The 57671-nt window shown below is 58.0% G+C and carries 45 protein-coding genes and 1 tRNA gene (2 of these 46 cut by a window edge); 29 read left to right on the top strand and 17 right to left on the bottom strand.

Annotation, left to right across the window (positions count from 1 at the left end; translation table 11 throughout):
• Positions 1-727: the 5' portion of a mannonate dehydratase gene (uxuA, locus tag DW56_RS13025; RefSeq protein ID WP_024552927.1), read on the bottom strand. It extends 464 nt beyond the left edge of the window; only the first 727 of its 1191 coding nucleotides appear in the window; its start codon is at positions 725-727; its stop codon lies off the left edge, out of view.
• A gap of 206 nt (positions 728-933) precedes the next feature.
• Here uxuA and DW56_RS13030 point away from each other — a divergent pair, with 206 nt between their 5' ends.
• From DW56_RS13030 to yejF, 9 genes are all read left to right on the top strand, one after another.
• The gene (locus DW56_RS13030) at positions 934-2400 is read left to right on the top strand and encodes a mannitol dehydrogenase family protein (protein ID WP_024552928.1); all 1467 of its coding nucleotides are present in this window, start codon (positions 934-936) and stop codon (positions 2398-2400) included.
• A 114-nt stretch (positions 2401-2514) separates the two neighbouring features.
• A complete protein-coding gene (locus DW56_RS13035; RefSeq protein ID WP_024552929.1) occupies positions 2515-3492 on the top strand; it encodes a CobW family GTP-binding protein in 978 nt (325 codons plus the stop codon).
• A 45-nt stretch (positions 3493-3537) separates the two neighbouring features.
• Positions 3538-4242, top strand: a complete 705-nt coding sequence (locus DW56_RS13040; RefSeq protein ID WP_024552930.1) for a phosphatase PAP2 family protein — start codon at positions 3538-3540, stop codon at positions 4240-4242.
• 426 nt (positions 4243-4668) lie between these two features.
• The gene (gene mepS / locus DW56_RS13045) at positions 4669-5238 is read left to right on the top strand and encodes a bifunctional murein DD-endopeptidase/murein LD-carboxypeptidase (RefSeq protein ID WP_024552931.1); all 570 of its coding nucleotides are present in this window, start codon (positions 4669-4671) and stop codon (positions 5236-5238) included.
• A gap of 165 nt (positions 5239-5403) precedes the next feature.
• On the top strand, positions 5404-6966 hold the full coding sequence (locus DW56_RS13050) for a cyclic di-GMP phosphodiesterase (protein WP_024552932.1): 1563 nt from the start codon (positions 5404-5406) through the stop codon (positions 6964-6966).
• A 109-nt stretch (positions 6967-7075) separates the two neighbouring features.
• On the top strand, positions 7076-8881 hold the full coding sequence (locus DW56_RS13055; RefSeq protein ID WP_029589829.1) for an extracellular solute-binding protein: 1806 nt from the start codon (positions 7076-7078) through the stop codon (positions 8879-8881).
• 8 nt (positions 8882-8889) lie between these two features.
• Entirely contained in the window at positions 8890-9987 is a 1098-nt protein-coding gene (locus tag DW56_RS13060; protein WP_024554634.1) for a microcin C ABC transporter permease YejB, read from the top strand.
• Entirely contained in the window at positions 9984-11006 is a 1023-nt protein-coding gene (locus DW56_RS13065) for a microcin C ABC transporter permease (RefSeq protein ID WP_024554633.1), read from the top strand. Before DW56_RS13060 ends, DW56_RS13065 begins: the two co-directional genes overlap by 4 nt.
• Before the next feature lies 1 nt (position 11007).
• Positions 11008-12597, top strand: coding sequence for a microcin C ABC transporter ATP-binding protein YejF (yejF, locus tag DW56_RS13070; protein ID WP_024554632.1), 1590 nt, complete (start codon positions 11008-11010; stop codon positions 12595-12597).
• 5 nt (positions 12598-12602) lie between these two features.
• On the opposite strand, the gene DW56_RS13075 is transcribed toward yejF, so the two are convergent.
• The 3 genes from DW56_RS13075 to rsuA all read right to left on the bottom strand — a co-directional run bounded on the left by DW56_RS13075 (position 12603) and on the right by rsuA (position 15197).
• A complete protein-coding gene (locus DW56_RS13075) occupies positions 12603-12947 on the bottom strand; it encodes a YejG family protein (protein WP_024554631.1) in 345 nt (114 codons plus the stop codon).
• A gap of 336 nt (positions 12948-13283) precedes the next feature.
• Positions 13284-14474 (bottom strand): Bcr/CflA family multidrug efflux MFS transporter, encoded by a 1191-nt coding sequence (locus DW56_RS13080; protein WP_024562220.1) that lies wholly within the window; start codon positions 14472-14474, stop codon positions 13284-13286.
• Between the two features lie 15 nt (positions 14475-14489).
• A complete protein-coding gene (gene rsuA / locus DW56_RS13085) occupies positions 14490-15197 on the bottom strand; it encodes a 16S rRNA pseudouridine(516) synthase RsuA (protein ID WP_024554535.1) in 708 nt (235 codons plus the stop codon).
• Between the two features lie 172 nt (positions 15198-15369).
• Here rsuA and DW56_RS13090 point away from each other — a divergent pair, with 172 nt between their 5' ends.
• The gene (locus DW56_RS13090) at positions 15370-17127 is read left to right on the top strand and encodes a DEAD/DEAH box helicase (RefSeq protein WP_024554534.1); all 1758 of its coding nucleotides are present in this window, start codon (positions 15370-15372) and stop codon (positions 17125-17127) included.
• A gap of 125 nt (positions 17128-17252) precedes the next feature.
• The gene (gene rplY, locus DW56_RS13095; protein WP_024554533.1) at positions 17253-17537 is read left to right on the top strand and encodes a 50S ribosomal protein L25; all 285 of its coding nucleotides are present in this window, start codon (positions 17253-17255) and stop codon (positions 17535-17537) included.
• A gap of 93 nt (positions 17538-17630) precedes the next feature.
• Here rplY and yejK read toward each other — a convergent pair whose 3' ends face one another.
• Entirely contained in the window at positions 17631-18638 is a 1008-nt protein-coding gene (gene yejK / locus DW56_RS13100; RefSeq protein WP_024554532.1) for a nucleoid-associated protein YejK, read from the bottom strand.
• Between the two features lie 157 nt (positions 18639-18795).
• Between yejK and DW56_RS13105 the strand changes: the two genes are divergently transcribed.
• The 4 genes from DW56_RS13105 (at position 18796) to DW56_RS13120 (ending at position 22666) form a co-directional block, all read left to right on the top strand.
• Complete coding sequence (locus tag DW56_RS13105; protein ID WP_024554531.1) at positions 18796-19023, top strand: YejL family protein; 228 nt, start codon at positions 18796-18798, stop codon at positions 19021-19023.
• Between the two features lie 18 nt (positions 19024-19041).
• Entirely contained in the window at positions 19042-20802 is a 1761-nt protein-coding gene (gene yejM / locus DW56_RS13110; RefSeq protein WP_024562219.1) for an LPS biosynthesis-modulating metalloenzyme YejM, read from the top strand.
• A gap of 77 nt (positions 20803-20879) precedes the next feature.
• Positions 20880-20956, top strand: a tRNA-Pro gene (locus DW56_RS13115).
• A gap of 216 nt (positions 20957-21172) precedes the next feature.
• Complete coding sequence (locus tag DW56_RS13120; protein WP_024553192.1) at positions 21173-22666, top strand: SulP family inorganic anion transporter; 1494 nt, start codon at positions 21173-21175, stop codon at positions 22664-22666.
• A gap of 16 nt (positions 22667-22682) precedes the next feature.
• On the opposite strand, the gene DW56_RS13125 is transcribed toward DW56_RS13120, so the two are convergent.
• The 7 genes from DW56_RS13125 to DW56_RS13155 form a co-directional block, all read right to left on the bottom strand.
• Positions 22683-23852: an HlyD family efflux transporter periplasmic adaptor subunit gene (locus tag DW56_RS13125; protein ID WP_024553191.1), complete on the bottom strand. Its 1170-nt coding sequence runs from the start codon at positions 23850-23852 to the stop codon at positions 22683-22685.
• Positions 23849-25993, bottom strand: a complete 2145-nt coding sequence (locus tag DW56_RS13130) for a type I secretion system permease/ATPase (protein WP_024562218.1) — start codon at positions 25991-25993, stop codon at positions 23849-23851. The genes DW56_RS13125 and DW56_RS13130 overlap by 4 nt, the downstream gene beginning before the upstream one ends.
• A 25-nt stretch (positions 25994-26018) precedes the next feature.
• Positions 26019-27347: a TolC family outer membrane protein gene (locus DW56_RS13135; protein WP_024554900.1), complete on the bottom strand. Its 1329-nt coding sequence runs from the start codon at positions 27345-27347 to the stop codon at positions 26019-26021.
• Between the two features lie 14 nt (positions 27348-27361).
• Entirely contained in the window at positions 27362-27598 is a 237-nt protein-coding gene (locus DW56_RS22170) for a hypothetical protein (protein ID WP_029589830.1), read from the bottom strand.
• 54 nt (positions 27599-27652) lie between these two features.
• A complete protein-coding gene (locus DW56_RS13145) occupies positions 27653-32689 on the bottom strand; it encodes an Ig-like domain-containing protein (RefSeq protein ID WP_029589831.1) in 5037 nt (1678 codons plus the stop codon).
• Positions 32690-32809: 120 nt separating this feature from the next.
• The gene (locus DW56_RS13150) at positions 32810-33571 is read right to left on the bottom strand and encodes a general secretion pathway protein GspB (protein WP_024555175.1); all 762 of its coding nucleotides are present in this window, start codon (positions 33569-33571) and stop codon (positions 32810-32812) included.
• Positions 33572-33583: 12 nt separating this feature from the next.
• Positions 33584-35188 carry an ExeA family protein gene (locus DW56_RS13155; RefSeq protein WP_024555174.1) on the bottom strand — a complete coding sequence of 535 codons (1605 nt, stop codon included), beginning with the start codon at positions 35186-35188 and terminating at the stop codon, positions 33584-33586.
• A gap of 720 nt (positions 35189-35908) precedes the next feature.
• Between DW56_RS13155 and gspD the strand changes: the two genes are divergently transcribed.
• From gspD to iagB, 14 genes are all read left to right on the top strand, one after another.
• Positions 35909-37924 carry a type II secretion system secretin GspD gene (gene gspD, locus DW56_RS13160; protein ID WP_049292681.1) on the top strand — a complete coding sequence of 672 codons (2016 nt, stop codon included), beginning with the start codon at positions 35909-35911 and terminating at the stop codon, positions 37922-37924.
• A 15-nt stretch (positions 37925-37939) separates the two neighbouring features.
• Positions 37940-39421, top strand: a complete 1482-nt coding sequence (gspE, locus tag DW56_RS13165) for a type II secretion system ATPase GspE (RefSeq protein ID WP_024555172.1) — start codon at positions 37940-37942, stop codon at positions 39419-39421.
• Positions 39421-40626 (top strand): type II secretion system inner membrane protein GspF, encoded by a 1206-nt coding sequence (gene gspF, locus DW56_RS13170; protein ID WP_029589832.1) that lies wholly within the window; start codon positions 39421-39423, stop codon positions 40624-40626. Before gspE ends, gspF begins: the two co-directional genes overlap by 1 nt.
• A 10-nt stretch (positions 40627-40636) precedes the next feature.
• Positions 40637-41113, top strand: coding sequence for a type II secretion system major pseudopilin GspG (gene gspG, locus DW56_RS13175; RefSeq protein ID WP_024555228.1), 477 nt, complete (start codon positions 40637-40639; stop codon positions 41111-41113).
• Complete coding sequence (locus DW56_RS13180; protein WP_024555227.1) at positions 41110-41628, top strand: GspH/FimT family pseudopilin; 519 nt, start codon at positions 41110-41112, stop codon at positions 41626-41628. The genes gspG and DW56_RS13180 overlap by 4 nt, the downstream gene beginning before the upstream one ends.
• Positions 41615-41989: a type II secretion system minor pseudopilin GspI gene (gene gspI / locus DW56_RS13185; protein ID WP_024562234.1), complete on the top strand. Its 375-nt coding sequence runs from the start codon at positions 41615-41617 to the stop codon at positions 41987-41989. Before DW56_RS13180 ends, gspI begins: the two co-directional genes overlap by 14 nt.
• The gene (gene gspJ / locus DW56_RS13190) at positions 41982-42710 is read left to right on the top strand and encodes a type II secretion system minor pseudopilin GspJ (RefSeq protein WP_024562233.1); all 729 of its coding nucleotides are present in this window, start codon (positions 41982-41984) and stop codon (positions 42708-42710) included. The genes gspI and gspJ overlap by 8 nt, the downstream gene beginning before the upstream one ends.
• The gene (gene gspK, locus DW56_RS13195; RefSeq protein WP_024555041.1) at positions 42707-43777 is read left to right on the top strand and encodes a type II secretion system minor pseudopilin GspK; all 1071 of its coding nucleotides are present in this window, start codon (positions 42707-42709) and stop codon (positions 43775-43777) included. The genes gspJ and gspK overlap by 4 nt, the downstream gene beginning before the upstream one ends.
• A gap of 22 nt (positions 43778-43799) precedes the next feature.
• On the top strand, positions 43800-44966 hold the full coding sequence (gene gspL / locus DW56_RS13200) for a type II secretion system protein GspL (RefSeq protein WP_024555040.1): 1167 nt from the start codon (positions 43800-43802) through the stop codon (positions 44964-44966).
• Positions 44963-45442, top strand: coding sequence for a type II secretion system protein GspM (gene gspM / locus DW56_RS13205; protein ID WP_024555039.1), 480 nt, complete (start codon positions 44963-44965; stop codon positions 45440-45442). Before gspL ends, gspM begins: the two co-directional genes overlap by 4 nt.
• Positions 45439-46242 carry a prepilin peptidase gene (locus tag DW56_RS13210; protein WP_024562232.1) on the top strand — a complete coding sequence of 268 codons (804 nt, stop codon included), beginning with the start codon at positions 45439-45441 and terminating at the stop codon, positions 46240-46242. Before gspM ends, DW56_RS13210 begins: the two co-directional genes overlap by 4 nt.
• 218 nt (positions 46243-46460) lie before the next feature.
• Positions 46461-49163 (top strand): glycosyl hydrolase family 18 protein, encoded by a 2703-nt coding sequence (locus DW56_RS13215; protein WP_024554923.1) that lies wholly within the window; start codon positions 46461-46463, stop codon positions 49161-49163.
• 223 nt (positions 49164-49386) lie between these two features.
• A complete protein-coding gene (locus tag DW56_RS23050) occupies positions 49387-51972 on the top strand; it encodes a chitinase (protein ID WP_029589833.1) in 2586 nt (861 codons plus the stop codon).
• Positions 51973-52029: 57 nt separating this feature from the next.
• On the top strand, positions 52030-52464 hold the full coding sequence (gene iagB / locus DW56_RS13225) for a type III secretion system invasion protein IagB (protein ID WP_024554064.1): 435 nt from the start codon (positions 52030-52032) through the stop codon (positions 52462-52464).
• 93 nt (positions 52465-52557) lie between these two features.
• Here the strand turns inward: iagB and DW56_RS13230 are convergent, their stop codons facing one another.
• The 5 genes from DW56_RS13230 to apbE form a co-directional block, all read right to left on the bottom strand.
• Positions 52558-53007 (bottom strand): type II secretion system protein N, encoded by a 450-nt coding sequence (locus tag DW56_RS13230; protein ID WP_081711395.1) that lies wholly within the window; start codon positions 53005-53007, stop codon positions 52558-52560.
• Between the two features lie 284 nt (positions 53008-53291).
• Positions 53292-54938 carry a multidrug ABC transporter permease/ATP-binding protein gene (locus DW56_RS13235; protein ID WP_024554066.1) on the bottom strand — a complete coding sequence of 549 codons (1647 nt, stop codon included), beginning with the start codon at positions 54936-54938 and terminating at the stop codon, positions 53292-53294.
• A 78-nt stretch (positions 54939-55016) separates the two neighbouring features.
• Complete coding sequence (alkB, locus tag DW56_RS13240) at positions 55017-55664, bottom strand: DNA oxidative demethylase AlkB (protein ID WP_024554067.1); 648 nt, start codon at positions 55662-55664, stop codon at positions 55017-55019.
• Positions 55664-56731: a bifunctional DNA-binding transcriptional regulator/O6-methylguanine-DNA methyltransferase Ada gene (gene ada, locus DW56_RS13245; protein ID WP_024554068.1), complete on the bottom strand. Its 1068-nt coding sequence runs from the start codon at positions 56729-56731 to the stop codon at positions 55664-55666. The genes alkB and ada overlap by 1 nt, the downstream gene beginning before the upstream one ends.
• A gap of 72 nt (positions 56732-56803) precedes the next feature.
• Positions 56804-57671 carry the 3' portion of an FAD:protein FMN transferase ApbE gene (gene apbE / locus DW56_RS13250; RefSeq protein WP_024554069.1) on the bottom strand. 176 nt of this gene lie beyond the right edge of the window, so only the last 868 of its 1044 coding nucleotides appear in the window; its start codon lies beyond the right edge, outside the window; its stop codon occupies positions 56804-56806.

Consider the following 57671-nt stretch of genomic DNA (forward strand, 5'->3'; position numbering starts at 1 on the left):
CAAGGATTGGACGCGGCGGATCGTCCGGATGCACCGCCAGGCGCACGCCCGCTTCTTCAGCAACCGGCACAATAGCGCGCAGGAAATAGGCCATATTCTCGCGAAGCTGGGCCTTATCAATACCTGAATATTCCGCAAGGCGGGCGCGGAATTGATCAAGCGTATAGCCCTCTTCCGCTCCCGGCAGACCGGCAATGATATTGCGCGTCAGCTTGTCGATTTCCGCTTCGCTGGCGTCGTTGAAGTAGGCCAGCGCCTGGCGCTGTTCTTCTTCGCTGTAATCCGCCTGCGCCCCTTCGCGCTTGAGAATATGCAGTTCGAAGGCGGCGAAGGCTATCTGGTCGAAACGCAACGCTTTTGAACCGTCGGGCAAAACATACTCCAGGTCCGTACGCGTCCAGTCGAGGATCGGCATGAAGTTATAGCAGACGGTATCGATGCCGCAGGCGGCAAGATTGCGAATGCTCTGCTGGTAGTTAGCGATATGCTTATCGAAGTCGCCGGTGTGGGTTTTAATCTCTTCATGCACAGGAATGCTTTCCACGACTGACCAGACCAACCCTTTTTCCGCCAGCAGCGCCTGACGCGCGCGGATCTCTTCCACCGGCCAGACTTCGCCATTCGCAATATGATGCAGCGCCGTTACTACGCCGGTCGCGCCTGCCTGACGTACATCATCCAGCGATACCGGATCGTTCGGGCCATACCACCGCCAGGTTTGTTCCATGACCATCCCCTCGTTAAGTTGTTATACCAATCAAAATAATGCTGATGACGACTACCATACATGTTTATGGATAACGGTCAAACCAGCCGCCACCATTGATTGATCCAGCTCACAAACCCCGGATATTTACGGCACACCAATTTAATTTGCTGTCATATAACTTTACACTGGTTTTGTTAAATGATGGTTAATAAGGTATGTACTAAATGAATACAATTGCCTCCGCAACGCTGCCCGATTCGGTCAAACGTCCCCGCTACGATCGCAGTCATTTACAGAGCCGCATCGTGCATTTCGGCTTCGGCGCGTTTCATCGCGCGCATCAGGCCTTGTTAACCGACCGGGTGCTTAATGAGCAGGGCGGCGACTGGGGAATTTGCGAAATCAGTCTGTTCAGCGGCGATAAGCTAATGAGCGACCTTCGCGCGCAGGATCATCTCTATACCGTGCTGGAAAAAGGCGCCACGGGCAACCAGGCGTACATTATCGGCGCCGTAAATGAGTGCCTTAACGCGAAGCTTGATGGCATGGAGGCAATCATTGAAAAATTTTGTGAGCCGCAGGTCGCCATCGTTTCCCTGACTATCACGGAAAAAGGCTATTGCATCGACCCGGCGACCGGCAAGCTTGATACGCACAACGAGCGCATCATTCACGACCTGGAAAACCCTCACCAACCGCATTCGGCTCCAGGTCTGCTGGTTGAAGCGCTGCACCGCCGCCGTGAACGGGGCCTTGCGCCTTTTACCGTGCTTTCCTGCGATAACATTCCTGATAACGGCCATGTCGTCCGCCAGGCCGTAGTGGGTATGGCGCAAAAACGCAGCCCGGAACTGGCGCAATGGATTAGCGAGCAAGTGACGTTCCCGGCGACGATGGTTGATCGTATCGTGCCCGCCGCGACCGACGAATCCCTTGCGGAAATTGCAGATACGCTGGGCGTGCAAGACCCTTGCGCGATTAGCGCCGAACCGTTCATTCAGTGGGTCATTGAAGATAATTTCGTCGCAGGCCGTCCTGCCTGGGAGACCGCTGGCGTGCAGCTGGTTGACGATGTCCAGCCCTGGGAGCAGATGAAGCTGCGTATGCTGAACGGCAGCCACTCTTTCCTGGCTTATCTGGGCTATCTGGCGGGATATCAACATATCAGCGATTGCATGCAGGACAGCCATTTTCGCCAGGCGGCGCGCCAGCTCATGTTGCAGGAACAGGCGCCGACGCTTCGCATTACCGGCGTTAACCTGGAGGAGTATGCGGACAGCCTGATCGAGCGTTTCAGCAACCCGGCGCTGAAACACCGCACCTGGCAAATTGCGATGGACGGTAGCCAGAAACTGCCGCAGCGCATGCTGGAAAGTATTCGCTGGCATCTTGCAAACGGCGGCGACTGGTCGCTGCTGGCGCTCGGCGTGGCGGGCTGGATGCGCTATGTCAGCGGCGTGGATGAAAAAGGCGAAGCGATAGACGTGCGCGACCCGCTGAGCGAAAAAATTCGTGAGCGGGTTGAAAACAGCGCGCCGGAGAATCGCGTTGACGCCCTTCTCGCTTTACAGGCGATTTTTGGCGCCGATCTGCCGCAAAATCCCATTTTCGTGCACAGCCTGAAGGCCGCCTGGCAAACGCTCTCCCGCCTCGGGGCCAAAGAAGCGGTCGCCCGCCTCGTCAGCCGCTAAATTTAACCATCCATGCTTTATAAGGGCGGCGTTCCTCGTCGCCCTTTCTTCTTTCTTCTCTTTGCTCTGGTTTTTAGAGACTATTGTTGTTTTCTCTTTTGTTCCGGAGCGCGCGTGACTAAAACCAACCTTATTACTGGCTTCCTTGGCAGCGGTAAAACCACCACGATTTTGCACTTGCTGGCGCAAAAAGACCCGGCGGAAAAGTGGGCCGTGCTGGTGAATGAATTTGGCGAAGTGGGCATCGACGGCGCCCTGCTTGCCGACAGCGGCGCGCTGCTTAAAGAGATCCCCGGCGGTTGTATGTGCTGCGTTAACGGGCTGCCGATGCAGGTTGGCCTGAATACCTTGTTGCGCCAGGGCAAGCCGGACCGTTTGCTGATTGAACCGACCGGACTTGGTCACCCGAAACAGATCCTCGATATGCTGACAGCGCCGGTTTATGAGCCGTGGATAGATTTGCGCGCCACCCTTTGTCTGCTCGACCCCCGCCAGTTGCTGGATGAAAAAAGCGTGAATAACGAAAACTTCCGTGACCAGCTGGCGGCGGCGGACATCATCATCGCCAATAAAAGCGATCGCGCCGACGAAGCCAGCAGCCAGGCGCTGGATAAATGGCGCGCTGAACAAGGGGAAGGCCGCGAGGTGGTATTCGCCACACAGGGAAAAATTGACGGCGCATTGCTTGATAAACCGCGCGAGAATCAGCGCGAGCTGCCGGTAAGCGCAGAACACAGCCATTCTCACCCCGGCAATCGCGGTCTGGCGGCGCTAAGCCTTGGGCAGAACCAGCGCTGGCGGCGCAATCTCAATCATGGCCAGGGCTACCATGCCTGTGGCTGGATTTTCGATGCCGATACGGTATTCGACACTATCGGGCTGCTGGAATGGGCGCGGCTTGCGCCGGTTGATCGTGTTAAAGGGGTGCTGCGCATTCCTGAAGGGCTGGTGCGTATTAACCGCCAGGGATTCGATTTAAATATTGAAACGCAGAATGTCGCGCCCCCTGACAGCCGCATTGAACTGATAACGCAAAATGAAACGGACTGGAACAGCCTGCAATCCGCTTTGTTGAAGCTTCGTTTAAGTTAGTGGGGCTAACTTTGCCCCTTTGCTGATTAAACTGTGACTCCGATCATGAAAACTCGTTTACCGCTTATCCTGCTGCTGAATGCCGCGGGCGTAGCGCTATTTCTTTCCTGGTTCCTGCCAGCTAACCATGGTTTCTGGTACGCCATTGATACGGGCGTCTTTTCATTTTTCAACCAGCAGCTGGCGGTGAACCGACCGTTCTTATGGTTCGTGGCTATTACGAATAATCGGGCGTTCGATGGCTGCTCATTGCTGGCGATGGGCGCGCTTATGCTTTGGCACTGGCGCCGCGGCCTGCCTGCTGAACGTCGCCGCATCGTGCTGATGGGCCTGGTCATGTTGCTGGTGGCCGTGGTGCTTAACCAGCTCGGCCAGAAACTTTTACCGGTTACGCGCCCCAGCCCGACGCTGACCTTTACCGGCATAAACCGCGTCAGCGAACTCTTGTCTATTTCAACCAAGGATGCGTCCAAAGACAGTTTTCCTGGCGATCATGGCATGATGCTGCTTATTTTCGCAGGGTTTATGTGGCGATATTTTGGTCAAAAAGCATTCGCCATCGCTTTAATTATATTTGCGGTTTTTGCTTTGCCGCGCATGATGATTGGCGCGCACTGGTTTACCGATATATTTGTAGGTTCACTTTGTGTTGTGCTGGTGGGGCTGCCCTGGTGTCTGTTAACCCCTCTTACGGATAAGGTTATTGACGCATTTGATCGCACCCTTCCCGGTAAAAAACAAACAATTTAATAACATTTAATTAAAATTATTATAAGCATTGTCATCAGGGATCGTTTTCGATCCCTGATTGTTTCAGCAGCGTTAATTTCAGTTAAATATCATTACCACGCTGACTATTATTTAATAATCTGATGATCAGGCTGTTTTTAGCGCTTTTCTGCCCTCTGTTACACAACTACACACTTTCCTTTTTTCACATCACAATTTCTTATAAAAAAAGCGATAAAACCACTCGCCAGACAGGGTTTGATCGGGTAATCTCGGTCTCGTTTTGCTTTCAAGGCTGCATTCGCGGCGCTGAAAATAAAAATGTGCGTTTCTGCACAATTTCGATCAATCGGAATTGTCTCATCACGCATGGGTAATTAGTCTCGTCACGTTTGGCATTTTTATAACGATATTTATCGTTAAGGACATCAAGGGAAAATAATTAATATGGTCAAATCTCAGCCGATTTTGAGATATTTTCTGCGGCTCGTACCCGCAGTCGCAGTTGCGGTACTGCTGTCCGCCTGTAGCTCAACCAACACCGCAAAGAATATGCATTCTGAGACGCATGCAGTCGGTAATAAAGATGGCTTTTTACTGCAAGCCTCTCAGGATGAATTTGAAAACATGGTCCGCAATCTCGACGTTAAGTCGCGCCTTATGGATCAGTATGCCAGCTGGAAAGGCGTCCGTTACCGTCTGGGCGGCAGCACCAAAAGCGGCATCGATTGTTCCGGTTTCGTACAACGTACTTTTCGCGAACAGTTTGGCTTAGAACTTCCGCGTTCTACCTATGAACAGCAGGAAATGGGTAAAAGCGTCGACCGCACGAAGCTTCGTACCGGCGATCTTGTACTCTTCCGCGCTGGCTCTACCGGCCGCCACGTAGGTATTTATATCGGTAATAACCAGTTCGTACACGCCTCCACCAGCAGCGGCGTCATGATCTCCAGCATGGACGAGCCTTACTGGAAAAAGCGCTATAACGAAGCGCGCCGGGTATTAAGCCGCAGTTAACATTGTCCCCCTTGATGACAAACGTTGACGAACAATAAAAAAACGCTGCTCCGGCAGCGTTTTTTTATTATCTGCGCCTGTGTAAAATTATCGCCAGCCGCTTTTCCGGCTACGTCAGCAGCACTACGCCAAACGCCAGCCTCGTCTATACGGGAGCCCGACCGAATGCCGTTAACCCATTTTTCTTCCAGGCTGTCGACGCCCAAAAAAATCGTGGCGAAAAGCGTTACCGTCGGCTTGCTTATCGCCCTGCTGGCGGGCGGTTTCTATACCCTCTATCTTCACCACAAGCGCGAACAAGCCTGGACGCTGCTGGCAAAAGATATCCAGCATTATCTCTCGCACTATTTTCACGAGCTGAAAACCACGGCGGATGCTTTACAGCCGCTGACGTTCGCCGATTGTTCAATGGTTTCTTCCGAGCTGACTTCCCGCGCCGCTTTTAACGTCAACGTACGGGCGTTTTTACTGATTCAGGATGACACTGCTTACTGTTCTTCAGCCATCGGCGCTATACGTCTGCCGCTAACAGAGCTAATGACGTCGATTGATCCTGACAAACCTGTCGACATGAATATCATCGAAGGCACGCCCATGGTGCCCGGCAAACCCGCTATCGCCATGTGGTTTCGTAACCCGGCGGATAACAGCCGCGGCATCTTCACCATTTTGAATGTTAATCTCACGCCTTATCTGCTCTTTACCGCTCGCCAGAGAGATATTACCGGGATTGCGCTGGTGGTGGGCAACGAGGCGCTGACAACATTTGAAACCGGTATCCTGCACACCGGAGATCTGCCCGGGAAGCCTTTACGCGCCGCCAGTATCGCCGGTTATCCTATGCAGATTTATCTCTACGGCAACGTCTGGCCAGTAGAAGATATCCAGCTTTCGGTGCTGACTGGCATCCTGAGCGGCCTGCTGGGCGGGGTGCTGACCGGCTATTTGCTCTACTCCCGCTCCCGTTCAGGTAAAGAAATTTTAACCGGCATAAAACGCAACCAGTTCTTTGTGATGTACCAGCCGGTTGTTGAATCTGGCGAACTGCGCATGACGGGCGTGGAGGCCCTGATGCGCTGGGAACACCCCGAAGCGGGGATGATCCCGCCCGATGCGTTTATCAGTTTTGCCGAAGCGCAGCAGCTTATCGTGCCGCTGACGCGCCACCTGTTTAAGCTCATCGCCGCCGATGCGCCGCAGTTGCAAAAAGTGTTGCCGCCCGGCGCCAAGCTTGGCGTAAACATCGCCCCGGGCCATTTGCACTCCGCCAGCTTTAAAGAGGATATTCGTCATTTCGCCGCCTCTTTGCCGCCCAACTATTTTCACATCGTATTTGAAATCACCGAGCGCGATATGATTCAGGAGAAAGAGGCGCTGGGCCTGTTTCAGTGGCTGCATGATGAAGGGTTTGAAATTGCGGTGGATGATTTTGGCACCGGCCACAGTGCGTTAATTTACCTTGAGCGTTTCAAACTGGACTATTTGAAAATCGATCGCGGTTTTGTTAACGCCATCGGCACCGAGACGCTCACCTCACCCGTGCTGGATGCCGTAATCACGCTTGCGAAGCGGCTTAATATGGACACGGTCGCCGAAGGGGTAGAAACGGCGGAACAGGCGAAATGGCTGCGCGAACAGGGCGTAACCTATTTACAGGGATATTATTTTAGCCGCCCGCTGCGCCTGGCGCAGCTTAGCCAGGCTTCGGCAATCCCGGAAAACGATTAGTCGCTCAACGGTTTCCCTCATCGCGTCCCTCCCTTATTATGCTCAAACCCTCCGCCAGTAGAGCAAGACCGGCACTGGCGATAATAAGGACTTTTTAACAGGCTATCTCATGTTTGCACGCGCGCTTGTAGTACTGCTGATCCTGTTTGGTGCGGCTTGTCATGCCGAACAAATCAATGAGAGCTACTCTCTGGCTGTTCTGGGAGAGCCTAAGTACGCCGTCAATTTCACCCATTTCGACTACGTTAACCCGGCTGCGCCAAAAGGCGGCAGCGTGACGCTTTCGGCTATCGGCACATTTGATAACTTTAACCGCTACGCCCTGCGCGGCAACGCCGCCGTGCGTACGGAGTCGCTTTACGACCCGCTGTTTACTACGTCAGATGACGAGCCGGGCAGTTATTATCCGCTGGTGGGAGAAATGGTGCGCTACCCGCAAGACTTCTCATGGGCGGAGGTAGAGATTAACCCGCGCGCGCGGTTTCATGACGGCACCCCCATTACGGCTGACGATGTCGCTTTTACCTTTCATAAATTCATGACGGAAGGGGTGCCGCAGTTTCGTCTTTATTACAAAGGGGCGACGGTGAAAGCCATCGCGCCGCTGACGGTGCGTATCGAACTGGCGAAACCAGGCAAAGAAGATATGCTGGGCCTGCTTTCGCTGCCGGTTATGCCCAAAAAATTCTGGAAAGATCACAAGCTCAGCGACCCGCTCGCCCGTCCGCCGCTGGCCAGCGGCCCGTATCGCCTTACCGATTTTCGCATGGGCCAGTACGTGGTCTATTCACGCGTTAAAGATTACTGGGCGGCGGACCTGCCGGTTAACCGCGGCCGCTGGAACTTCGACACGCTGCGCTATGACTACTATCTGGATGACAACGTCGCTTTTGAAGCGTTTAAAGCAGGCGCGTTCGATTTTCGTCCTGAAACCAGCCCCAAAAACTGGGCGACGCGCTATACCGGCAAGAACTTCGACAGCCATTACATTGTGAAAGAAGAGCAAAAGAACGAAGCGGCGCAGGATGCGCGCTGGCTGGCGTTTAATATTCAGCGCCCGATGTTCGCCGACCGCCGGGTGCGCGAAGCCATCACGCTCGCCTTTGATTTCGAATGGATGAACAAGGCGCTGTTTTACGGCGCTTACAGCCGCCCCGTCAGCTATTTTCAAAATACCGAATACGCAGCCCGCAATTATCCGGACGCCGCCGAACTTACCCTGCTCGCGCCGCTGAAAAGCGAAGTGCCGCCCGAGGTCTTTACTTCCATTTACCAGCCGCCGGTTTCTCGTGGCGACGGGTTTGAACGCGACCACCTGCTTGAAGCCCTTGAGCTGTTAAAAGCCGCTGGCTGGACATTAAAAAATCAAAAACTGGTTAATGAAAAAACCGGCCAGCCTTTTACGTTCGAATTGTTGCTTTCGGCTGCGGGCAATAACCAGTGGGTGCTTCCTTTCCAGCACAACCTTGCACGGCTTGGCATTACCATGTCCATTCGGCAGGTTGATAACTCACAAATGACCAACCGCCTGCGCAAGCGGGATTACGATATGATCCCGACGCTGTATCGCGCTATGCCCTGGCCAGGCGGCGACTTGCAGATCTCCTGGGCTTCGGCATACATTGATTCCACTTATAATTCCCCCGGTGTGCAAAACCCGGCGGTGGATAAACTTATCGCGCAGATACTGGAAAACCAGGGCAATAAAGAGAAACTCCTGCCGCTGGGCCGCGCGTTGGACAGAGTGCTGACCTGGAACTATTACATGCTGCCGATGTGGTACACCTCCTCAGACCGTTTCGCCCGCTGGGATAAATTCTCCCGTCCCGGCATTCACCCTGTTTATTCACTGGGTTTCGACACCTGGTGGTATGACGTTAATAAAGCGGCGAAGCTGCCTGCGGCGCGGCGCTGAGGAACGACATGGGCGCTTACCTTATCCGTCGTTTGCTGCTGATCATCCCAACCCTCTGGGCCATCATTACGCTGAACTTTTTTATTGTGCAGATAGCCCCTGGCGGACCGGTCGACCAGGCCATCGCGGCCATTCAGTTCGGTCACGGCAGCGGCGTGCCGGGCGTCAGCGCCGAAGGAGCAAGCACCTCGCATGCGAGAGCGGGTGTGAGCACGCCAGGGGAGAGCCAGTATCGCGGCGCGCGTGGGCTGGACCCGGAAGTGATAGCCGAGATAACCCACCGCTACGGTTTTGATAAACCCCTGCATGAACGTTATTTCACCATGCTGGGCGACTACCTGCGTTTCGACTTCGGCGATAGCCTGTTCAGAAGCGCCTCTGTAGTGCAGCTGATTGGCGACAGCCTGCCGGTCTCGATAACGCTTGGGCTGTGGAGCACTTTAATTATCTATCTGGTTTCCATTCCGCTGGGCATTCGCAAAGCGGTGCATAACGGCAGCGGGTTCGATATCTGGAGCAGCGCATTTATCATTATTGGCTACGCGGTACCCGCTTTTTTATTCGCCATTCTGCTGATTGTGCTCTTCGCCGGCGGCACCTGGTTTGATATTTTTCCGCTGCGCGGGCTGGTGTCGGCGAATTTCGATACGCTGCCCTGGTATAAAAAAATCACCGATTACCTCTGGCATATCACCCTGCCCGTGCTGGCGACGGTGATTGGCGGCTTTGCGGCGCTGACCATGCTCACCAAAAACGCTTTTCTGGATGAGATCCGCAAGCAGTACGTTGTGACGGCCCGGGCGAAAGGGGTGGGCGAAAAGCAGATCCTCTGGAAACATATCTTTCGCAACGCCATGTTGCTGGTAATTGCAGGCTTTCCGGCTACGTTCATCAGCATGTTTTTTACCGGCTCGCTGCTGATTGAAGTGATGTTTTCGCTTAACGGCCTGGGGCTGCTCGGCTATGAAGCCACCGTCTCGCGCGACTACCCGGTGATGTTTGGCACGCTTTATATCTTCACGCTGATTGGCCTGCTGTTGAATATCCTGAGCGATATCACCTACACGCTGGTCGACCCACGTATCGATTTTGAGGGACGCGGATGAGTCGATTAAGCCCGGTTAACCAGGCCCGCTGGGCGCGGTTTCGCCGCAACCGCCGCGGTTATTGGTCATTATGGATTTTTGCGGTGATTTTTATCCTGAGCCTCTTTTCCGAACTGCTTGCCAACGACAGACCGCTGGCGGTGCACTTTCAGGATCGCTGGTATTTTCCGGTTGTAAAAGATTACAGCGAAAGCGACTTCGGCGGCCCGCTCGCTACCCGCGCGGATTACCAGGATCCGTGGCTTCGCCAACAGCTTGAATCTGGCTGGACGCTGTGGGCGCCCGTGCGCTTTGGCGCGAATGCGATTAACTATGCCACCGACGTTCCCTTCCCCTCCCCGCCTTCAGGGCAAAACTGGCTTGGCACCGACGCCAACGGCGGCGACGTGCTGGCGCGTATTCTTTACGGCACGCGCATTTCGCTGCTGTTTGGTCTGATGCTGACGTTAACCTCAAGCGTTATCGGCGTGCTCGCGGGCGCGATACAGGGCTACTACGGCGGCAAGGTGGATTTATGGGGGCAGCGCTTTATTGAGGTCTGGTCCGGAATGCCGACGCTGTTTTTAATTATCCTGCTTTCAAGCGTGGTGCAACCTGGCTTCTGGTGGCTGCTCGCTATCACCGTCATTTTTGGCTGGATGAGCCTGGTTGGCGTGGTGCGCGCCGAGTTTCTGCGCACCCGCAATTTTGACTATATCCGCGCCGCCCAGGCGCTGGGCGTCAGCGACCGGGCGATTATGTGGCGGCACATGCTGCCTAACGCCATGGTCGCAACGCTGACTTTTCTGCCGTTTATCCTTTGCGGCTCGATAACGACCCTGACCTCGCTCGACTTTCTGGGCTTCGGTTTGCCGCTCGGTTCGCCTTCGCTTGGTGAATTGCTGTTGCAGGGCAAAAATAATCTCCAGGCCCCCTGGCTTGGCATTACTGCCTTTTTCTCGCTGGCGATTTTGCTTTCGTTATTAATTTTTATCGGCGAAGCGGTGCGCGACGCCTTCGATCCGGGCAAGGCGGTCTGATATGGCGCAACCCTTACTTTCCATTGAGCAGCTCTCTGTTGCGTTTCGCCAGCAGGAAACGGAGCGCCGGGTGGTGAATAACCTTTCTTTGAGCATTGAGGCGGGCGAAACGCTGGCGCTGGTGGGAGAATCAGGCTCCGGCAAAAGCGTGACGGCGCTTTCCGTGCTGCGCCTGCTCCCTTCTCCGCCGGTGGTTTATCCGCAAGGCGACATTCGCTTTCATGGCGAATCGCTGCTGACGGCCTCTGAACAGCAGCTTCGCGGCGTGCGCGGCAACCGCATCGCGATGATCTTTCAGGAGCCGATGGTTTCGCTCAATCCGCTGCATAATATTGAACGCCAGCTTTATGAAGTGCTTTCGCTGCACCGGGGCATGCGCCGTGAACCGGCGCGCGCGGAAATTATCACCTGCCTTGAGCGCGTCGGCATTCGCCAGCCCGCTCTGCGGCTTAACGATTTTCCGCATCAGCTCTCTGGCGGCGAACGCCAGCGCGTGATGATAGCGATGGCGCTGTTAACCCGCCCTGAACTGCTTATTGCGGACGAACCCACTACCGCGCTGGACGTTACGGTACAGGCGCAAATTCTTAAGCTGCTGAGTGAGCTGCGGCGCGAGCTGAACATGGGTCTGCTTTTTATCACCCATAACCTGAATATTGTGAAGCGGCTGGCGGATAACGTGGCGGTGATGCAAAACGGCGAATGCGTGGAGCGCAATAACACCCTACGCCTTTTTAGCGCGCCGCAGCATGAGTACACCCGCCGCCTGCTGGATGCCGAGCCGGCTGGCGATCCGGTAGCGCTAAAAGACTCTGTCGCGCCGCTGTTAGAAGTCAACAAACTCCAGGTCGCCTTCCCCATCCGGCGCGGCCTGCTCAAGCGCGTAGTGGGCCACCATTACGCCGTAAAAGAGATAAGTTTTACGCTGCGCCCTGGCGAAAGTTTAGGACTGGTCGGCGAATCGGGTTCCGGCAAAAGCACCACCGGCCTTGCCCTGCTGCGCCTGCTGCCGTCGCAGGGTGAAATTATTTTTGACGGTCAGCCGCTGCATAACCGCAACCGTAAACAGATGCTGACGGTGCGCCACCGGATCCAGGTGGTTTTTCAGGATCCGAACTCCTCGCTTAACCCAAGGCTTAACGTGCTGCAAATCATCGAAGAAGGATTACGCGTGCATCAGCCCGGTTTATCCACAGCCGAGCGGGAGGCGCAGGTTAAGGCAGTAATGCAGGAAGTGGGGCTCGATCCGCAAACGCGTCACCGATATCCGGCGGAATTTTCCGGCGGCCAGCGTCAACGCATAGCGATAGCTAGAGCGTTAATCCTTAAACCCGAGCTAATTGTTCTTGACGAACCGACTTCGTCGCTGGACCGCACCGTGCAGGCACAAGTGCTGGCGCTGCTCAAAACCTTACAGGAACGGCATCGGCTGGCTTATATATTTATCAGTCACGATCTTCAGGTGGTGCGCTCGCTATGCCATCAGGTAGTGGTGCTGCGCCAGGGCGAGGTGGTCGAACAGGGGAATTGCCGGCACATTTTCAACGCGCCGCAGGCAGAGTATACGCGTCAGTTGCTTACGCCAGGCTGACGCGCTCAGAAAGGATTCTGGCCGGAGAACGTCTCGGCAATCGCCACGCCGAAATTTTTCAGGCGGCAGGTGGCGGCAAACTCATCCTGACGGTTAACAAACAGCGTAGGTTCGCCTTCACACTCCAGCACGGAGCAATCCACTTCAATATCGCTCAGCGCCTGGCTTAATTTATGCATCACCGGCCAGGCGTTGTCGCCATCCGGGCTCAGCAATTTCAAAGCAACAAGGCAGTTTTCGCATGGGCCATTTTGTTGCGGAATCGGTTCAACTTTTGAACCCGCAAAACCCGCCCGCCAACGATAGCTCTGCGGCAAGCGATGGACGATGGAAAGTTGTAACATGTTCAAATTCTGGTCCCCGAAGCAAGAAAATTTCACAAACGATTTACATACAGGTTAACACAATGTTGAAAAAAGGTGATCAAATCAACAAAGAAAACGCTTACATGTCTTACCGCTGCGTAGTTAACCTTTCATTCATAAGGACTATTTTATGTGCGGCGGATCGCGTTTTGGCGCTATATGTACCCCTTTCTGCGATCTAACTCAACCTTTTTTACTACAGGGCTGTGACCTTTTCAGCGCTTTACTTTTACATTCGCGAAACAAATTACGCCAAAAAACGCCGTCAAGCGTTGATATGAATTAAAAAAAGAGCGCTCTACGCGCTCTTTATGTAGCCGTTTACGCTCGCCGCGGGCGGCTGGCGTAAAGGTAGAAGAGGATGGAACAGGTGGCGCAAAACGCGATGGACCAGATCATCGGCCAGGCGGAGGTAAAGGTCGATAACGAAAGCAGCGCGCCGGTAATCGCCCCGATGCCAAAACGGAAGGTGCCAGCCAGCGAAGAGGCGGTGCCCGCCATATGAGGAAACTCATCCAGAATAACCGCCATGGCGTTAGAGGCCACCAGCGATACGCAACCCACAAAAGCCGCCACGCCTAACACCAGCGCCCAGAAGCCAAGATCAAGCTGTGCGCTAATCACCATCCACAGCGCCATCAGAAACTGCACATAAAGCCCGTTGCGGAACATTTTCAATGCGCCGACCCGGCGGACAAAGCGGCTATTAACGATGGTCATAATGAACAGAAAGACAATATTCAGCGCAAAGTAATAACCGAAGTTCTGCGGCGAAACGTGGTTAAGCTCAATGTAAACAAACGGCCCGGCGCTTAAAAACGAGAACATGCCCGCAAAGCTGAAACCGCTTGCCAGCATATAACTCAGCACGCGCTTGTGGCGAAACAGCGTGGCGAAATTGCCAAGCGTGGTGCGAAAGTGAAACTTCTGGCGGCGCTCCACCGGCAGCGTTTCGCTGATAAGAAAGAAAATAGCGACCGAAGCAAGCAGCGCCAGTAACGCGAGGATCCAGAAAATCGCGTGCCAGTTAAACCAGACCAGAACCGCCCCGCCCGCCATTGGCGCCACCAGCGGCGCAATAGTGGTCACCAGCATGACGAAAGACATCATGCGCGAGAACTCTTCTTTGGGGTAGATATCGCGCATCAGAGCGTTAATCACAACGCTCGCCGCCGCAGCAGCCAGGCCATGCAGCAGACGCATGGCGATGAGCTGATCAACAGACTGCGACAGCGCGCAGGCGACCGCAGCGGCGGCAAAAATCAGCGTGCCGCCAAGGATAACCGGTTTGCGCCCGATGCTGTCCGCCATCGGCCCATAAAAAAGCTGGCCGATGGCAAAACCCAGGATATAGGTGCTGAGGGTCATCTGGGTCCGGCCCGCGTCAACGCCATATTCCTGGGCAATCACCGGCAGCGCCGGCAAATACATATCGATGGAAAGCGGCATCAGCATGGCCAGCAGGCCAAGGATAAAGACAATGCCCAACGATGAATTTTGCCTTGTGGTCACAAGGTTCTCCTGAAATTAGCGTGCCGGCGCGCCAACGCTGGCTATCTCTTCGTCGGTAAGCGGGCGGTATTCGCCAGGCTCCAGATCAGGATCCAGCGCAATAGCGCCGATGCGCTCGCGGTGCAGCGCCACAACGTGATTGCCGACAGCGGCAAACATTCGCTTCACCTGATGGTAACGCCCTTCGCTGATGGTCAGCCGCACCTCGGTCGGGGTGATGATTTCAAGCTGCGCAGGTTTGGTGAGATCCTTTTCATTATGCAGCTGAACGCCCGTTGCGAAACGCTCAGCGGTGTCATCCGCCACCGGCGATTCCAGCGTCACAAGATAGGTTTTCTCGCAGTGGTGGCGCGGCGAGGTGATGCGGTGCGACCACTGGCCGTCATCCGTCATCAGCACCAGGCCGGTTGTATCAATATCCAGGCGCCCTGCGGCGTGCAGCTTGTGGGCGACCGGCACGTCAAGAAAATAGAGCACGGTGGGGTGATCGGGGTCGTCAGTAGAGCAAACGTAGCCCTGGGGCTTGTTCAGCATAAAATAACGCGGGCCGTTTTGCTGAGTCAGCGGGTTGCCGTCATACTCCACATCGTGGCCCGGCGACAGCTTAAAAGCGCTGTCCTTAATGATTTCGCCATCCACCGTTACCCGGCTGGCGCGAATTTCACGGCCAGCAATAGCGCGGCTGACGCCAAGCTGCTGGGCGATAAATTTATCGAGTCGCATCCGATTTATAAGCCTGTCTTATCTGGAAAATCCAGCCTGCGCTGGTTGAGCTAACGCTTTTGATGAATGATGAGCGCTAGCAGGCCGCTCAGTATAACGGCCTGCAACCGACTCACAAGACGAAATTAATTCATGGCATAATATTAGCGTGATTCCTTTATTCAGTAAGCCAATGTTTACCCTACGCCCCTATCAACAAGAAGCGGTGGACGCTACCCTCGCCTGGTTTCGCCGCCGCCGCGACCCTGCCGTCATTGTGCTGCCGACTGGCGCAGGCAAGAGCCTGGTTATCGCCGAGCTGGCGCGCATCGCCCGTGGCCGCGTGCTGGTGCTTGCGCATGTGAAAGAGCTGGTCGCTCAAAACCATGCTAAATATTGCGCGCTCGGGCTGGAAGCGGATATCTACGCCGCAGGCCTTACCCGCAAAGAGAGTCACGGTAAGGTGGTGTTCGGCAGCGTGCAGTCGGTGGCGCGAAACCTTGACCATTTTCAGGGGGAATTCTCGCTTTTAATTGTCGATGAGTGCCATCGCATCAGCGACGATGACGAAAGCCAGTATCAGCAAATCCTCACCCACCTGCAAAAGGTGAACCCTCACTTACGTCTGCTGGGGCTGACCGCCACGCCTTATCGTCTCGGCAAAGGCTGGATTTACCAGTTTCACTATCACGGCATGGTGCGCGGCGACGATAAAGCGCTGTTTCGCGACTGCATTTACGAGCTGCCGCTGCGCTATATGATTAAGCACGGCTACCTGACGCCGCCGGAGCGGCTCGATATGCCGGTAGTGCAATATGATTTCAGCCGTTTACAGGCGCAGTCGAACGGCCTGTTCAGCGAAGCGGACCTTAACCGCGAGCTGAAGCAGCAAAAGCGCATCACCCCGCATATCATCAGCCAGATCCAGGAGTTCGCGCAAACGCGTAAGGGAGTGATGATCTTCGCCGCGACGGTGGAGCATGCCAAAGAGATTACCGGCCTGCTGCCAGCGAACGACGCGGCGCTTATCACCGGCGAAACGCCGGGCCCGGCGCGCGACGAGCTTATCGAGGCGTTTAAGGCGCAGAAATTCCGCTATCTGGTTAATGTGTCCGTGCTTACTACCGGTTTTGACGCGCCACACGTGGACCTGATAGCCATTCTTCGGCCAACGGAGTCGGTAAGCCTCTACCAGCAGATTGTCGGGCGCGGCCTGCGTCTGGCGCCAGGTAAAACCGACTGCCTGATCCTGGATTACGCCGGCAACCCGCACGACCTTTACACGCCCGAAGTGGGTAGCCCTAAGAAAAAAAGCGACAACGTGCCGGTGCAGGTATTTTGCCCCGACTGCGGTTTCGCCAACACCTTCTGGGGGAAAACCACCGCCGACGGCACGATAATCGAACATTTCGGCCGCCGCTGTCAGGGCTTTTTTGAAGATGACGATGGCCACCGCGAACAGTGCGACTACCGCTTTCGCTTCAAAAATTGTCCGCAGTGCAACGCGGAAAATGACATTGCCGCCCGGCGTTGCCGCGAATGCGATTGCGTGCTGGTCGATCCGGACGACATGTTAAAAGCGGCGCTGAAGCTCAAAGACGCGCTGGTGCTGCGCTGCGGCGGCATGCAGTTGCAGCCGGGGAGCGATGAGAAAGGCGAATGGCTGAAAATTACCTATTACGATGAGGATGGCGCGGACGTTTCCGAACGTTTTCGGCTGCAAACGCCCGCTCAGCGAACCGCCTTCGAACAGCTTTTTATCCGCCCTCATACCCGCGCGCCTGGCATTCCGCTGCGCTGGCATAAAGTGGCAGATATCGTCGCCCAGCAGGCGCTGCTGCGCCATCCTGATTTCGTGGTGGCGCGTCTGAAAGGCCAGTACTGGCAGGTGCGTGAAAAGGTATTCGATTACGAAGGACGCTATCGCCGGGCTAATGAATTGCGCGGCTAAGGGCGGTTTTCGTTGATGCCGCCGGGCGATGAAGCTATAATGCCGCCCGCTTTTGCATCCGCAAAGCCGATCATCTGCCTGTTGCTGGGTCGCCTGTAACAGGATTTATTTATAGAGAGACAGTTATGTTTACTATCGAAGCACAAGCACGTAAAGAGCAGGGTAAGGGTGCGAGCCGCCGCCTGCGCGCAGCGAACAAATTCCCGGCCATCATCTATGGCGGCGAAGACGCTGCGATCGCTATCGAACTGGATCACGACAAGCTGATGAACATGCAGGCTAAACCTGAGTTCTACAGCGAAGTCCTGACCATCGTTGTTGATGGCAAAGAAGTTAAAGTTAAAGTTCAGGCTGTTCAGCGTCACGCTTACAAGCCGAAACTGCAACACATGGACTTCGTTCGCGCTTAATTGCCGTAACGCCGTTCAGAAAAAACGCCGCTTAATGCGGCGTTTTTTTATGGCTGCGGTTTACCTTATCCGCCTTTCGACGGATAAATTTGCTCAGGACTTGCCGCTGGTGCGGCGCTGTAGCTGGTCGCGCAGGTTAGGCGGCGTGCCTTTGATGGTCAGGGTGTCGGTCGCCGGATCCCAGAAAATGCGCTCGCCAAGCAGCGTGGCGTCGAAATTAATCGTCAGCCCGCCGCCGCTGCCGGCATATTTCGTCAGCTGGCGCAGCGTGCTGCGATCCGCCGGGAAGCTCTCTTCCAGCTCATAGCCCTGCTCGGCGGTAAACGCCTCAAAGCTTTTTTCGCCAAAGCTTGGCAGCGCTTTGGAAAGCTCGGCAAGCGCAATCTCTTCGCCTGCCTGCAACTGCTCGTTGCAGTAGGTATAAACCTGCGCCCGTACGTCCTGGCGCTCGTTTTTATCAAGCTGCGCTTCGGCAGTGTAATCGTCTACCGCCTGCAATAAGCCGCGGTTTTGCGCCTTAGCGTTAAGCCCTTCGCTGGCGCCCAGAAAATCCATAAAGAAATCGGCCACCTTGCGCCCTACCCGCCCTTTCAGGAAGGTCAGGTAACGGGTCGATTCCGGGTTGGTTTCCCATTCGGTCAGGTCGATGCGCGCCACGATATCGGCATGGTTGATATCCAGATAATGCGTCGAGCTGATATCCAGATTTTCATTCACCCGCATGCTGCTTAAGTTATTCAGCACGGCAACCAGCAGGTACTCCACCGCCAGATAGCGGTACTGGCAGAACAGCACTACGCCGCCCTCGGCGAAAGGGTACTTCGCCAGCTCGTCGCGCAGACGGCCGGTCGCCGCGCGGCTGAAAGCGAGAAAATCATCCTCGCCCTTACGGCACTGGCGCAGCGCCTGGGCAAGCTCGCTTTCTGGCGTAAACAGGCCGTAGGCTTTGCTTTTCGCGCTATAAACGCGATGCAGCTCGGCCATCATTTCAGACACCGTCACGTTGGGCTCGAGCAGCGAGTCGCGCAGCACCAGCTCAAGGTTCTGCTCATCGCGCTTAATTAACTGATGTAAGGCAATCTGGTCGATATCCAGACTCATGATAAACTCTCCTGTCAAACAGGACGGTATTCAACCACTGCCTGTCGCGCATGGCAACCGCAGATGTTTCAGCTTGTGGGCAGTTGATAAAATGCGGGAAAAATGGCGGGTGCTACGGTAAGATATCGCCCTTTACTGATTAAACTGATGTCGAGTTATGCCACAACTGTCCCGCTATAGTGATGAACGCGTTGAAGAACTGCTGAGTGAACTGGTGAACGTGCTGGAAAAGCACAAGGCGCCCACCGATCTTTCCCTGATGGTGCTTGGCAATATGGTCACCAATTTGATTAACACCAGCGTAGCGCCTGCGCAGCGCCAGACGCTGGCCCGTTCCTTCGCTGAGGCGTTGCAGTCCTCTGTTCGCGAAGACGAAGCGCATTAAGGGATAACGTAAATAAGCATGGTGAATAACCGTCAGCGCTACGCCGAAAAAGTCTCCCAGATGATAAGCTGGGGGCACTGGTTCGCCCTGTTCAACATTCTGTTGGCCATGGTGATAGGCAGCCGCTACCTGTTTATCGCTGACTGGCCAACCACGCTTACGGGCCGTCTTTATTCTTACGTAAGCCTGGTCGGCCACTTCAGCTTTCTGGTTTTCGCCAGCTATCTGCTCATTCTTTTCCCTCTCACCTTTGTGGTGATGTCCCAGCGGCTGATGCGGTTTCTCTCCGCCGTACTGGCAACGGTTGGGATGACATTGCTGTTAATCGACAGCGAAGTCTTTACCCGCTTCCACCTGCACCTGAATCCCGTGGTGTGGCAGCTGGTGGTCAACCCTGAGCAGGGTGAAATGGCCCGCGACTGGCAGCTGATGTTCATTGGCGTGCCGGTCATTTTTCTTGCCCAGATGCTCTTCGCCACCTGGAGCTGGCAAAAGCTGCGCAGCCTGACGCGCCGACGCCGTTACGCCAGGCCCGTGGCGGGCCTCTTCTTTGTCGCTTTTATCGCCACCCACGTGATGTATATCTGGGCGGATGCCAATTTCTACCGCCCCATCACCATGCAGCGCGCGAATCTGCCGCTCTCTTACCCGATGACGGCGCGCCGCTTTCTGGAAAAACATGGCCTGCTGGATGCGCGGGAATATCAACGCCGCCTGATTGAACAGGGCGACCCGGAAGCGGTATCGGTGCAGTATCCGCTAAGCGACCTGCGCTACACCGATATGGGCACCGGCCATAATGTGCTGTTCATTACCGTCGACGGCCTTAACTATTCGCGTTTTGAAAAGCAGATGCCGACGCTTGCGAAATTCGCCCATGAAAATGTGAATTTCACCCAGCATATGAGTTCCGGCAGCTATGTTGATAATGGCGTTTTCGGCCTGTTTTACGGCATTTCGCCTTCTTATATGGATGGCGTGCTGTCGGCGCGCATTCCGGCTGCGCTGATCACCGCGCTCAATCAGCAAGGCTACCAGCTTGGCCTGTTCTCATCAGACGGCTTTAACAGCCCGCTCTACCGCCAGGCGCTGCTCTCAGACTTCTCGCTGCCTGCGGCGCGTCGCCAGAGCGATGAGCAAACCGCCTCGCAGTGGATAAGCTGGCTTAATAAATATGCCTCTGAAGATAACCGCTGGTTCTCCTGGGTCTCTTTCAACGGCACGGCGATTAACGACAGCCAACAGGCTAACTTTACGCGCCGCTACGGCCGCGCGGCGGAGAGCGTCGATGCGCAAATTCAGCGCGTGCTCTCTTCCCTGCAAAGCGCCGGCAAGCTTGAAAACACGGTAGTGATCATTACCGCCGGGCGCGGCGTGCCGCTTGGCGATCAGCAGGAGAGCTTCGGCTGGAGCCGTTCGCGCATTCAGGTGCCGCTGGTTATTCACTGGCCCGGAACGCCTGCCCAGCGCGTGACTAAACTCACCACGCATCAGGATGTGATGACTACCCTGATGCAGCGCCTGCTGCACGTGCGAACCCCCTCTTATGAGTACTCGCAGGGCGAAGATTTATTTGCCCCGGTGCGCCGTAATAACTGGGTAGTCAGCGCCGACAGCAATACGCTTGCGGTCACCACGCCGCAAATGACCCTGGTGCTGGATAACAACGGCAACTATCGCACGTATGACCTGAAAGGCGAGCGCATGAGCGAAGATAAACTGCAACTCGGCCTGTTGTTGCAGGTGTTGACGGATGAAAAACGCTTTATCGCTAACTGATTGATTATTTATGAATCAGTCAGCCAGCCGTACCCTTGCAATCAGCACGGAAACGGGTAGTATAACGCTCCACGTGTCGGCACGTAGCGCAGCCTGGTAGCGCACTGTCATGGGGTGTCAGGGGTCGGAGGTTCAAATCCTCTCGTGCCGACCAAAAATTCCCAGAAAAACCAACCCATTGCGGTTGGTTTTTTTATGCCTGCAATAACGCGACCCGTTAATTTCTGCCCGCGATCTGCGGCGTTTATTTCCCTGATGCAAAGCGTAAAACCCGATAACTGCTGGAAAAACGGCGTCGGTGCCGCTACCATGCTTAGCCTTCACGCCGCCCCGTAGAATGGGCGTTTGACAACAACACCTGCGAATTCCTATGTCTGAAAATCATACTGTTGCGCCGCATGTGCACGAGCTTTCCGTTGCGCACGTGGTGCGTACGCCGCGCCTGCTGCTGCGCGAAACCCTGGCGGGGGTTGTCACCGCACTGGCGCTGATCCCGGAAGTTATCTCCTTTTCAGTGATAGCGGGCGTCGACCCGAAAGTCAGCCTGATCGCCTCCATCGTGCTTTGTTTTTGCATGTCGCTGCTTGGCGGCCGCCCGGCAATGGTGACGGCGGCGGCCGGTTCGGTGGCGCTGGTGATCGGGCCAATGGTGCATCAGCATGGCGTCGGCTACATCCTGCCCGCTGTGGTGCTGGCTGGCGTTATCCAGATCCTGTTTGGCGTGCTTGGCCTTGCGCGCATGATGCGCTACATCCCCCGCTCGGTAATGACCGGTTTTGTGAATGCTCTGGGCATTCTGATTTTTATGGCCCAGGTGCCGCACGTCTGGGGGCAAAACAGCACCGTTCTGCTGCTGTTTATCCTTACGCTTGCCATTGTGCTGCTGCTGCCGCGCGTACTGAAAAGCATTCCTTCGCCGCTCGTCGCCATTGTCGCCGTAACGCTTATCGCGGTGTATGGCGGCTATACGCTGCCGACAGTGGGCGATGAAGGCCCGATGACGCCAGGGCTGCCCGGTTTTAACGCGCTGCTGGTGCCGCTTAACCTGCAAACGCTACAGATAGTCTGGCCCTGCGCGCTCAGCGTGGCGTTTGTCGGGCTGATGGAGTCTTTACTGACCGCGAAACTCGTGGATGACATTACCGACACCCCTTCCAGCAAGCGTCGCGAATGCTGGGGCCTGGGCGTCGCCAATATTTTTGCCGGCTTTTATGGCGGTATTGCCGGCTGCGCGATGATAGGACAGACGGTCGTCAACGTGGAGCTTGGCAAGGCGCGCTCGCGTTTCTCCACTATCGCCGCCGCGCTGGTGCTGCTGCTGCTGGTGACAGGACTCAGCGCCATTATGGCGAAAATCCCGATGGTGGTGCTGGCGGGCATCATGATGATTGTGGCGGTGAAAACCCTTAACTGGCACAGCCTCGCGCCAGCCACCTTAAAACGCATGCCGCTTTCCGAAACGCTGGTCATGGTCACAACGGTGATTGCCACCGTCTGGACCGGCAACCTGGCGGTGGGCGTTGCCGGCGGGGTTATCTTCGCGATGGTGCTGTTCGCCCGTCGCATCGCGCATGTGGTCCATGCCGACCGTGAAGTCACTGAAGAGGGTAAAGCGGTGCGCTATACCGTGCGCGGCCCGCTGTTTTTCGCCAGCAGCAACGATCTCTACGAGCATTTTCTGTATGCCGACGATCCGTCGCGCGTGATTATCGACCTCACCCACGCGCAAATCTGGGACGCTTCCACCGTTGCGGCGCTGGATGCCATCGAGACCCGCTATCGCCAGCATGGGATCGAGGTGAAAATCGAAGGGCTGGATCTGCGCAGCCACGATTTCCATCAGCGCCTGAGCGGTAAAATCTGAACCGCAGGCCCGTCGGCTAGCGCTCGCGCAGCGCTTCCCGGGCCTTGTTAAGCGGTTTTGTCAGGTAGTCCAGCACTGACTTTTGCCCGGTTTTAATTTCCACATCCGCCACCATGCCGGGCAATATCGGAAAGCGTTTTCCCGCTTTATTGGTCAGCTCGGCATTTTGGGTGCGAATATAAACGCGATAAAACCATAAGTCGCGTTTCACTTCATCCTGTAGCGTATCGGCGGAAACCATCTCCACTTCGCCCGGCAGCGCGCCATAAATCGCCGGATCATAGGCAGTAATTTTTACGCTTGCCGCCAGCCCCGGGCGGATCCAGGCGATATCGCGGGGGCTGATGCGCGTTTCGACCAACAGCCGGTCTTCCACCGGCACGATCTCCATCAGTTTATCCCCTGGCGAAAGCACCCCGCCCCGGGTATTAAGCTGGATATCTTTGACGATGCCGCGTACCGGCGAATGCAATGTAACGCGGGTAAGCTGATCGCGTTTTCCTTCGACGATCTGCCGTTGCGCGTCGAGATCCGCGTTGTTCTTCACCTGCTCTTCGCGAGCGCGCACCGCGTAGTCATTACGCGCTTCGTCCATTTTGCCCTGCAATGCGCTAAGCTCTTTACGCAAACGGATAACCTCTACCCTGCCTGCCGCGCCTTGCGCGACCAGCGGTTCCGTCATGCGCAGCTCATCTTCCACAAGCCTTGCCGATTGCTGAAGATGGCTTACTGTCTCTTCAAGATTGCGACGTCGCGATTCGTAAAGCTGACGCTCGCGGGCCACCAGCGCGGCATCGGCGGCGATCTCCGGGCTAAAGCGCAGCGGTTCGCCGCTCAGTTCGGCGCGCAGACGCTCGGCGGAAGCCTGAAGGTTGCGCGCCCGTGCGGCCGCCTCGCCAAAGCTTGACTGAAAGCGCACCGGGTCAAGCCGGGCCAGCAACTCTCCCTGGGCGACCATCTGCCCTTCGTGAACAAATACCTTATCGATAATGCCGCCATCGAGGCTTTGTATAACCTGCGCTTTGCTGGAAGGGGTGATTTTGCCGCTGCCCAGCGTCACTTCGTCAAGTACCGCAAACCAGGCCCAAACCAGAAACAGCGCAAGCGTCAGGCTGCATGCCCAGATAATGCGCGTGGCGCTGCGTCTTTCATGGCGCAGCTTACGGTAAAGCATAAATTTGCTCATGCCGCATGCTCCTTGCCGGGAGGCTTCGCAGGCAGGAAGGTTTTCAGCACTTCGTCGCGAGCGCCATCGGCGATAATATGACCGTTGTCCATCACCACCACCCGGTTAGTGAGACGCAGCAGCGCTGGTCGGTGCGTTACCAGCACCAGCGTACGCCCCTCAAGCCAGCCGCCAAGACGGTGGATCACCTGCTGCTCCAGTTGCTCATCCATGGAAGCCGTCGGCTCATCAAGCAGCACGATGCGCGGGTTGCGCAATATCAGCCGGCTTAACAAAATCATCTGTTTTTGTCCGCCAGAAAGCCCCCGCCCGCCTTCCAGGATCATGCGATCAAGGCTCGCGGCATCCAGCTCCGTCAGGCTCAGCGCGCCGCTGATGCGCAGCGCTTCCAGAATCGCCTGTTCGCTGGCGCAAGGGTTGCCCAGCAACAGGTTCTGGCGAAGCGTGCCGAAAAAGAGCCGCGCCTCCTGCGACAACCAGCCCACCGCATGGCGAACCTCCTGCGGATCGATGCATTTCATATCCACGCCGCCGAGCAGTACCTTGCCCTGCGTCGCCTGCACCTGGCCTGCGAGCAGCTTCAGCAGCGTGGATTTCCCGGCGCCGACGCGCCCGAGCACCGCCACGCGCTGGCCCGGCAGGATCTGCATATTCTCAATTTGCAGATCCTGCTGGCCGCTTTCCGGCGCCCAGGCGTAGCGCACCTGGCGCAGCGAATAATGCCCGGACAGCGCAGTGCAGCGCGCGCGCTTCTCCTCCTCCGGGGCATCGAGCGGCTTTTTCAGCAGTTCGTCGAGGCTATGCAGCGCGCTGCGGGCGTGCTGCCAGCGCGAAAAGAGCAACGTGAGCTGCAACAAAGGCGCAATCGCGCGGGAGGAAAGCAAACTACAGGCCACCAGCGTGCCAGTGGTGATGCTGCCGTCGATAATCAGAAACACGCCGTAAATCAGCATGCCGGCGTAGGTTAACTGTTGCACCGCCGCTACCCAGCCGTTAAAGCGCGCCGCCCATTCCCGCTGGCGAATGGCGATTTGCGCCCCCACTTCGTGGGTCTGCTCCCACTGGCGCTGGAACCACGGCTCCGCCTGCAACGCTTTAATATCCTCAACCCCTTCGACGGCCTCCACCAGCACCGCGTTGCGAATAGCGCCTTCGCGCATGCCCTCTCGCGTAAGGCGCGAGAGCGGTAGCTGGATAAGCAAGCCGGGAATAAGAATAAGCGGCAACGCCAGCAGCGGGATCCAGGCCAGGCTGCCGCCGATAAACGCCAGCAGGGCCAGAAACAGCGCAATAAAAGGAATGTCGGCCACCGCGCCTAAAGTTGTCGAGGTCAGCAACTCCCGCAGTTGATCAATTTCGCGCAGCTGCGAGATAAAAGATCCCGTCGCTTTCGGACGGTGTTCGTTGCGAATAGCCAGCGTGCGCGCAAAAAGCATCGCGGAAATACGCAGATCGATCTGCTTGCCTGTGACATCAGCAAGCCGGCTGCGCATCAGGCGCAGGGCAAACTCCATGCTAACCGCGCACAGCACGCCGCCCGCCAGCACCCACAGCGAAGGCCAGGACTGCGCCGGGATAACCCGGTCATAAACCTGCATGGAAAACAGAATGCCCGCCAGCGTAAGGGTATTGGCAACAAGCGAGGCGAGCGCGATATCGCCGAGCACCCCGCCCATGCTGCGAAAATGCTTCCAGAACCAGTGGCGCTGCCAGGGCTTGAGAAACTCATCAATACGGTCGTCGCGCACGCGCTGCGCAAGGCCAATCAGCATCACTTCATCGCGGGCATGGCTTAACAGCTTGCGCAGCGGCGCCTGTCGCACCACATCGCCGCCCCGGCAGAGCCAGTAACTCACCAGCCCCTGCCGGTTGAGGCTTTCCAGCAGAACCGGGGTGCCGTCTTTTAACAGCAGTACGGCGGGCAACACTTCGTCATGCCACGTCATTTCGCTAAGGCTGACGGCGCTGAGTTGCAGCCCCATCAGCGCCGCTATTTTTTCCCGCCTGGCGCCGTCATGCGGCGCATGGTGCCAGCGCATCTGCTGGTGAATAAGCTGCGGGTCTACCGGATGGCCAAAGGCCGCGGCGCTGCGGGCGAGCAGCAGCAGCCAGGCTTCGTTTTCATTAACGGAAATACTCATAGTCAGCCCTTATGCTCACCTGCGGTCAGAGCGACGGCAGCGTGTCGCCGCTCTGCGCGGCTCTGTCGATGGCGAACCAGTCAAGCAGGGTATCTGCCGCCGCCGCATAGTTAACGCTCGCCGTCGCCGCGTCGAAGCGCGCCTCTTCGCGAGTAATTTGCGCCTGGAAGAGATCCTGTTCGCTGCTGAGCAGGTCGGTCAGGCTGCGTTTGCCCAGCTGGTATTCGTTCTGGTAAACCTCACGGGTACGCAAGGCGCTTTGATACTGCCGCTCCCCGGCGCGCAGGCGCGACTGCGCGCCTTTCAGCGCCGCCTGAGCGTTAGCGGCGTTCTGGTCGATAAGCCGCTGCGCCTGCTCCACTTCCGCTTCAGCCGCCTCCCGCTCCGCCTGCGCCGCCGCCACCCGGGCGTTGATGGCGCCGCCCTGATAAATGGGCGCGTCGACACGCAGCTGGACGCTGTCGTCCCACCAGCCGTCATCGTTGTTCACATAGCGCGTCCGCCCCGCTTCCACTTTCAGGGTCGGCCAGCGCGCGGCCTGCGCCTGACGCACCCTTTCATCGGCGGCGCGCTCTTTTTCCCGGGCGCCGCGCACCGCCGCCGTGCTTTCATAATCCACTGCGTCTGCCGGCGCGCGCGCAAACAGCGGCGGCAGCGGCCCAAGCTGCGGGGTTGCTTCGCCGGTCAACACCGTCAGGCGCGCCAGCGCCGCCTGCTCCAGCGCCTGGTATTGCGCTTCGCTGGCCCGCATGCCGTCAATGCGCGTCTGCGCCTGGAGCTTATCGGAGTCGGAGTTCAGCCCGGCGTCGGCGCGAAGCGTCGCCAGTCGCGCCACCTTCTCAAGCCCGCCCGTCTGTTCACGGCTGGCCGCGGCAAGCGTCTGCTGGCGTTTCGCCTCAAGCCAGGCGAGCAGCGTCTCCTGCGCCACCCGGGTCAGCGTGTCGTAAAGCGCAAAGCGGTTCGCTTCGCTTAAGCGCGCCTGTTCGTCCACGCGGCTGCGGGTTGTGCCGAAGTCATATAAAAGCTGGCTGAGGGTAATGCCGCCCGAGCCGTCGCTGCGGGTGCTGTCGGCGTGACCGGCGCTGCCCTGCAAGGCTATCTGCGGATACCAGCCGCTTTTCGCTTCATCCAGCCGGGCGCGGCCGACGCGAATTTGCGCCGCCGCCTGCGCTATCTGCGGATGGCGGGCGAAGGCGCGAAGGATCGCCTCGCGCAGCCCGCTGTCGCCAGCGTCCGGCTGCACAGCGGATCGCAGGCTGAAAGGCGCTTCAGCAGGCGTTGTTTGCAGGGCGTTTTGCGCAGGCGTCGGCAAAGCCAGCAGCAGCAGCCATAAAGGGGAGAGGGTAAGCTTCATCTTGCGCCTCGCCTTTACTGGAGCCGCACGTGCACGGTCTGTTCAATGAGCACATCGCCCAGCGGATCGCCCTGGCTTAACGCGCTGTTATGCCAGACGTCGAATAACTGCCCTTCTACCGCGCGCTGCCCGCTGAAATCCCACATTCCCTCCGGCGAATTAATAAGCGTAACGCTGTCATTTTGCGACGCGTTGATAGTCAGGCTCTGCTGGCTTACCGACTTTTGCTGCATCACATCGTCAAAACTCAACGCCAGCGACCCGGTTTCGCCTGTCGCGCCTTCCAGCCCGAGCTGGCTGAAGCTTCACTGCGGCTCCGGCGGCTGGGGTTCGCGCAGCGTAAAAACCGCCTCTTCGCCCCCCGCCGCCAGCGACGCGCCCTGCACCAGACCGCCATCAGCCTGGGTGACCATCACGCCGCCAATGCTGTAGCTCTGGTTGTGCGGCGTATCCCCCGGCCAGGCTTGCGGCGATGCGCTGTCAACATCCAGCGTGCTAAAGGCCTGCACAGCCTGCACGGCGGTTACGTTGCGATCGAGGGTGATTTCGCGCAAGGGCGAAGCGGTATTGCCCGCCACGTCGGTGAAAGTCGCCTTGAGGACGTAAAGGCCGTCAAGCATCGTGCTCAGGCTGGTGGACGGGATCAGCGTGCTCCAGCTGCCGTCGTCCTGAATAAGCGTGGTCCACGACTCGCCGTTCAGGGTCACGGTGACCTCTTCTCCCACGTCCGCCGTTGAGGCGCTGCCGCTGACCGTTACGTCCGCCTGGCTTTCCGTCAGGTTGATAAGGTCGTCTGTGGCGACCGGGTCGATGGTCAGCGTCGCCACGGTATCGACGGTGAAGCCGCCGCCCGCCTCCGTCTCGTTGCCGCTGGCGTCGCTTACCCTGCCAATCAGGGTGTAGACGCCGTCAGCGAGCGCGCTGATAACGTCAGCCGGGATCGTTGTGCTCCATTCGCCCAGTGGCCCTACCGTGGCGGTATAGAGGGTATCGTTCAACGTGAGCGTCACGGTGCGGCCCTCTTCCACGTTAAACGCAACGCCGGTGATCGTCAGCGGCTGGCTGGACTCCTGGGCATTGATGTAGTTATCGTCAAAAACGGCGTTGATAAGCAGCGTCGGCAGCGTGGCGGCGGCGGCATCCAGCGTTACGCTGTGCGGCACGCTAGTGCTGTTGCCCGCCGCGTCGGCAAGGCTTGCGGTGAGCGTATAAGGGCCGTCCGCCAGCGTCGCTAAATCAGCGGCGGGTAGCGTCGCGCTCCAGCTGCCGTCCGCCTGCACCGTCGCGCTGTAGCTAAAGCTGTTGAGCGAAACGGTCACCGTTCGCCCGACGTCCGCCAGGTCCGCCGTGCCCGTTATCGCCACGTCTGTTGCCGCCTCGGCGGCGTTGATCACATCGTCAGCGGCGATGGGGTTAACGCTGAGCGCAACCGCGGTATCGAGCGTCACCGCGCGCGGCACGCTGATGCTGTTGCCCGCCGCGTCGGCAAGGCTTGCGGTGAGCGTGTAAGGGCCGTCCGCCAGCGCCGCTAAATCAGCGGCGGGCAGCGTCACGCTCCAGCTGCCGTCCGCCTGCACCGTCGCGCTGTAGCTGACGCCGTTAAGCGTCACAGCGACCTCCCGCTCGGCGTCAAGCAATGAGGCTGTGCCGCTTACCACCACGCCCGCGCCCGCCTCGGCGGCGTTGATAATGTCGTCTGTGGCGATGGGGTTCACCGTCAGGTCAACGTTGAGATCGACGATAAATCCCCCCGTCGCGTTTTGCAGGTTGCCGCTGGCGTCGCTGACCTGCCCGGTCACGATATAGATGCCGGGCGTCAGGGCGGTTATTACGCTGGCAGGCACTTCCACGCTCCATAACCCATCCGCGCCGACCACGGCGGAGAGCGGACTGCCAGCAAATTCCAGCGCGACCGTCCGTCCCGCCTCCACATTGGTGGTCACGCCGCTCAGAATAAGCGGTTGGGTAATTTCGCTGCTGTTGATGTAGTTATTTTGCGAAACGGCGTTAATGATGAGCGTCGGCAACGTCGCGGCGGCGGCGTCCAGCGTTATTGCGTGCGGCACGGTAAGCGTGTTGCCCGCCGCGTCGGTGAGGCTGGCGTTAATCGTGTACTGCCCGTCCGCCAGCGAAGCGAGATCGGCGGCGGGCACCGTCGCGCTCCAGCTGCCGTCCGCCTGCACCGTGGCGCTGTAGCTCAGGCCGCTGAGGGTCAGCGAGACCGTGCGCCCGGCGTCCGCCGGGTCCGCCGTACCGCTCACCGCCACGCCCGCGCCCGCCTCTGCGGCATTAATAATGTCGTCGGCAGCCACCGGGTTCACCGTCAGGGTGACAGCGCTGTCCAGGGTAAAAGTATGCGGCACGCTGATGCTGTTGCCCGCCGCATCGGTGAGGCTGGCGGTGATCGTGTACTGCCCGTCCGCCAGCGAAGCGAGATCGGCGGCGGGCACCGTCGCGCTCCAGCTGCCGTCCGCCTGCACCGCGGCGATGTAGCTCAGGCCGCTGAGGGTCAGCGATACCATGCGCCCGGCATCCGCCGGGTCCGCCGTGCCGCTCACCGCCACGCCCGCCCCCACCTCGGCGGCATTGATAATGTCGTCGGCAGCCACCGGGTTTACGGTGAGCGCGACCTGCGTATCCACCAGAAACCCGCCCGCGGCCACCCCCGGGTTGCCGCTGGTATCGCTGACCTGCCCGGAAATTGTCTGGTTGCCCTGGCTAAGCGCGCTGACTATCTCCACCGGCACCTGCACAATCCAGCCGCCATTGCTTCCCACGGTTGCCGTCAGCGTATTGCCCGCCAAATCCAGCGTTACCGTCTGCCCCGCTTCTACATTGGTGGTCGTACCGCTGATAAAAAGCGGCTGGCCCGCTTCTGCGGCGCTGAGAATGTTGTCGCCGGCAACCGGGTTAATGGTGAGGGTCGGTAGTGTCGCCGGGTCGGCGTCCAGCGTGAAGCTGTGCGGCACCGTGAGGTTATTGCCCGCCGGGTCGCTGAGCGTGGCGTTGATGGTATAAACCCCATCCGTCAGCCCGACGAGATCTTCCGGCGGTACGGCGGTGCTCCAGGTGCCATCGCTCAGAATGCTGGCGGTGTAGTTCACGCCATTCAGCGTCAGCGTTATCGTGTGCCCCGCCACATCGGCCGAAGCGAGGCCGCTCAGAATAATGGGGGCGCTGCTTTCCAGCGCATTGATAATATCGTCGCCTGCCACCGGGTTAAACGTCAGCGAAAGCTCGGTATCGATCGTGATTACATGATTCAGGCTGCTGGGATTGCCCGCCGCATCCTGGGTGGCGAGTATGATTTCCACTACCCCTTCCGGCAAGCTTGCCAGCGCAGCCGCGGGCACCGTCACGCTCCAGTTGCCGCTGCCATCGACCGTTGTAGTGTACGTCACGCCGTTAAAGGTCAGGTTTACCGGCTGGCCGCTTTCCAGATCGAGGCTGGCGCCGCTCAGGATGAGATCGCTCTGGCTTTCAAGGGCATTAATGATGTCGTCGCCGGCGACAGGGTTGATGCTCAGCTCCGGCGGCGTGGTATCCACTTCAAATTGTTCCTGCGGCGTGGCGCCAAGGTTCCCTAACCCGTCTGCCGCCACCACCGTAATAGAGACTTCGCCATTATTAAGCTGCTGCAATATTTCAGGCGGCAACTCCAGCGTCCAGTTGCCGTTGGCGTCGACGGTTGCAACATAGTTATTGCCGCCAGCCGCCGGATCTACTGTCACCTGCCAGCGGCCATCGCTGCCCAGCAGCGAGGCGGCAAGCTCGCGGACATTAAACCCGCCGATATTAATCGCTACCGTCTGGTTAGCGCCAAACGCTCCCGATGTGCCGGACAGCAGTTGCAGTTGCTGAACCTCCTGGCTATTGAGCGCGCCATCGCCGAACGGCGTATTGAGCGTCGGTTCAGGCGGCGTCATAGCCATAACCACGGATTCGCTGACAGCAGCGCTGTTGCCCGCCGCGTCGCTTGCGGTCACGGTCAATGGATACAGCCCGTTGCTCATATCGCTTAATGTGTCAGGCGGAACAGTGACCAGCCAGTTGCCTTGCGCATCCGCAGTGGCGCTCCAGCTGAGGTTGTTATAGTTCACCACTATCTGCGCGCCCGGCTCCGTCGTGCCGGAAATGTCGATGGGCAGACGCGTTTCAATAAGATTAAGCAGGTTGTCGCCCGTTACGGCATTGAGCGTAACGGCAGGCGGCTGCGTATCCACCAGCAAAGCCGCGTTGCCCGCCCCGCTGTTGCCAAAGGCGTCGGTCGCCGTCACGCTGACGCCGAGTTCCCCCTGCGCCAGCTGGCTTAATACCTCTGGCGGCAGCGTTAATGTCCAGCGGCCGTCACTGTCTACCGTGGCGCTGTAGCTTACGCCGTTCAGGCTGACGAGCACCGTTTGCCCGGCGCCGCTGATGCCGGTTGACCCCGTCAGCGTTTGCGTCGTCTGGCTTTCAGCGAGATTAAGAAGATTATCGCCAAAGGCGGTGTCGATTGTGGGCGCAGGCAATGTATGCGTGACCACCAGCAGCGCGCTTTCGCTGCTCACCGTTTTACCGGTTTCATCGGTGGCGCTGGCGCGCACCTGCACCGTGCCGTCCGCTAAGGCTTGCGCTTCCTGCGGCGAAAGCATCACCTGCCAGCTACCGTCCTGCTGAACCTGCGCGCTATAGCTTTTATCGCCAAGCGTGATAGTCACCAGCGAGCCGGGCGCCAGGTTCGCGCTGGTGCCGCTGATGAGCAATCCGTTTTGCGCCTCCGCCGCGTTCAGCACGTTATCGCCCGCCATAATGCCAAGCGTCAGGACGCCCGCGGGCGCGGGCGGCGTGGGCCCGCTGCCATTGTCGCTATCGCCGCCTCCTCCACCGCCACCGCCTGCGCCCGCCGCTGCGATAACGCCGCCGAAGGCGAGCGCCCCCAGCGCGCTCGCCAGGTACGTCATCGAATGGCTATGCGTAATGAATAAGGGATCGATGCCCGCCAGGGTTTCGAATTGCGGCGTCAGCCCCCCTTGTGCGGCGACCGGAAAGACGGCATGGGTAACTGAGGAGGCGCCGTTATCAAAAACCAGTTCGCTGTGCTGGCCGTCTGTTTCCAGAAAATAGTTTTTGCAAACAAGCGTAGAGCCATCCTGCAAATGCAGGATCAGATCATCGCCCTGCCGCTCATAGCGCACCACGCTTTGCGCCGCCGCATGAAGACGAACAATGGAGGGCTGCGTCAGCAGCAGCGTTCGCGTGCCGCCGCTTTGCACTGTGCTGATACTCTGTCCCCCGTCGCGAGTCAGCGCATCGATGGTTACCGGGGAGGGTTGAATTGCATCACTCACAACGTTCGCCATAGCTCTCTCCTGAAGGGCATGCCGGGCAACCGGCCGCACCGCTGATTTTTAGTGCCGTCCGCGCGCGAGCGAAACCCGCTGCCGCGTCCGTTTAAAACGACGCGCTTAACGCGTGGGCTTTTAAGGCTTCCAGTCCTTTAGCGACGGCAGGGAATAAGGCTTGCCGTCAATCTTGACAATGAGCTGGTCGGTGGCGATTTTGCTTATCACCACGTTGCGCGCGAGGCTGTCGCCCTCTTTATAAAGATGGTTGTTAAGCTTCACGCGGCTGTTTACGCCATCGGATGAATACATATGCTGCTGGTATTTCAGGTAGGGCACACGCTGGCGCAGCACCGCCTGCGCGTCGTCGTCTGCATTTTCCTGGCGCTCTTCCGGCCCGGCTTTTACGTTTTCCATCGCCCCCTGCGGCACTTCGGAATTAAATTCGCGGCTTTGTTCACGCAGCGCCATCGCCAGTTTTTCACGCAGCTTCGCCGCATCGACGCCCCCTTCCGGCGGCGTCATCAACGCGCTTTCCTGAAACAGCGGCTCATGTTGCGGCGGGGCGCTGAGCGGGTTTTGCAGCGGCAACTGGGCGAAAAGCGCATTTTTTAGCTCATCGACCTGCGGCTGGGTCGTGGGCAACGCTTTGGTGGTGTAGACGTAATGCATGTCGGAGATAAATGTTTCCGGCTGCTCGACTTTCACCACCGGCGCTGGCGGCGGGTTGCGAAACGCCCAGTAAAGACGAAGATAACTGCCCCCGATAGCGGCGGCGGCGGCCCCGACGCCGAGCAGCGTCAGCGCCAGCAGCACGTTTTTAACTGTGGGAGCACGGCGCAGGCGCACGCGGCGGTTGGTTTGTACGCTTTCATAGGCGGCGGTGAAAATATCAGACATGGCGGCGGCTCCTTATGGCTTCGTGGTCATCGCGACGGACGCTTTTTGCACGGGCAGCGTGCTGGCAAGCGCCGTTCCCGCTGGCTCTGCCGGCTCGCGGTTTTGAACTTTTTGCACCGGCTCCTGCACAGCCTCTTTTTCACGAATCAGCCCGGGCGATTCGCCGGAAGCGACAAGCAGCTTCATGAGCGTGCTTTCGCCAACCTGCCCGTCTGCTTTCAACCCCGATTTGCGCTGAAACTCTTTAACGTTTTCCACCAGCGCCCCGGACCACCCTGGCGCGCTGTTTTTCGGTTTCATCAGCGCCCGGCTGAGCATTTTGTTCAGCCAGGCAATTTCACTGGCGTCGCTTTTCGCATCCACTTTGCTGTTGCCTTGCGGCGTAAGGCGATAAAGCAGCACGTAATTGCCGGTCGCAGCGTTTTTGAACCAGTCGCGGGAAACCTGCCAGGTTTTATTGCCCATCAGCAAATCGAGATCTTTCGGGCCGCTGCGCACCACGCTTGCATAGCCGATGCGCCCCGCCACTTTTATTTCCGCTATCCACGGGTAGCCATTTTTCTCAAGGGTTGAGACCGGGCCTTCGCCTTTTTTGCACTGCAATCTGGCGCGCCCCGCCTCTTCGCAAAATGCTTCTTCCAGCGGCACGTCATAGCCCCAGACCCGGTAAAGCTGGCGCATGGCGCTGATGGGCTGATCGAGAGAATCTTCGATTCTGACAAGCGGTTTGGCTTGCGCCGGGGGCGGTTTGTGCGCCCAGGCGGCGGGCAAGGGCAGCAGTTCAGAGGTGTGCGGCAGCGCCTGCCAGCCTGCCGCGATAAACAGCCCCAGCCAGACGCCGCCCGCCAGTAAGGGCAGAGCGTAACGCGGGCGTCTGGCGGTCAGTTCATTAAGGGCGTATCGCACATGGCGCGATTTAACCCGTCGGCTGCGCTCGGCGAAGGCGGCAAGCAAGGCGTAATGCGCCGCCTGCGCCATCAGCGAAAGTTTCCCCTGGCAGCGGGAGTGGAGCGTCAGTATGTGCAGCCAGGAAAAAGGCGCGGTTTTTACCCCATTCCAGCGTTGCTGATGCGTAAACCAGTCGCGGGTTTCCCGCCAGCTCAGCGGACGAAGGCTAATCTGCGCACGCAGCGGCAACGCGCCTGTCATGGCATGAAGGGCCGGGGCAAGCGCAGGCGCGCCTGCTATAAGCAGCGTAATATCCCTCCCCTGTTCCCGCGCCTTATCCACTACCTTGCGTAAAATACGTTTATGCAGCGGCGCAAACTCTCCCTGCACCTGCAATATTAATAAGCGCGCCTGATGTTGCTGGCCTTCATGCTTTATTACATTAAGTAAAAACTCAGAAATACGCTTTTCAAATTCCCGGGCCTGAAGGCTGTCGCTGACATTAATTAAACAGCTTTGTTTATCATTTTGCCGCCGCAACCGGGAAAGCAATTCGGCGATAACTTCTTCATCCTGGCCAAAAAGCCCAACCGCGCCTGATTCATTACAGGCATGCGCCAACATCAGCTCGACGCCTGCAAAATAATTAATAAAGCAGCGCTGCTTAAGATTGTGATAAACCAGTTCTCTGAATGGCGTATCAGTAAAACCGAAATGTGTAAGATACATAATCGTTTTTACTCCGCAGTCATTTATCAACTCACAACGACCCGTAAACCCGCCTTAGTCAGCAGGACTTTGCCGTCGCAACAGATAAGAAACAAAACATCACCGTCTTTAATGAATAATGAAGAAATAAGGCGTGCTGAAGTGAAAAATTGAATCACTTGTAGCTATAGAAGGATTGAAAAGGTGTGTAAAGAAATGTCATTTCAAATTTTTAATTATACAAATCAAACACATGTGTATTTATGTGATTTTAATCACTTCTGAAAAATATCGTTTTCCATATTCCCTGCTCGCCCGATTTTACGTTCAACCCCTTGCTGAGCCTGTATTCTTACGGCGCTTTTAATCTCACCCGACGCGCTTGATAAAAAATATTGCGCATCTTGTTTAAAAAAACTCGCCGTCTCGCTGAGAGAAGTCATTAATCATGAAGTTAACCCATAAAAAATTAATTAAAAGCCATTTTAAAATGCTATTCGTCACGCAGGAAATTAATTTCCAGGCTCTATAAAATAAATTATACAAATGAAAATTAGCTGTATAACTTATTTCAAACCACGGTATTAATAAGCGCGAAAAGTAAAAAAATCCGAAAATTTAATTTTCTTTAAATCAGTGGGATAACCGTTATGTTTAATTCCGGCAATTTTATTTGGTAGACAGTTAAATAAAGTTCAGCTAGATAAAACTTTACATTCAACTTACGCAGTGTCACCCATTATGAACGGTAAATTCAGACGGATTGCTCTGTTCTGCATGGCGGCGCTTTATTGCTCCACGCCTGTCGTTGCAGCAGATTTCAGCGCCAGTTTTAAAAACACTGATATTCACGAATTTATTGATGTCGCAGGGCGCAATTTAAACAAAACCATCCTGGTCGACCCTTCGGTGCAGGGCACCATATCCGTACGCACTTACGATCTATTAACCGAAGAGCAGTATTATCAGTTCTTTCTGAGCGTGCTGGATCTCTACGGGTTTACCGCTATTCCGATGGACAACGGCATGCTGAAAGTGGTGCGTTCGTCGATGGCGAAAAGCGCCGGGGTGCCGATTGCCGACAGTCAAAACCCCGGCAAAGGCGATGAAATTATTACCCGCGTTGTACAAATGGTGAATGTGCCGGTGCGCGATCTGGCGCCGCTGCTGCGCCAGCTTAATGACGCATCCGGCATCGGCAACGTGGTGAACTACGAGCCTTCAAACGTGCTGCTGTTAACCGGCAAAGCCTCGGTGGTCAACCGGCTTGTGGACCTGGTGCGGCGCGTCGACGCCTCCGGGGTGCAGCAACGGGAAACTTACAAGCTGCGTTTCGGCACGGCGAAAGAGATTGCCGACATGCTCAACAATCTCACCAACGAAGAGCAAAAAGGGCAAAGCGCGCCGCAGCTTGCCGCCAAAGTGGTGGCCGATAACCGCACCAATACCTTGATTCTGAGCGGCTCGCAACAGGCGCGTGACCGTACGCGGCGGTTAATCACCCAGCTCGACCGTTATGAAGTGAGCGAAGGAAAAACCCGCGTCTTTTATCTCAAATATGCCAATGCGACCAAAATCGCCAACGTGCTGAACGGCATCGGCGACAAAATTCAGGGCGAAAAAGGCAAAGCCGCCGGCGGCGCCAAAGGCGCAAGCCCCATGACTGGCGCTGCGGGGAATGATTTAAATATCACCGCAGACGATCAGAACAACGCGCTGGTGATCAGCGCCCAGCCTGACGTCATGCAGTCGCTGGAACAGGTTATCGCCCGTCTTGATATTCGCCGCGCGCAGGTACTGGTGGAAGCGATCATCGTCGAAGTGCAGAACGGCGAAGGGCTTAACCTTGGCGTGCAGTGGATGCAGGACTATGGCATCGCCCAGTTTACCGGCACCGGCCTTGGCATCAACCGCGTGCGACAGGGGCTTGATCAACGGGATATCGACGGGCGCCTGACGGCGACGAACCCGTTGACCAGCGTGCTGAACAACTACAACGGCCTCGCCACCGGCTTTTTCAACGGCGACTTTGGCGTGCTGCTGACCGCCATCGCCTCCGACAGCAAAAACGACATTCTTTCCACCCCAAGCGTGGTAACGCTGGATAACAAAGAAGCGTCGTTTAACGTCGGCCAGGATGTGCCGGTGCTTTCCGGCTCGCAGGCCAGCACCACCGGCGACAATGTCTTTAACACGGTGGAGCGTAAAACCGTCGGCACCAAGCTTAAAGTCACGCCGTTAATCAACGATGACAATTCGGTACAGCTCAAGATCGATCAGGAAGTGTCCAGCGTCGATCCTACTTCCAGCAACAGTTCGCTTGGGCCGACGTTTAACACCCGCACCATCAGCAACGAAGTGTTAGTGCGCGACGGGCAAACCGTCGTGCTGGGCGGTCTGGTGGAAGATCTCACGGCCCAGACCGTACAAAAAGTGCCGCTGCTTGGCGATATCCCGCTGATTGGTCAGCTGTTCCGCTACACCAGCAATACCAAAGGCAAGCGCAACCTGATGGTGTTTATTCGCCCCACGGTTCTGCGCAACGATGTTGACTACCGCACCTCTTCACGCACGCAGTACAACAACACGCGCGACGCGCAGCTCCAGCGGCTGGAAGAGCGCAAGTTAGGCATCCTGCCGCCGACCGATCCGAAATTGCTGCCCACGTATCCCGATAACGCGCCTTCAACGGTTTCGCCCACGGTAACGCCTTCGTCGTCCACGCCGCCGCGCGGGCGTAACCCGTTTCGTAACTAGCTTTCAGGGGGAGATATGGAAACCACCAGTAAATCGTTCTGCTCTTACGGCTATGCCCGGGAGCACGGGATCGTGATGGCGGACGAGCAGATCTATATTCGCGAAAACACGCCGCTTAGCGCCGTACTGGAGATGCAGCGTATGATCCGCCGCCCCTTCGCGCCGGTCACGCTCTCTGCGGAAGCCTTTGACGAAATGCTCTCAAGGATCTGGCAGCAGAGCAGCGGCATGTCGCAGCAGATCATGGAAGATATGGATGCCGACATTGATCTGATGGCGTTGACAGAAGAGATCCCGGATAACGAAGACCTGCTGGAAAACGACGAGAACTCGCCGGTTATCCGCCTGATTAACGCCATTCTCGGCGAGGCGGTAAAAGAGAATGCGTCGGACATTCATATCGAAACCTTTGAGAAAACCTTAAGCATCCGCTTTCGCGTGGACGGCGTGCTGCAATCGATCCTGCAACCGGCGCGCAAGCTCGCCCCGCTGCTGGTGTCGCGCATTAAAGTCATGGCGAAGCTGGATATTGCGGAAAAAAGATTGCCGCAGGATGGCCGTATTTCATTGCGCATCGGCAAACGCGCCATTGACGTCCGTGTTTCTACCATCCCCTCGCAATATGGCGAGCGCGTGGTTATGCGCCTGCTGGATAAATCGAAAATGCAGATGGATTTAACCCAGCTTGGCCTTTCGGAACAGGATTTGAACTACATGCGCGGGCTTATCGATAAACCGCACGGGATAATCCTTGTTACCGGCCCGACCGGCTCCGGTAAAAGCACCACGCTCTACGCCGTGCTCTCCTCGCTGGACCGCAACCAGCGCAACATCCTCACGGTGGAAGATCCTATTGAATATGAACTTGAGGGGGTCGGCCAGACGCAGGTTAACCCGCGCGTGGATATGACCTTCGCCCGCGGCCTGCGCGCCATTCTGCGCCAGGATCCGGACGTGGTGATGGTGGGCGAAATCCGCGACAGCGAAACAGCGCAGATAGCGGTGCAGGCCTCGCTAACCGGCCACCTGGTGATGTCCACCCTGCACACCAACAGCGCCAGCGGCGCGATTACCCGCTTGCGCGACATGGGGCTGGAGTCTTTTCTTATCGGCTCTTCGCTGCTGGGGGTGGTCGCCCAGCGCCTGGTGCGCCGCCTCTGCCCCCACTGCAAACAGGAGGTGGAGCTGACGCCCCAGGAAGCCGAAATGTTCAACTTCATGCCCAACCCGCCGAGGCGCGTCTGGGGGCCAGTCGGCTGCGAGAAATGCCGCAACAGCGGTTATTCAGGGCGTGCGGGCATTCATGAACTGCTGGTGATGGACCCGGAGCTGCGCCGCGCCATTAATGACAACGAAGACGAAATGACCATGGAGCCGATTTTGCGCAAAAGCACCCGCAGCCTGCGCCAGAATGGGCTGCTCAAAGTGGTTCAGGGCATTACCTCGCTTGATGAGGTGATGCGCGTGACCACCACCGGCCAGGGAGAGGACGCGTAATGGCCTGGTATGTGTGGCGCGCCACGGCGCAAAACGGCAAAGCCGAGCGCGGAACGATGCAGGCGGAGTCGCCGCGCCAGGTCCGCCAGCAACTGCGCGAACAGGGCCTGACGCCGGTCAGCGTTCAGGAGAGCAGCGCGCCGGGCGCGGGAAAAGCCGGCAGCGGCAAAAAGTTCTCCAGCAATTCGCTGGCGCTGTTTACCCGCCAGCTCGCCACGCTGACCAATGCGGCGCTGCCGCTGGAGAGCGCCCTGCGGGTCATCGCGCGCCAGACCGAAGATAAAAAGCTCGCCCAGGCGCTAACCACCATCCATGAAAAAGTGGTGGAAGGCCACTCGCTCTCGGAAGCGCTGGGGGAATATCCGCAGGCGTTCGACAACCTCTACCGCACACTGGTCACCGCCGGGGAGAAGACCGGTCATCTTGGCGGCGTGCTGGATAAGCTTGCGGATTACAACGAAATTCGCCAGCAGATGAAAAGCAAACTCACCCAGGCGATGGTCTACCCCATCACCCTGACCATCGTGGCCATCACCGTTATCTCTATTTTGCTGGTGGCGGTAGTGCCGCAGGTGGTGGGGCAATTTGTGCAGATGAAACAAGAGCTGCCGGTCACCACCCGCACGCTGATTGCCATCAGCGATTTTTTACAGGCGTACGGCCTGCTTATTGTGGCGGCCATTATCGGCTCGCTGGTGGCCTTTCGCTTCTGGCTGAAAAAAGGCGACAACCGGCTGCGCTACCACCGCTGGCAGATCCAACGCTCGCCTTTGCAGAAGCTTGCGCGGGCGACCAACAGCGCCCGTTATATCCGCACGCTCAGTATCTTACAGGCCAGCGGCGTGCCGCTGCTGGAAGGGATGATTATCTCCGTTGAGGGGCTGGAAAACCTGTTTGTCCGCCAGCGGCTGACGGAGGCCGCCGACAAAGTGCGCCAGGGCGCGACGCTGAACTCGTCGCTGGAACAGACCCAGCTCTTTCCGCCAATGATGCTTTATATGGTCGCCTCCGGAGAGGAGAGCGGCGAACTCGGCCCGCTGATGGCGCGGGCGGCGGACAACCAGGACAAAGCGCTGCAACACCGCATTACCCTGACGCTTTCTATCTTCGAACCGCTGCTGGTGATAACGATGGCGAGCATCGTGCTTTTTATCGTGATGTCGATTCTGCAACCATTACTGCAACTTAATAACATGGTGGGGTGAAAGAGACGGTATGAACAGAGCAAAAGTTAACCTTCAGACAGTGTCCCACCAGCACGGCTTCACCCTGCTGGAGATCATGGTGGTCATCGTTATCCTCGGCATTCTCGCCAGCATGGTGGTGCCGAACCTGATGAGCAATAAAGAGCGCGCGGATAAACAAAAAGCGGTGAGCGATATCATCGCCATGGAAAACGCGCTCGACATGTACAAGCTCGACAACCACCGCTACCCCACCACCGAACAGGGTTTACAGGCGCTGATTACCAAACCGGAGCTTTCTCCGGTGCCGGATAACTACCGCCCGGACGGCTATATCAAACGCCTGCCGCAGGATCCCTGGGGCAACGATTACCTGATAGTCAGCCCAGGCGAACACGGCCCCATCGACATCTTCTCCGCCGGCCCTGATGCGGAGCCGAATACCCCGGATGACGTTTCCAACTGGACGCTGGATAAGAAATCCACAAATGAAACCGAGCAAAAATGAGTCGCGCGCGGCAACGGGGCTTCACCCTGCTGGAGGTGATGCTGGCCATCATGATCTTCGCCAGCAGCGCGTTGCTGGTGGTGATGACGCTACCGGAGCGCAGCGGCCCGGCCATTTTCGGCCAGCAGTTTAAGACGCTGCTGGAGTATGCCTCGACCCGCGCGGTAATGGAGGGCAACGTCATCGGCATGGTGATAACCGAACGTGAGTTCCGGCTGGTTATCCTCAATGCCGGTGATGCGCCCGCGGAACAGCCAGCCGCCTGGCGGCCGCTTGATGCCGGGCGCGTGACGACCCGGGGCGATTTTCCCGAAGATATGCGGGTCTCGCTCGCGCCGCAGCGTCTTGCGGAGTCGCTGGTTTCGCCGCCGCAGATCCTGTTTTTGCCGGATGGAGAGAGCAGCGTATTTACGCTCACCCTCAGCGGCAGCGGCGATCAGCAGAGCTTTGACGTTATCTCGAAAGGGGCGATGCCGGTGACGCTGGCATTAAGGAACGAACATGGCAAACCGTGAAACGGGCATGACGCTGCTGGAGGTAATGGTCGCGCTGGCCATTTTCTCTACCGCTGCGCTGGCGTTGATGAATACCGTAAGCGTAAGCGCCAACTACACCGGGCGGCTTGGCGACGTGCTGCGCGCAAGCTGGGTGGCGGAAAATGTCATCGCCGAAGCGCACCTTGCGGATAACCGTTTTAGCGCTGAGGCGCACGAGGAGACGGTCAACATGGGCGGGCAAAAATGGTTGTGGCGCACGCAGGCGGTGAAAGACGCCGACGGCAACACCATAAACCAGGTCACGGTGTATATCCCGGAGGAGAAAACGCGCCCGCTGGTGACGTTATCCGACGCCTCCGTCTGGAGCGGCGATGAATAGCCGCCTGCGCCTGCAACAGGGCTTCACCCTGCTGGAAGTGATGATAGCCCTGATGGTTTTCGCGCTTATCAGCATGATGGCCTGGCAGATTATTCACGGCGCGATGGAAAACGCCGCGTTCACCGATAAACAAACGGCGAACCTGAGCCAGTTGCAGTTAACCTGGAGCCGCCTTGAGCGCGACCTCACGCAGATGCTGCCGCGCGGGGTGAATGGCGATGAACAGGCGCTGCGCCTGAGCGAAAACGCGCTGGCCTTTACCACGCAGGACAACCTGGCAAGCTTCGGCAGGCCGCAGGAGCCGGATATTTTGCGCGTTACCTGGCGGTTGCAGGACAACACGCTCTGGCGCGACGTCGCCCCGGCGCTCGATCTCGCGAACATGGCGCAAGGGGTGCAGGTGCCTGTGCTCGAACATGTAAAAAACTGGCAGTGGCGCTTTTTCGCCGAAGGGTGGCGAGACGCATGGGCGGAGAAAAGCGCCATTCCGCAGGGCGTGGAGTTAACCGTCACGCTGGAAAACGACGAGACGTGGCGCTGGGTTTTTGTCATCAGCGACGGCTGGCCGATGCCGACCGAAGGCGCAGAAAGCGCAGCGCCGACCGAAGGAACGCCGGATCCGGCGACCCCGCAGGAAACCACGACGCCGTCAGAGGCGGCGCAGCCGGCAGCGGGCGGCGCGCCCGCTCAACCTGCCGCAACCCCGGGAGCGCAACCATGAAGCCAAAAAGTGAGCGGCGCCAGCGCGGCGTGGCGCTGCTGATGGTGTTGATCCTGCTGGTGCTGATGTCCGTGATGGCGGCGAAAATCAGCCAGCAGTTTAGCGGCAATTTACAGCGCATTCAGTATCAGCTGAGCCAGCAACAGCTGCGCTGGGCAATCCTCGGCGCGGATAAACAGGTGCTGAACGGGCTGGCGAAAGATGTCGCCGACCCGCAAAAAGCAGGCTCTGTGCAGCAGCTCTGGAAAGAGCCGCTGGAGCGCGTCGACGGCGAGGTGACGCTGAAAAGCGAACTGGTGGACGGACAAAACTGTTTTAACGTTAACGCGCTGCTCGGCCCGGCGGACGCCTCGCCTGCGCCAGGCAACGCGCCGGGCAACGCGCCCGCCGACGGCGCGCCTGCGGCAAGCAACGCCCCGGACGCGTTATCCCCCGAAGCGCAGCGGGAGAAAATTGTCGAATACCTGCTGACCAGCACCGGCATTAACGCGGTCAGCGCAGAAACGGTTTACCAGCAGCTGGAAGAGTATCTTGGCGTTGAAAAACCCGGGGAGGATAGCTCGCGGCGGGATTTTACCCAGGCTTATGCCGCGCAAAAACCGCCCCGCGTCCCGGCGCGCCAGATGATGTATTCCATCAGCGAACTGAAGCTGCTGCCCGGCTTTCCGCTGAGCTATTACGCGAAGGTCAAAACGCTCCTGTGCGCGCTGCCCGCCACCAAAACGGCCATTAACATCAACACGCTGTCGCGCGACGAAGCTCCCCTGCTCTCCGCGCTCTTTTTCGGCAGCCTGACGGCGGAAGATGTGATGCGGCTTATCGACCAGCGCCCGGAAGCGGGCTGGGAGACGCTGGAGGCGTTTAAGGCGCAGCTTGAACAGCAGTTTCCGGTGAAAGGCCAGGCGGCAAACCTTGATAAGTACATCACGCTAAACAGCCAGTTTTACACCCTGTATCACACAGGGAATACAGAGGCGTTAACGCTTCGCAGCGCCGACGGCCTTTATATCGATACCGCATCGGGCAACCAGCTGCTCTGGTCCCGCCGCTATCGCCTCGTCGATTAAGTCGATTAAAAGGAATGAGCTAATGAAAGACGCATTAATCATAAGAGCGAGCTCAAACCCTGAACAGGCCGTCTGGTGGTGGCCGCTGGGCGCGGCGCAGGATCCCGCCAGGCTTGAGGGCTGGGCTGGGCTTCGCGAACTGGCGGCGCATCCGCTTGCGGGCGCAGTCTGCCTGCTGGTGCCGGCAAGCGAGGTGGTGTTCCGCGATTTTACGCTGACCAAAAAAGGGCCTTTCACCCAGTTGCCGCAGTTTAGCTGGCTGGCGGAAGATTCGCTGATGGGCGACGTGGAAGATCTGCACTGGACGGTGGTGCGCAAAGTCGGCAATCAGGTGACCGCCGCCGCCATCAACGCCACGCTGCTGCAACAGATGCTGGAGGCCTGCCGCGAAGCAGGCTTGCAGGTGGTGAAAGCGGCGCCCGACGCCCTGCTGCTGCCCTTCAACCCGGACGGCGCCACTTTCGCTTCGCTTGACGAGGAGTGGTGGATACGTCAGGGCGAGACCCAGGCGACCACGGTTCACGCTACGCTCCTGCCTGCGGTGTTTGAACGTCTTGGCGAAGGCAACCATCAATGTTACGGCGATATGCTCCCCGCTTTTCGCCAGGCGGTGGAGCCGCAACCCTGGCAGCATCCGCTGCGGCTTATCGCCCCAGAGCTGAAAACGAAAAAACTCAATCTGCTGCACGGCGCTTTCAGCCAGCAGGCGGATATAAAAGAAGAGGTGCGCCGCTGGCGCAAACCGCTTACTGGCGTCGCGGTTCTCGCCTTGCTGCTTAGCCTGCTGCCGCAACTGGCCAATTACTGGCAGATCAAAACGCAGCAAAAAGCGGCGGAAGAGAGCGTGCAGGCGCTGTTCAAAGCCTATTTTCCCCAGTCGTCCTTTACCAGTAATTTGAAATATCACTTCACACAGCAACTCAAAACGCCAACGCGCGATTTCTTCCAGGATCTCGCGCAGTTGGATCAGATTAAGCGGACCTTTACCGACATCGAACTGGGTACGGTGCGCTATGACGCCGCGCAGAGCGCTTTTACCCTGAATGTCACCGCCCCCGGCAAAGCGCGCGTCGAGGCTTTCGTCAACCAGGCGAAACCTGCGTTCGCCTTTGCCATTACCGAAGAGAAAAGCGCCGCGGAGGGCAAACCGTTCTCCGCCGTGCTCAAAGGGGAGGCGGTGAAAAAATGAAGCAAAAACTTGTCGCCTGGTTTAGCGCGCGCAACGCCCGCGAAAGAATGATGATCATGCTGATGGGCTTCGCCTTGCTGTGGGTCGTCGTTTATTACGGCCTCTGGCAGCCGCTGCAAACGGCTATCGACAATGGCAAAACGGCGATTAACCGCGCCCGCGAGACACAAACCTGGATGCAGACCCAGGCGCTGCAACATGACCTGCGGGTGCGCCGGACGCTGGCGGCTAACCCAGACCAGGCGCTGAGGGAAAGCCTGAAAGCGAGCAAACTGGCGCCGACGCAACTCTCGGTGCAGGGGCAAAAAGCCACGCTCACGCTTGAGCCTGTCGCCCTGGCCACGCTCTGGCAGTGGTATGTCAGCCTTAACCGCGCAAGCGGGATCCAACTTGAGTCGATAACCCTGACGCCGCTTGCCAAAAACGACGGCGCGCTGAAGGTGGAAATGACGCTCTTCTGGAGTAAAAGCGTATGACGACGCCTCAGCAACTCTTTTTCCTGATGCGCGAAGAGTACACGTTGCTCTTTTATATGCAGTGTCTGCTGCTCGGGGCGATTGTCGGCAGCTTTCTTGGCATGGTGATTTCACGCGGGCCGCGCCTGGCGCAAGCGCAAAACGATGTGCTCTATCACCTGAGCTTTCCTGCGTCGTACTGCCACCATTGCGGCCATGCGTTAAGCTGGTGGGAAAATATTCCGGTGGTCAGCTGGTTTATTTTACGCGGGCGCTGCAACCATTGCGGCGAGCCTATTCCACGCTGGCTGCCAGGCGTTGAAATAAGTAACGCCCTGCTCTTTTGTTTAATGGCGATGGTGTTTCATCACCCGACGCAAATAATGGCAGGCTGGTTGTTAGTGAGTTTCCTGATTATTTTAAGCGTGCTTGACTGGCAATATTTTCTGTTGCCGGACTGCTTCACGCTGCCGCTATTATGGAGCGGCCTGCTGGTGAATACCTTTTCCGGCACGGTGGCATTACAGGACGCCATTATCGGCGCTGCTGCTGGCTACCTGTTTTTATGGTCGCTTTACTGGATTTTTCGTCTGACCCTAAAAAAAGAGGCCCTCGGCTATGGCGACTTCAAGCTGCTGGCGGCGCTTGGCGCCTGGCTTGGCTGGCAAGCGCTGCCCTATATCTGTCTGCTTGCCAGCTGCATTGGGCTTTTATTCGCGGCGAAAAGCACGCGGCTGAATATCACCCTGCGTTTTCCGTTCGGCAGTTATTTAAGTTTTGCAGGGCTGTGGTTTTTTATCTTTTATCACTACGGCGGCTGATACGTTTTACGTTAAGCCATTTATTCATGCCTTATTAAAGCATTGGCCACGAACCTTGCCTTAATAACGCCCCCTCTATGCCATTAAGGAGGTTACAGACAATATAAATAATCCACTTCCGTTCTATAGCGTTTATCAGGCAAGTCGTCAGGCATCGCTTTTTCTGAATACCTCAGAAAAGGGCTGACCATTAACTTATCTGAATATGGGGCTCACGAATGAAACGAATGAAGTTATCTCTACTGGCGATAGCCATTGCCACGATTTGCACGCCCGCCTTCGCGGCGTTGCCGAGCAAACCGTCGTTAAGCAGCGGCAATGATAAATTCGCCCTGGTGGAGGTGGATCAAGCCGCCACCGCCTATAACCAACTGGTCAAAGTCAATAACTCGGTCAACGTCGTTGTCGAGTGGAATATCTGGAGCGGCGACCCGGGCACCAGCGCGAAAGTGCTGATGAACGGCAAGCAGGTGTGGAGCGGCGCGGCGGGCACCAGCGGTAAAGCCACTTTCGCCGTGAATAAAGGCGGACGTTACCAGACGCAGGTGGAAGTCTGTAATGCCAGCGGTTGTACCAAAAGCGACAATAAGCTGATTATCGTGGCGGACACCGACGGCAGCCATCTTACCCCGCTGACCGCAACGCCCGGCGAGAAAAACAAAACCTACACCCAGCACCCCGACAAAATCATCGGCGCTTATTTCCCGGAATGGGGCGTTTATGACCGCAACTATCCGGTTGATAAAATCCCGGCGGCGAACCTGAACCACCTGCTGTATGGCTTCATCCCTATTTGCGGCGGCGACGGTATCAACGACAGCCTGAAGAGCATCAGCAACAGCTTCGAAGCGCTGCAACGTTCCTGCGCCGGGCGGCAGGATTTCCAGGTCGCCATCCACGATCCGTGGGCGGCGCTGCAAAAACCGCAGAAAGGGGTCACCGCCTGGGACGACCCCTATAAAGGCAACTTCGGCCAGCTGATGGCGCTGAAGCTCGCCTACCCTAACCTGAAGATCCTGCCTTCCATCGGCGGCTGGACTCTCTCTGACCCGTTCTTTTTCCTGAACGACAAAACCAAGCGCGACCGTTTTGTCGCCTCGGTAAGGGAGTTTTTAAAAACCTGGAAATTCTTCGACGGGGTGGATATCGACTGGGAGTTTCCGGGCGGCGGCGGTCAAAACCCCAACCTCGGCGGCCCTCAGGACCGGGAAACCTATACCACATTGATGCGAGAACTGCGCGCGATGCTGGACAGCCTTTCCACGGAAACGGGCAAGACCTATAAGCTCACCTCCGCCATCGGCGTCGGCAACGATAAAATCGCCAACGTCGATTACCTCGCCGCCAGCCAGTATCTCGATAACATCTTTATGATGAGTTACGACTTCTACGGCGCCTGGAGCATGACCGATCGCGGTCATCAGACCGCGATCTATGCGCCCACCTGGAAGCCAGATACGCAGTACACCGCCGATAACGGCCTTAAACTGCTGCTGGCGCAGGGGGTCGACCCGAAAAAACTGGTGCTGGGCGTAGCGATGTATGGCCGCGGCTGGACCGGCGTTTCGGGTTACACCAATAACAACCCGTTCACCGGCGGCACGGCGACCGGGCCAGTCAAAGGCACCTGGGAAGAAGGGGTGGTTGATTACCGCCAGATTGCCAATGAATACCGTAACGGCGCGGGCTGGGCTTACGCCTATGACGAGACCGCCGAAGCGCCTTATCTGTTCAAACAGTCTACCGGCGATTTGATCACCTATGACGACGTCCGCTCCACCACCGCCAAAGGGAAGTATGCGCTGAGCAAAGGGCTGGCCGGCATGTTCGCCTGGGAAATCGACGCTGACAACGGCGAGATCCTCAACGCCATGAACGAAAGCCTGATGGGCGGCGGCGATACGCCCACACCGACGCCGACGCCCGCGCCGACTAACCAGCCGCCGGTGGCGAGCGCCAGCGATCAGCAGGTGACCGGCCCGGTGAACGTGACGCTGGATGGCTCCGGCTCGCACGATCCAGAGGGCGGCGCCCTGACTTACGCCTGGAGCCAGACTTCCGGCACTACCGTTAGCCTGAGCAATAAAAACACGGCGAAAGCGAGCTTTAACGCCCCTGCCACCACCGCCGACAAAACCTATGGCTTCCAGCTGAAGGTGACCGACAGCGGCGGGTTGAGCAGCACCGCCAGCATCCAGGTGGTGGACAAAGCGCCTGCGCCAAACCATGCGCCAACGGTCAACCCGCTTGAGGCTATTACGTTGCAGGCGGGGCAACAGGCGAATCTGCACGCCCAGGCGGTGGATCAGGATAACGATCCGCTGACTTATCAGTGGAACGCGCCTGCTGAGCTGTCGCCGGAAGGCAGCAACACCGCGGATCTGAGCATTACCGCGCCGGACGTGGCCGCCAACCAGTCGTTTAACCTCTCGGTCAACGTCAGCGACGGTAAAACCAGCAGCCAGCAGTCGGTAAGCGTGGCCGTCACGCCGCGCCAGGACGATGAGCCGCTGCCCTCACCAGACCCGACCCCTGGCCCGGCGCCGGAACCGACCCCGGAACCGACGCCTGCACCGACCCCGAGTGGCGGCGGCAGCTGCGACACTCCCACCGACCCCAACGCCAGCCAGTATCCTGCCTGGTCCGCCAGCACCGTGTATAACGGCGGCGAAACGGTCAGCTATAACAACCTGGTCTGGAAGGCGAAATACTGGACGCAGAATAACGCGCCGGGCTTTGACGCCGACCAGTGGCTGCTGGTCAGCCAGGTGAAAATGTCCTGGCGGCCGGACGTGGTTTATAACGGCGGCGACACCACCGACTATGCCGGCTCCCAGTGGCAGGCTAAGTGGTGGACGAAAGGCGATGAGCCGGGCAAAGCGGATGTCTGGGTGAAAAAAGGGACGTCGGAGTGTCAGTAACCCCCTGAAAGCGCGCTGCGCCACGACGCACGCGTTTGAATGTTGGCATGCCGGCGCGAAGATGCGCTCGCGCCGGCAAGGGTGAATGACAGCGCTGACGCGGGCGGCGCAGCGGCAGTTTCGCTGCGTTGCCTGCGCGCCGCGCAACCAGGCCGCCTCTGGCGGATGACGCCTGTCGCCCTGCGCCAACCCGCAGTCAAGCTAACCATAAAGGTTATTTGCGATGAAAAGAAACGTATTAGCCCGGACTATCAGTATCCTGTGCCTGTGCGGCGCAACAGCCCCGGCGCTGGCGCTGGAGGCGTGGAGCGGACAAGAAGGCGGTGACACTTACCAGGTGATTTTCGCCGGCAACGTCTACACCAACGCCTGGTGGGTCGGCGCGGCTAACTGCCCCGGCTCGAACGACCCGGACGGCCCCTGGCGCCAGGTTCGCGCCGCGACCGCCGCAGAGATAACCCAGTACGGCAACCCCGCCAACTGCGATATTTCCAACGGCGCGCCTGCTGCAAAGCTGCCTGAGTACAGTAGCGCCCAGAGTTACCAGAAAGATGACAAGGTCTCCAGCAGCGGCGTGAGCTATAAGGCGCTGAAGGCCATTTCACCCTCCTCCTTCGCGCCGGGCCAGCCGAATCCGTGGATGGCTTACGTCGCCGTGCCGCAATGGCAGTCGGGCAAAATTTATCAGCAGGGCGACGTGGTGATGGTAAACGGCCAGGGCTATAAAGCCTGGTTCTATAACGTGGATGAAGACCCGTCAAAAGAGGAGAACCAGAACCTTACCGGCGACAACGGCCAGCCCTGGAAACCGCTCGGCACGCTGAAAGTTTGGTCCGATCAAGAGCTGGCGAGCGCCCCGGCGCTTGATACGCAACAGCTTTACCCGGCAGGTTCGCTGGTGAAATTCCAGGGCCAGCCTTACGTTTCGCTCACCGCCGTGCAGCATGTGCAGCCGAGCGATCCATCGCCCTGGGGGATTTATATCGACTGGACCGGCACCAAAGAGCGGGTCGGCACGCCGAAATCGGAGTGGCCCGCCCACGTTTATGCGCCCTATGTGGATTTCACCCTAAACACCATCCCCGATCTCGCCTCGCTGGCATCGAGTAAAAACATTACCCACTACACGCTGGCGTTTATCGTCGCCAAAGACGCCAACACCTGCCTGCCCACCTGGGGTACGGCCTACAACATTAATGACTATACCCAGTACAGCAAAATTAAGGCGCTACGCGACGCAGGCGGCGATATTCAGGTTTCCATCGGCGGCGCGAATAACTCGCCGCTGGCGGCGGCCTGTAAGAACGTGAACGACCTGCAACAGCACTATTACGACATCGTCGATAATCTCAATCTGAAGGTGCTGGATTTTGATATCGAAGGCAACTGGGTGGCGGATCATGAATCTATTCAGCGGCGCAACAGCGCGCTGAAAATGGTGCAGGAACGCTGGAAACAGGAAGGCCGCAAGGTAGGCCTGGTCTTTACCCTGCCTATCCTGCCGACCGGCCTGACGCCGGAGGGTATCTACGTACTGGAAGATGCCAAAGCCAAAGGGGTGGAGCTGACCGGCGTCAACGTCATGACCATGGATTACGGCAACACAGTCTGCCAGTCCTCCGGCCAGGAGGGGCAGAATATCCACGGCAAATGCGCCACCTCGGCTGTCGACAACCTGTTCCAGCAGGTGAAAAAAATCTGGCCGGACAAGAGCGACAGCGCCATCAACAACATGCTCGGCACCACGCCGATGATTGGCTATAACGACGTGCAGGGAGAGACGTTTTACCTCTCCGACGCGCGGCTGGTGATGCAGCAGGCGCAGGAGCGGCAGCTTGGCATGATAGGCATCTGGTCGATAGCGCGCGACCAGCCGGGCCAGCAGGGTTATGTCGGGCCGGAAAACAGTGGCCTGACCGCCCAGCAGGCGCCGCTTTACGCCTTCAGCGATGTCTTTTCACCTTTCACTTCCGCCAGCAGCAGTAGCGGCGGCGGCGGGCAGCCTGCCCCTGCGCCTGCGCCAACCCCGGCGCCGTCCAACGTGGCGCCGGTAGCGAACGCGGGGGTCAGCCAGACGATTCAGGGCACGCAGACGGTGACGCTTGACGGTTCCGGCTCAAGCGACGCCGACGGCGACACGCTGACCTACCAGTGGCAGCAAACCGGCGGGCCGGACGTGACGCTTAACAACGCTACCCAGGCGCACAGCACCTTTACGGTGCCCTCGCCGCAGCATGCTGAGTACAGCTTCCGTCTGACGGTGAACGACGGGCAACACAGCGCCTACGCCGACACCTCGGTGACGGTGCTGGAAGCCGCCCAGCCGGTAGCGCCGGTGATCAACCTGGCGTCGTCATTCCAGGGGCTGAGCGGTAGCCAGATCGTGATAACCGCGACCGCCGCCGACCCGGACAGCATGAGTAACCAGCTACGGTGGAACTGGGTGGTGCCGAACGGCGTGGGCCAGGTGAGCGGCCAGGAGAGCAATACGCTGACGATCACCGCCGCCAGCGTGACGGCGGCGCAGTCATTCCCGCTGGCGGTGCACGTAACCGACCAGAGCGGACTGAGCGCCAACGCCTCTACCACCTTGCAGATAAACCCGCTGCCGCAGCCCTCAGGCGGCGACTTCCAGTACGTTTATCCGCAAAACATTAGCCAGTACAAAGCGGGCACCCGCGTGAAAGGCAAAGACGGCAATATCTACGAGTGCAAACCTTTCCCTTATGCCGGCTGGTGTAAGGGAGCGGCCTGGGCCTACGCCCCGGGCGAAGGGTTGAACTGGTCTGACGCCTGGATCAAACGGTAATTAACGGCCTGTACGGGGCGCCGCCTCGCGCGGCGTCCTTTCAGGCGGGAGGAGACGATGAAAGCCTGTTTCGCATTGCCGCTTTATGCCGTAAGCCTGATGGCGCAGGCTACCTGCTGGGACGAGGCGGCCTATTATTTCAACCTCGATCCGAAGCTGCTTAACGCTATCGCCCAGGTGGAGTCAGGCATGAACCCTGAGGCGATCAACGTCAATACTAACGGCAGCTACGACGTCGGCCTGATGCAAATCAACAGCATTCACTTTGAGCGGCTGCGCAAGCTGGGCGTCGATGAAGTGTTGTTGATGCGCGACCCCTGCGTGTCGGTACTGGTGGGGGCTTCTATTCTTTCCCAGATGGTGCAGACCTACGGCTATACCTGGGAGGCGATTGGCGCTTATAACGCAGGCACCAGCGAAAGCCGCCACGGTTTGCGTATGCGCTATGCCTGGAAAGTCTGGCAACGTTATCAACGGCTAAAAGGGTTATAACCAGCGAAGGCTTGTCGCTGGTTAACGTGATTAACAGACTCGCTAAAACCCACTACCTTAATTTTCCGTAATCCCGGTTTTAGCGAGAAGCTATTATGTATTTTGCTTTGTGTAATCCGGCGCGGGCAATTTAACATCCTGATTAACGCCCTGATAATTTACCTCAATATGATCTTTAGTAATCGCCACAACACGCGCGTTATCATATCCCTTTAATGTTTCGCCAACGTGATAAACCACCTGCTCCGCGCCCTGCTTAACAATCGTGGCGGAGAGATCTTCTTTATTACTGAAAACAATTCCGCTGATATCCAGCGCCAGCTGCGGCGCGTTTGCCTGCATGGCTGGTGCCGTAACGGCAGGGTTGAAAAGCGCGAGCGTTACCGGGGCGGCAGGCGGGTTCGCTACGGTTTGAACCTGTTGAAGTTGTTCGCGGGTTTGCGACCAGTTCAGCCAGCCACTGGCCGTCTGCATTACGCCCGCCAGAGCGATGATGCCGCACAGTGCGGGCGCGAAATATTTTTTAATAGCAGGAGTCATCATATTTTCACTATTGAGTTTAAGGATAAACTTATTGCCGAAATGCGTTTATCTGATTTACGGCGTGATATTTAGCGAGGGAATTCTAACAAGCGCTAATTGCGTCCACCACCAAAACATTCACCAGCACAATAAATCAAAAATAACATTTCTTTCTTAAATAAAAGCACTTAGCGAAAATAACCAAATTAAGCAGGAAAGAATTCGATTTTCAGAAAGACTGAATACAGCGATTTTCGTCATAAAATAGCGGGCGCGGCCTTTTTACAGCTGGCCGCGCCCTGCTATTAACCGCCGATACGCGCTACGGCATCGCGGCTGGCAAGCGCACGCTCTTCGCCGGTCAGTTCGCTTAACTGCCCCTGGCGCATCTCCAGCAGACGGTCGGCGTGAATAAAGTAGTGATCGTCATGGCTGATGGCGAAAATGGTTTTCCCCATCTGCTGCATCAGCGGCAGCAGGACCTGATAAAACTCGCGGCGGAAATGCGGGTCCTGATCCGCCGCCCATTCATCCAGCAAAATGATGTCGCGGTCTTCCGCCAGCGCCAGCAGCAGCGCAACGCGCTTCTTCTGCCCTTTAGAGAGCTTAAGATTGAGGATTTTCCCGTTGTCCAGCTCCAGCTTTTCAGCCATTTTCAGCCGCTTCAGCCAGGCTTCCACCAGCACCGGGTTCGCCGCTTCGCCCTTTGGCCCCAGCAGCTTGTCGAATAGCCAGACGTCAGTGAAGACCGCCGAGAAGTGCTGGCGGTAAGCGTCCATTTCGCTTGCGCTAATCGCTTTGCCATCCAGCAAGATCTCCCCGCTAACCGGTTCATAAAGGCCGGTCAGCAGCATAGCGAGCGTGGATTTACCGCTGCCGTTGCCCCCTATCAGGAACAGCAGTTCGCCGCGATGAATAGTGAGATTTAGCGGGCCGACGCCGAAGCTGCCGTCGCTGTAGCTGAACGTCACGTCGCGAAGCTCCAGCGTTTGCCAGTCGGCGAACTTTTCAGGGCGTTTAAAGTCAGGCTGATAAGCCGCCAGCTGAAACTGCTTCAGCTTATTAAACGCCACCTGGGCGGTGAGCAGCGTCGGCAACGCGCCCATTGCGGAAAGCAGCGGCGTGCGCAAAAAGAGCAGCGCCAGCGAGTAGGTCGCCGCCACGTTGGTATCCGCCCAGCCGAGGCCATTCGCCATCCAGAACACCAGACCAATCACCCCGAGCATCATAATGTTCGACCAGTTGACGGCGCTCAGGTGAAAGGTGTCGGCGCGGATAATGTGCTGGCGATAGCTTTGCGCGTCTGGCTTGTAGACGTTGTCAAAAATATATTCCGCGCGCTCGCGATTAAGCGCCAGCTCTTTGCGCCCTTCCAGCACCGTCTGGAAATCGTTATAGAGGCTGTCTTCCACTTCGCGCAGCGTGGCGATGTGCTTATAAACGCGCTGCACCAGCAGGTAGCCAATCCACAGCGTAATGGCAATCCACACGGCGGTAACCAGCAGCATTCTGGACGACAGCCAGCCAAGATAAATAGCGCTGCCGACCGTCAGGATAATCCCCTGCACCAGTTCCGGCAGGCGCACAAAAGCGATGGTGATGTTACGCACGTCGCTGGTCAGCCCCGCCAGCAGCGTGGCGCTGCCGAGCTTTTCGACCTGCTCGACCGGCGTATCCATAATGCGCTTGATAAACTCGCTGCGCAGGCGGTACACAAAATGGTGCCCAAGCATCGTTAACGCCAGCTGCGAGGCGAGCGTTACCGCCATCAGCACCAGCAGCAGGCCGAGAAATTCCGGCAGCACCGCAAGCGTGAGATCGGCAGTGGCTATCAGACGTTGGTTAATAAAAGCGATAAGGCCTATACCCAGCGCGGCGCTGGCGAGGCTTAACGCCAGCACCAGCACAAACGGCAGACGGTACTGGCGCCAGACAAGGCGCAGAAGTTCCATAAAAGCAGCTACCCACAGAAAACAAAACAGCGAGCAGTTTAAACGGCGTGAACGCGACGGCAAGAATAATTCTTATTTTTATTCGCCTTTGCCCGCCTGCCGGAACGTCAGATTGTAGCGCCAGGGTCCGGCGTCGGGATGGTCGCCTGGTTTCAGCGGCTGAATGCCGTGATAAAAAAGGCGCGACGGCCCACCCCACACCACCACATCGCCATGTTCCAGCAGCAGCCTTTTCAACGGATCGCTGCGCTTAAGCCCGCCCCACTGAAACACCGCGGGCAGCCCAAGCGAGACGGAAACAATCGGCGCTCGCAGGTTCGGCTCGTCTTTATCCTGATGCAGCGAAAGTTTCGCCCCGGGCGCATAGCGGTTAATCAAACAGGCGTCCGGCTGAAAATCGTCGTAGCCCGCGGCTTTCGCCGCCGCGTCGCAAAGACGGCGAAAGGCGGGCGGGATGTCAGGCCAGGGTTTACCGGTGAGCGGATCGCGCGTTGCGTAGCTGTAACCGCTGCGGCTGCTGGTCCAGCCCAGCGAACCGCAGCTGGTCATCGCCACCGACATGGTGTAGCCGCCTGGCGTCACCATCTGGCGAAAAGGCGACTGCGCCGCCACGTCTGCGATAGTCGCCAGCAGTTCCGAGGCCGTGGCGAAGGCGAAACGGCGCAGTATCACCGCCCCTTCGTCGAGCGGCTCCTGCCAGGGCGGCTGGTCGGCAAAGAGATCCATTACTTCTCCTTTTTCACTTTGGCTTCCCAGGCCAGCAGCGCGGCTTTACGCGCCACGCCCCAGCGGTAGCCCGCCAGCGCGCCGTCGCCGCGCACGACCCGGTGACACGGAATCACCACCGCAAGCTTATTGGCGGCGCAGGCGCTCGCCACCGCGCGCACGGCGCCGGGCTTGCCGATTTTGCGCGCCAGCTCGCTGTAACTTAGCGTGCTGCCGGCGGGAATATCGCGCAGCGCCTGCCAGACCTGCTGCTGGAAGGCGGTGCCGCGAATATCAAGCGGCAGCGCCCATTTGCCCTGCGGGGCGTCAAGAAAGGCTATTACCTGCGCGACGCGTTCATCAAAAGCGGCATCCTGCGAAGGCTGCGCGCCGGGAAAAAGCGCGAGCAGTTCGGCTTCCAGCGCCTCGCGGCTTTCGCCGGGGAGAATGGCGCAGACGCCCCGCTCGCTCTGCGCCACCAGGCACAGCCCCAGCTGGCACGGCGCGAGAGTCCAGACGACGCTGGCGGATTCGCCGCCGCGCCCATATTGCCGCGGCGTCATGCCAAGCGCAGCGTCAGCCTCGCGATAAAACGCGCTGCCGCATGCGTAACCGGCGGCGTAGAGCGCATCGGTAACCTTCTCTTCTTTGCGCAGGGCGTTGCGCACTTTTTGCACCCGCAGCGCCTGCTGCCAGGCTTTCGGCGTCAGCCCGGTAACCGCCTTAAATTGCCGGTGAAAATGATACGGACTCATCGCCGCATTTTGCGCAAGTTCAGCAAGCGTAAGGGGCGCGTCGCTTGACGCCATCAGCCGGCAGGCGGCGGCAATGCGCATCGCCTTCTGTTGTTCAGGCGGCGCTTTGTCAGGCTGGCAGCGCTTGCAGGGACGAAACCCGGCTGCCAGCGCGCCTGCGGCGTCGGGGTAGAAGCGCACGTTGGCGCGCAGCGGACGCCGGGCGCGACAGGAAGGACGGCAGAAAATACCGGTCGTGACCACCGCAAAAACAAAGCGTTCGTCGGCTTGCGCGTCGCGGCGCTCTACCGCCTGCCAGCGCGCCTGTTCGGAGGTAAAATCTTCACGTTTCATAACAGACTCCTCTTTATAAGGTAGCCCTACTCTGCGCGCGCGCCACGCGTAAAAAACCCGCCATCTTGCTTTTTAATTTTTTTCGCTCACCAGGAAGGTGCGAAACGGCGGCGACATCCAGACCGAGAACCCTTCGGCCTCTTTCGTCACGAGATAAACCGCCAGCCCCTCTTTTAGCGCCACCGCTTTGGCCTTTTCCGGCCCCAGCACCATCAGGCCGGTATCCCAGCCGTCCGCCTCAAGCGCCGTAGGCGAGATAACCGTCACGGAGACCAGCTTATGGGTAATCGGCCGCCCGGTGGCAGGGTCGATAACGTGGGAAAGCCGTTTACCGTCGAGTTCGTAATAGTTGCGATAGCTGCCCGAGGTGCTGATGCCATGGCCGTTGATATCAACGATCGCCTGCACGGCGTTCTCCTGGTCGGTCGGCTTTTGAATCGCCACGCGCCAGGGGTTGCCCTGCGGATTCGTCCCCCGGCTTGCCAGCGCCCCGCCCACCGAAACCAGATAGCGGCTGATCCCTTCTTGCTCCATCAAACGCGCCAGATGATCCGCCGCGTAGCCTTCCCCTACGGTCGAAAGGTCAACAAAAAGACCCGGCAGATCTTTTTGCAGAAACTGTTGGCCTGCGCGGTTTATGACCGACAGGTGCTGCAAGCCGGTTTGCGCCTTCGCGGCGGCGATTTGCGCTTCATCCGGCGTTTTCACCGGCTGTCTGGCCGGGCCGAAGCCCCATAAATTCACCAGCGGGCCGACGGTAATGTCCATCGCGCCGTCAGTCTTTGCGCCAATCCGTAAAGAAAGGGTAACGATGTCGCTCATCGCCTCTTCTACCGGCCAGGGCTGCGTGCTGGCGGAGCGGTTGAAGCGCATCAGCGCCGAGTCGTTTTTCCAGGTAGAGAGCAGCCGGTCATCGCCATCCAGCTGCGCCTGAATTTTT

Source organism: Franconibacter helveticus LMG 23732, assembly GCF_000463115.2.
GTDB classification, from domain to species: Bacteria; Pseudomonadota; Gammaproteobacteria; order Enterobacterales; family Enterobacteriaceae; genus Franconibacter; species Franconibacter helveticus.

Excerpts from the sequence above, each read along its gene's own strand:
- yejF (WP_024554632.1), top strand. The coding sequence starts at position 11,008 with ATGGCGCAACCCTTACTTTCCATTGAGCAGCTCTCTGTTGCGTTTCGC.
- DW56_RS13180 (WP_024555227.1), top strand. The coding sequence starts at position 41,110 with ATGAGTCGCGCGCGGCAACGGGGCTTCACCCTGCTGGAGGTGATGCTG.
- gspJ (WP_024562233.1), top strand. The coding sequence starts at position 41,982 with ATGAATAGCCGCCTGCGCCTGCAACAGGGCTTCACCCTGCTGGAAGTG.
- DW56_RS13235 (WP_024554066.1), bottom strand. The coding sequence starts at position 54,938 with ATGGAACTTCTGCGCCTTGTCTGGCGCCAGTACCGTCTGCCGTTTGTG.
- DW56_RS13230 (WP_081711395.1), bottom strand. The coding sequence starts at position 53,007 with ATGATGACTCCTGCTATTAAAAAATATTTCGCGCCCGCACTGTGCGGC.
- gspK (WP_024555041.1), top strand. The coding sequence starts at position 42,707 with ATGAAGCCAAAAAGTGAGCGGCGCCAGCGCGGCGTGGCGCTGCTGATG.
- ada (WP_024554068.1), bottom strand. The coding sequence starts at position 56,731 with ATGAAACGTGAAGATTTTACCTCCGAACAGGCGCGCTGGCAGGCGGTA.
- DW56_RS13210 (WP_024562232.1), top strand. The coding sequence starts at position 45,439 with ATGACGACGCCTCAGCAACTCTTTTTCCTGATGCGCGAAGAGTACACG.
- DW56_RS13030 (WP_024552928.1), top strand. The coding sequence starts at position 934 with ATGAATACAATTGCCTCCGCAACGCTGCCCGATTCGGTCAAACGTCCC.
- DW56_RS13150 (WP_024555175.1), bottom strand. The coding sequence starts at position 33,571 with ATGTCTGATATTTTCACCGCCGCCTATGAAAGCGTACAAACCAACCGC.
- DW56_RS13090 (WP_024554534.1), top strand. The coding sequence starts at position 15,370 with ATGTTTACCCTACGCCCCTATCAACAAGAAGCGGTGGACGCTACCCTC.
- alkB (WP_024554067.1), bottom strand. The coding sequence starts at position 55,664 with ATGGATCTCTTTGCCGACCAGCCGCCCTGGCAGGAGCCGCTCGACGAA.
- iagB (WP_024554064.1), top strand. The coding sequence starts at position 52,030 with ATGAAAGCCTGTTTCGCATTGCCGCTTTATGCCGTAAGCCTGATGGCG.
- DW56_RS13145 (WP_029589831.1), bottom strand. The coding sequence starts at position 32,689 with ATGGCGAACGTTGTGAGTGATGCAATTCAACCCTCCCCGGTAACCATC.
- gspM (WP_024555039.1), top strand. The coding sequence starts at position 44,963 with ATGAAGCAAAAACTTGTCGCCTGGTTTAGCGCGCGCAACGCCCGCGAA.
- gspD (WP_049292681.1), top strand. The coding sequence starts at position 35,909 with ATGAACGGTAAATTCAGACGGATTGCTCTGTTCTGCATGGCGGCGCTT.
- DW56_RS13060 (WP_024554634.1), top strand. The coding sequence starts at position 8,890 with ATGGGCGCTTACCTTATCCGTCGTTTGCTGCTGATCATCCCAACCCTC.
- gspE (WP_024555172.1), top strand. The coding sequence starts at position 37,940 with ATGGAAACCACCAGTAAATCGTTCTGCTCTTACGGCTATGCCCGGGAG.
- DW56_RS13135 (WP_024554900.1), bottom strand. The coding sequence starts at position 27,347 with ATGAAGCTTACCCTCTCCCCTTTATGGCTGCTGCTGCTGGCTTTGCCG.
- mepS (WP_024552931.1), top strand. The coding sequence starts at position 4,669 with ATGGTCAAATCTCAGCCGATTTTGAGATATTTTCTGCGGCTCGTACCC.
- DW56_RS13155 (WP_024555174.1), bottom strand. The coding sequence starts at position 35,188 with ATGTATCTTACACATTTCGGTTTTACTGATACGCCATTCAGAGAACTG.
- DW56_RS13065 (WP_024554633.1), top strand. The coding sequence starts at position 9,984 with ATGAGTCGATTAAGCCCGGTTAACCAGGCCCGCTGGGCGCGGTTTCGC.
- DW56_RS13040 (WP_024552930.1), top strand. The coding sequence starts at position 3,538 with ATGAAAACTCGTTTACCGCTTATCCTGCTGCTGAATGCCGCGGGCGTA.
- gspL (WP_024555040.1), top strand. The coding sequence starts at position 43,800 with ATGAAAGACGCATTAATCATAAGAGCGAGCTCAAACCCTGAACAGGCC.
- DW56_RS13050 (WP_024552932.1), top strand. The coding sequence starts at position 5,404 with ATGCCGTTAACCCATTTTTCTTCCAGGCTGTCGACGCCCAAAAAAATC.
- gspF (WP_029589832.1), top strand. The coding sequence starts at position 39,421 with ATGGCCTGGTATGTGTGGCGCGCCACGGCGCAAAACGGCAAAGCCGAG.
- DW56_RS13055 (WP_029589829.1), top strand. The coding sequence starts at position 7,076 with ATGTTTGCACGCGCGCTTGTAGTACTGCTGATCCTGTTTGGTGCGGCT.
- DW56_RS13105 (WP_024554531.1), top strand. The coding sequence starts at position 18,796 with ATGCCACAACTGTCCCGCTATAGTGATGAACGCGTTGAAGAACTGCTG.
- gspG (WP_024555228.1), top strand. The coding sequence starts at position 40,637 with ATGAACAGAGCAAAAGTTAACCTTCAGACAGTGTCCCACCAGCACGGC.
- DW56_RS23050 (WP_029589833.1), top strand. The coding sequence starts at position 49,387 with ATGAAAAGAAACGTATTAGCCCGGACTATCAGTATCCTGTGCCTGTGC.
- yejM (WP_024562219.1), top strand. The coding sequence starts at position 19,042 with ATGGTGAATAACCGTCAGCGCTACGCCGAAAAAGTCTCCCAGATGATA.
- DW56_RS13215 (WP_024554923.1), top strand. The coding sequence starts at position 46,461 with ATGAAACGAATGAAGTTATCTCTACTGGCGATAGCCATTGCCACGATT.
- DW56_RS13120 (WP_024553192.1), top strand. The coding sequence starts at position 21,173 with ATGTCTGAAAATCATACTGTTGCGCCGCATGTGCACGAGCTTTCCGTT.
- rplY (WP_024554533.1), top strand. The coding sequence starts at position 17,253 with ATGTTTACTATCGAAGCACAAGCACGTAAAGAGCAGGGTAAGGGTGCG.
- DW56_RS13125 (WP_024553191.1), bottom strand. The coding sequence starts at position 23,852 with ATGAGCAAATTTATGCTTTACCGTAAGCTGCGCCATGAAAGACGCAGC.
- DW56_RS13130 (WP_024562218.1), bottom strand. The coding sequence starts at position 25,993 with ATGAGTATTTCCGTTAATGAAAACGAAGCCTGGCTGCTGCTGCTCGCC.
- yejK (WP_024554532.1), bottom strand. The coding sequence starts at position 18,638 with ATGAGTCTGGATATCGACCAGATTGCCTTACATCAGTTAATTAAGCGC.
- gspI (WP_024562234.1), top strand. The coding sequence starts at position 41,615 with ATGGCAAACCGTGAAACGGGCATGACGCTGCTGGAGGTAATGGTCGCG.
- rsuA (WP_024554535.1), bottom strand. The coding sequence starts at position 15,197 with ATGCGACTCGATAAATTTATCGCCCAGCAGCTTGGCGTCAGCCGCGCT.